Source organism: Bradyrhizobium zhengyangense, from assembly GCF_022012555.1.
Taxonomy (GTDB): Bacteria; Pseudomonadota; Alphaproteobacteria; order Rhizobiales; family Xanthobacteraceae; genus Bradyrhizobium; species Bradyrhizobium zhengyangense.
Window position 1 is genome coordinate 222941 of sequence record NZ_JAKLTZ010000005.1, and the last position, 57671, is coordinate 280611.

Below are 57671 nucleotides of genomic sequence, written 5' to 3' on the forward strand. Positions count from 1 at the left end.
CGAAATCGCTCCGCAGCTCAGACTTCAATATCTGGACCAGCCCGTAGGTGAGTTTCTCGTCATCGGGATGAATCCGATCCGGACATGGACTGGTGAAGAGGTCATCCTGACCGTGGCAAATGGGGGAGCAGGTCTCATTCTCATCGGCCAGGATGGTCGCGCCGAGGCGGAAATACCCGTGACCTCCCGCTTCGTGTTCCTGCGCTCCTTGCCCATTGCGCCAGCTGCGCTGAATCGAAACTGATTTTACGAGATGGCCGAGGTGACGAAATGCTGGCGATCAGAGCGGTGAAGCGCTTGGCAGCTCAAATCTGCCTGGTGCTGGTGTCCACCGCGACGTTTGCGCGCGACGACGGGCGCTATGCGAATTCCCCGCTGAAGCCCTGGTTCGAGAGTCTGCAAAGCGAATTCGGGAAGTGCTGTGAGGACTCCGACGCCTACGTGGTCTCCGAGCCGAATTGGAAGTCCGATCACGGACAATATCGCGTTCGCATCGACGACGAATGGGTCCTGGTGCCAGACGGCGCTGTCATCAAGCAGCCCAATCTTGCCGGACGGACCATGGTCTGGAAGCACTACATCGACGGACATCCGCGTGTCCGTTGTTTCATTCCGGGTAGCATGACGTGATACGTCGACGATCGTCTATGAACCACGCGTATGATCCAAGATCGATGGTCTGGTCCACCCTTGGGATCGGTTGCTCAGTTTGGTTAGAGCAAGAGGCTTCGTCTCCTTGTTGTTGCGGTGCCTACATCCGGAAGTGGCCCGTCTGGACCTTACCGCGACAAGTCCTAATGCCTGGTGTCTTAGGAGGATCAGTGGGAATTCAGGCGCGGCCATCCAGCGCTCGTGACCTCTACCGAAAGTCAGTCGGTCCTAACTGACCGTCCACAGTTGGCAGATATCGCAGCCATTCACCGGACCGGATGCCTCGAGGGTCAAGACCTCGGTGCGAGGCGACGTAGTCGATCTCGCCGCGCGTGGTGCCGATATCCATCAGTTCTCCGTCGCTCAAGTCGGACAAGGTAGTGCTCAATTTCTGGCGTCGGCGGCGCTCCTGAAGGGCATCCCAACATTTCCAGATGAAGCTGGTGACATGCCGGGTCGATACAAATGTCCATTCCAACCATGCCGGGCCATGCATCGTGGTCATTTCGGTGTCTCCTGGACGGTGTTTTGCACCGACCGGAGAGTGGCGCGGGATTAGCGGGGACGCTTAACCGGCAGCTTACATTTTCCGTACCGACGGCTTATTCTCGCGATTTACGGTGGGCCAGGACGCCACCCCGTCCTGGCAAGGCTCATCCAACGGGATTCGCATCTTGCGCTATCTCTTTGCAGAGTACGTATTCGATACCGACCGACGCGAACTGCATCGCGGGGCGGACGTCGTCTCCGTCGCACCACAGGTGTTTGACCTCATTGATTACTTGATCCGCAATAGGGAGCGAGTTGTCAGCAAGGATGACCTCATCAAAACCATTTGGAATGGCCGTAGCGTATCCGATGCGGCGCTGACAACCCGCTTAAACGCCGCCCGGGTTGCAATTGGTGATTCTGGCGACGAACAGCGCTTCATCAAGACACTACAGCGCAAGGGCTTTCGTTTCGTTGGAGCTGTTCGGGAAGCGAAGGAACCGGCAGAGGCAATAGTTGCCGACGATCAGGTGGAAGTTCAGAAAGTCGATCTTGCACTCCCCGACAGACCTTCCATCGCCGTGCTGCCGTTTGAGAACATGAGCGGCGAGCCGGAGCAGGAATATTTTGCGGAGGGCATGGTAGAGGAGATCATCACAGCGCTGTCGCGGTTTAAGTCTCTGTTTGTCATCGCACGTCACTCGACCTTTACGTTCAAGGGAAAAGCCGTCGATATCAAGGAAATCGGACGCAGGCTCGGCGTGCGCTATGTCCTCGAGGGGTCTGTGCGGAAGGCGTCGGGGAAGGTTCGCATCGCAGGGCAGTTGATCGATGCGGTTACAGGTGCGCATCTATGGGCGGAAAGGTTTGAGCGTGACCTTGCCGATGTCTTTGCCCTCCAGGACGAAGTAGCGGTCGCGGTTGTCTCGGCTATTCAACCGAAGATGATTCAAACAGAAATTGAAGTGGCGACGCGGAGGCGACCGGAGAACCTCACCGCGTATGACTTGTTCCTGCGATCCATGCAGCAGTATTACCTGACGACCCGGGAAAGTTTGGCCGAGGCGATCAGGCTGGCTCATTGCGCTTTGGATCTGGATCCGAGATTCGGGTCTGCAGCGGCGCTGGCAGGCGACTGCCATGCGAGCAACGTCGCCTTGGGCTATACCAACGATCCTCAGTTTGACCGCAAGGAAGCAGTCCGGCTCGCTCGTTTGGCATTAAGGATCGGTGATGATGATCCAGATATCTTGTCGCGGGTTGCGGTGATCCTGGCGGGCATGGTCGGCGATAGTGAAGCCGAGATTGAAATGGCTGACAGGGCGGTCGCACTCAACCCAAATTCATGGCGTACTTGGAACAACAGAGGCTGGGTCTATACGATGGCGGGTCTGCCGGAGGAGGCGATACTTAGCTTTGAACGCGCAATTCGCATGAGCCCGGTAGATCCGCTGCTACACATGACGTTTCTTGGCATTGCGCATGCCCTTATAGCACTTCGGCGCTTTGACGAGGCAATCGTCGCACTGAAGAGAGCCCTTCGTCATAATCCCTCATTTTTCCCAGCTTGCCGCGGCCTTGCGTCCGCCTTCGCCCATCTAGGACGCGACGTTGAGGCGCGTGCTGCGGCGGCGCGTGTGCTTGAGATCGATCCTTCCTTTACAATATCGGCGCATATCGCCCGGTCTCCCAAAAGCCCAAAGCTGTTTATTGAGGGGCTTCGAAAAGCGGGATTGCCCGAATAGATCGTCCGTGATGTCGAAGCCAGACCGCTGTTGAGAAATGTCGACATGCGTTCCGCATGGTGGCGGCGATCAGCAGGCGGTCACCGCTCCGCAGCAGCAATCTTCTACGCCATCGTCGCAGCAACCTGTAGCGCAGCCGTCGCCCCGAACCTAACTTTGGCGATGTCAGCTTGTGTGCGCATAGCCGATGAAGATCGATGTCGGCCGTTCGGCCACTGTTGGATGCAAAGCGGACGTGTCAGATTTATGGGGACACGCCCTGGTCTCCCCCACGAAGCGGGAATTGATCCTCGTCGATGCGGATGTCTCGCGCAATTTCGAAAGCGTGCGGTCGCCGGAAGTTCCGTCACGCTGTTGATAAAAAGTCATCCAGCAAGATGAACCCGCATAGGCGTCGCAATTTTCGTGAGCTGCATCGCGCGAGCATTCGTTCAAGACTCGAGACAATGGTTGCTTGACAGCCATTCTCATCTCCAGCAGTCTCAGGTTGAATAACCTTCCAATGATTTTTGCTTTGCTCGTTTGATGTCTTGGGAACCAAACGCGGAGCATTCATATGACGGTTGTTCCTCCCGCCAGTGGAGTCACGCTCCACGATGGCGATACGATGGATGTCAGTGGCGGCATTTCCGTCGATCGCACATGGATCCTGACTGGTGGTTCGCAGACAGTCGGCGGATCCTCCACGACATCCACGGCAACCAACACGAACATCTTTGGCGGAGAGCAGGACGTCGTCTCCAATGGCCTCGCCAGCTATACGACCATCTACCAGGGCGTCCAGCGCGTTACTGGCGAATATGTCCATGAGGGTCCGTCCCCCGGCAGGGCTGATCATACCGCCATCGATGGCGGCGAGCAGGACGTCGACACCGGCATCGCAACGGCGACGAGGGTCAATTCGGGCGGCATCCAGAACGTGACCAATGGTGGTAGCGCCAGCGGCACCATTGTCGAGGCCGGCGGTGTGCTCAAGGTTTCGGGTGAAACCCTGGAAACGGCGCCGGTGTATCCGCCGCCGGTGATCCAAAGCGTGGCGACCGCTGCAACCATCAACTACCAGGGAGAATTCGACCTCACTGGGGGCGGAACCGCAGTGAACGCCATCGTCCATGGCGGTGTCATGACGGTCTCCGGATCCATACCCGATCCATTCGCCAACGTTCCAGGCCAGCCGGCCGTCGACGCCAGCACGGCGATTGGCACCACCATCGAAAATGGTGGAACCTTGACGGTATCGAACGGCGCGTTGGCATCCGGCACGATCCTCCAAAACTTCGCTACGCTGAATGTGGATGCAGATGGCACAGCGACCGGCACCACAATCAATCTGGGAACGATGCAACTATCCGCCGGCGCGACGGCGACCGACACGGTCGTCAATCTAGGTGGCGCTTTCATCGTACTCGGGAATGCCAGTTTTTCGGGGACGGTCTTCAATGCGGGCAGCACCTTCGAGATCGGCGACGGCACGATTGAAAACGGATTTACGGTTGCGAATGGGGTGACGTTGACCGTTCTGGACGGCGGCGTTCTCGAGAACAGCATTGTCTCCGCAGGCGGAACGCTCATGCTTGAAGGTGGCGCGACGTTCTCCAATACCACCTTCGAGAGTGGCGCAACGTTTGTCGTTGACTATGACTATGCGGTAGACGGCTTCACCGTAGCGAACGGCGTCACGTACAAGGTGATCGGCGCAGCCACGAACACGACGATTTTGGTGGGCGGCAAGCAAATCGTCGGCAACTTCGGCGAGGGAGGCTCCGCGACCAACACCGTCATCAATGGCGGCGAACAGGATGTCGAGCTTCTCGCCACCGCGAGCAACACCACGATCAACATGGGCGGCATTCAGCATGTCGCCGGCCTTTACATCCATGATGAGCCGGGACCAGGACGGGCGGATCACACCACCATCAATCATGGCGGCGAACAGGATGTCGACACCGGCATCGTCTCGTCGACCACAGTCAATGCCGGCGGCGTCCAGAATCTCACCAACGGGGGTATTGCCAGCGGCACCATCGTCGAATCTGGCGGTGTCATCAATGCGTCGGGAGAGACCGTCTATTATTCGCCCGGCGGCTATTACGCCACCGTCATCAGAAGCGAATTCGATTCAGCTGACGTCGAGAGCGGCGGCCAATTGCGCCTGACCGGGGCGGGGATCGCCAAGAACGCCACCATCGATGGCGGTGTGATGACGGTTTCGGGTTCGATACCGGATCCTGTGACGAACGACCCAAGTTTACCGCCCGATCCAAGCGCACCGGCGGTCGACGCCAGCGAGGCGACTGGAACAATCCTCAATTCCGGTAGCGTTTCCGTCTCGGACGGCGGCATCGTCACCTCCACCACCCTGAACGGCGGCACGCTTGACGTGCTCGATCAGGGCACCGCGAACGCTTCGACAATCCATCATGGCGCCACAGAGCTCGTGGAAGCAGGCGGCATTGTCGGCGCAACCACGATCGCTGGAGGGACGCTTGACCTCAAGGCGGGTGCAATCGCTGACGACGTGATCACTTTCTCCGGCCAGGGCACGTTCAGGATCGAGCAGAAGCTGGTCTCGGGCCCATCGACCTTCGCAAGCGCGATCAAAGGCATTGCGCTCGGTGACCAGATCGACCTTTCCGGGCTGTCCTATACAAGCGGTGCAACGGCGACCGTGTCCGGCACGACACTTACGGTCAGTAACGGCACGGCGAGCGAGACTTTCATCCTGGCGGATACGTCAGTCACGCATTTCGGCATCACGAAAGACGGCGCCGACGGCATTTTGCTAACGGCGGACACGCATCAGACCGGTCCGACGATGATCAACGGTCCGGCGTCGGGTTATGCGATCATCGAGGGCACGACGGGCAACGACATCATCCATGCCTATGGAATGTTCAATATCATCCACGGCAATGGCGGCAACGACGCGATCTACGCCGGACTGTACGCCACTGTCGATGTGCCAAGTGGCGACAGCACCGTCTATCTCGAGGGCTTCGACAACCGTGTCACCGGCGGCGACGGCAATGTCACGGTGAAGGGGGCGACAGGCGCGACCACGATTGCGCTCGGCAATGGCAACGACAGCATTGACGCCAGCGGTTACGGAAACATCATCACGCTGGGTAACGGCAAGGATATCGTTCATCCGGGTGACGGCGCGAGCACGACGACATCAGGCAATGGCAACGACCAGGTGACGCTCTCCGGATTTGGCAACAAAGTCGTGCTTGGAAACGGCGACGACGTCGTCACGGGCGGAGGCGGTGCCAATAGCGTTACTCTGGGCGACGGCGACAACACCGTGAATCTCGACGGGATGGCCAACCAGATCAGCGTCGGTTCCGGAACAAACACGATCATAGCCGGCAACGGAGTGGACAGCGTGGTTGCTGGCGCGGGCCACGATACGATCACCCTCGGCGGGGTCGCCAATCACGTGGTGCTCAACGATTCCACGGCAAATGTGACGAACCAGGTCGGCCAGGACGTCGTGACCGCCAATGGTGGATCGGATCAGTTCAACTTTGTCGGATTCGGAAACCAGGCGAACATCAATGGCCCGGCCCATGTCGACATCACCGATCACAGCTCGGGTCTGACCGTCTCTGTCAACTCCGGCAACCAGATCGATACGATTGCCGGATTTGGTCATGATCCGCTCGGTGTCATCGATCTTGCAAACGGCGTCGGCAATTACCACTCCATCGCCGATATTGTGGGCGCGCTCAGGAGCGATGGCCATGGCGGGACGGTGCTTGCGCTGGGCAGTGTGCCCAACGCCGGGTCGATCGATTTCGTCGACACCGCGATCAGCCAATTGCACGCATCGAACTTTGTGATCGTGTAGAACTCGGCTTCCAGGCAGTGCGTTGCGAAGGCTGGTGACGGGCTCGTTCGCTCCCCAGAAAGCGGCCGTTCCCCGATCTGCGGCACGTCAGTACCTCTGTCTCACATCTTTGCGTGGTGTTGACCCTGATCAAAGGTTCGTCCCTGGGACCCGTCACGTTGAACGGGTCAGCGTTCGCACGGGAGGTAACAACATGATCTTCAACGTCAGGCGTCTTGGGTTGGTCGTGGCGGTGGCTCTGTCAACCGCCGCACCACTGTCGGTACACACCTCGTCCTCAACACTTCCATCGGTCTCGATCGACCGTGCTGAAGCGAGAGTGGGGCGACCGCTGACGCCGATGAGCGTCGCGGGCGTGAACCGCAGGGTGCATCGGCGCGCCTATTACGGCGCAGCGGCGGTCGGAGCTGCCGGGGCTTACGGTGCGTATGGCTACCGGAGGGCCTGCGGATATTATCCTTATCCGCCTTGCTATTGAGGCGCGTGAGGTTCGTCGCACACAGCGGCGAACCTCGGGTGATCTCAAGCATCGACTCGCGCGCGATTTCAGTCCCATCGGCGCTCAGGCGCCACGCTGCGGCGTGGCGGGTTGTCCGCGTGGCAAGCTTTCGCGGGTTGACCCGCTTCAGCAGTCGCGGCCCTAGAACTGAAGCCTCCGCAAGGGCGCTTCCGCGGTCGCGCGGCCATGATCATCATATTCTACCGCAGATTGCCGATTTCGTTTCGGAGAGAGTATTGTATGATCGGTCGATAGAGTTCGGACATAGTCTGTAGCCAAAGAGGCTTCCTATGAGCGCCGACTTCGCTCCTGCGGTGGTGATAAAGTATTTTTCCAGTTACACCATCCATACGCCGGGAGTAGCGGAGCGGGTCGATTCCTGGGATTTTCTCGAACGCGAGAAACGGGATGCTGAAAGGCATCGGGAGTCGCAGAGGCTCTTTGCTGAATTTGCCGACTCGACGAAGAAATACGGGCGCGTCGCCGTAGAGACTGATCGCCGACAAAGCAACGTGAAGGGAAAATTCTTTTCCGATCTTGGCTTCGACACAGTGATCGTTACCGATAACAAGCTGCTCATTGCCGAGCCTGCTGTCGCTCTGACGATCATCAAGAGCGAATTCGCCGGAATGCTGGAGCGAATGAGGCAGGGCGGACAAATCAGCATCAAGATTGGAGAGCGTGAGGTCATTGTTTCGGACCAGCGCGAGCTCCAGACAGCCGTTGAGGCGGTGGAGCCACTCCTGGCGCCGAAGGTCAGGGCAAATCCTCCCGCTTCGCTCGTTCCCGCCAGCGAGCGCCAGATCAACATTTGGATAGGAGGGGGGAAGGTGGGCCTGAAGCAGGCCCTGAAGATTGGTGAGACTTATCTTCTCAATTTCAGGGTCGGGCAACCGGTCAGCGGCAGCCTGACATCTGGAGAAGCGGCAGCGGTCAATCCGAACGATGTTCCGCCTGCGGGATTACCGACCGATTGGTTGATCGTTGCTCGGGGCGCTGAACTCGCCGCCGGCACCCCCGATACTGAAACGAAGGTTGAAACCGTCGGCGGCGTATCGACCTGGAGCGGCCGCTTCAAGGTTCTCATTCCCAAAGAAGGTGACAGTGCAACGCCGCAGCTTCGGATCAAGCCGTTGCAAGCCTCTCCAGAGATCGATGTCTGCATCACAGCGCGGAGAGAGGAAGGGTTTCCGAGGTTCAACGAGACCTATCGGCAATTCAGGATCGAACTCGTCGCCGACGACAGTCCTGACACGGCGCCTGTCGAGCCGGTCCACATCGCCGACGAGATCATGCCGACGGCAACAGTCCACGTTGGCCTGGGCACCACGCATGAATGGACGACGCCTAACGGGATCCTGGGCGTCGCGGTGCTGGGGCCGCAGGCCTATGTGCAAGGCTTGGCCGGCACCGAGCAGGTGGATTCGCTGGAGCCATGGCTCGGCGTGCCGGCTCAAGTCAGTGGGAAAATTCAGAACGTTCGGGACGCAGCGGAGGAGATGCGGGCTGCGTGGGAACACCACTTCAACAATATCGATCCGGCGGATCTTGCTGGTCGCCTGACGCGCTGGAGCCAGCACCAGGGGGGACCCGAATATAGTTGGAGCTCACTCGGCAATTACGCGGATCCGTCGCACCAACAGGAGTGGGACAAAATGGCCGCCAGCCCGGAGCTGCGCAAGGTCGCGCAGCACGGTCGACTGTTATTTCACGCATTCTTCCCGCGCAATTCCAATCTCAACCAATGGATCGCCGCGCTCGTCCCAGGAGCGCGCTTGAATGTTTCATGGACCCCAAAGGCCGGTGCAGGGTTTATTCCGCACGTGCCGTTCGGTCTGATGTACACGGCTGACGTGCCGCCTGAGGGGCAGCCGATCGATCCGATGGGCTTTCTCGGCCTGAGGTGCCGGATAGCTTACACGTCCCACGTTGCGGCCCCGGCATCGCGATCTCTCGGCGCACTTGATGCAACGCATCGAGCTCACTTCCTCTATTGGGGCGACGCTCCCACCGACGTGACCGGACAGGAGGCACAATGGCAGCGTGCGCAGTGGAGCGCCTGGCAGAACCAGGTTTTCGTTCCTCACAAGGTGCAGAACGCCAAGGCGGAATTGCTCACGCTGCTGAACGACCCGCAGCCGTCGCCGACCTCTGTCCTTTATCTCTTCTGCCAATGTAGTACCGGCGCCGGCAATAATCCGACGCTGCGCTTCGGCAGCACCAACGATCCTGCCAACGTCGTCGCGCAAACGGATTTCGGAACGTCTGTGCTGGTTGACAGACCGCTGGTGTTCGCGAACGCCTGCACAACGGCGGCCGCCGATCCCTATATGGCCAACGATCTGGAGGAGGCGTTCTTCGAGCGCGGCTGTCGCGCCTATATCGGCACCGAAACCAAGGTTCCGATCGTGTTCGGCAGCCGCTTCGCGGAGATCTTCTTTCGATTTTTCTATCGTCTGGCCGATCCCGATCCGATGGCGGCCGGGGAAGCTGTGACGCAGGCGCGCCTTTTCCTATGGACTCACTACCGCAACATCGGCGGGCTTTTTTACAGCTATGTGAACCAATACGATCTGTTTCTTGCGCGTGAGGACGAGGTTCTCGCACTTCGCGGATGAGGACACCATGGAAACGATCAAGGCGTTCCTGCAGGCGAATACCGACGATCGCCTGACCATGGCATTGGACGATAGCAACGGACCTGCGCTCGGTCGTCTTCTTGGCGAGCCTGCCTATCTGGAGCTGCGCGCACTCGCGAAGGAGTGGTTTGACGGCTTCCATCTAGCTCCCGCAGACCCCAAGAACGTCATCTTCGTTCCTGGCATCATGGGCTCGTTGCTCATGAACAGCGCCAAGGGAGGGATTTGGTGGCTCGACGTTCGCACGCGGAATTTCATCGACAGCCTCGGCTTGTCCTCAGACGGGACAGGGGAAGCTGATCCTGACAACACGATCGCGCCTGTGACGGCCGACCCGAGCTACACGCCGTTTCTCTCGACGGCGCTCAAGCAGAGCGGCCTCAACCACGAGATCTTTCCTTACGACTGGCGCAAGTCCCTGCTCCACAGCAGCGCCGCACTGCGAGATCTTGTGCTGAAGCTGCATGGGCAGAATGGCGGCAAGAAAGTTCATCTCGTCGCTCACAGCTTGGGCGGGCTGATGGTGCGCACCGCCTTGATGCAGCACGCGGCCGAGCTTTGGCCGAGGCTCGGCAAGATCGTATTCATTGGAACGCCTCACTACGGTGCAACCGCGATCGCCGGCTACTTGAAGAACCATCTGTGGGGCTTCGAGCTGATGGCTGTGCTCGGCGAATATCTCAGCCGCCCCACGTTGCGGTCCTTGTGGGGCGTGATCGGCTTGCTGCCGGCGCCTCGCGGCATTTATCCCGGCACACGCGAGAACGACCCCAGCCCGTGGCCGTCGGAAGATCCAGGCGATCTCTATGTTCACCCGTGTACCAATTTCGATTTTTACGACGCCCACGCGTGGAAACTGGACCTCGACGTGGCAGCCACTGCGAACCTGCAACGAATCCTTGACGCTACGGCCGACCTCCATCGGCGCCTTTACGAGACGCATCGCAATCTGGATCAGGAAAAGCGTGATCAGATGATCGTGATTGCCGGCGTGGGTTTTCAAACGCTGTTTCGTCTCTCCTACGAACCCGGATTCTTCGGCCTTTGGGAAAAGACGAGCAAGGTTTTCGACCGGGTCGTCAACGATCCTCACCGCGAAGGCGATGGCCGCGTTCCGCTTGCATCGGCGCGACTGGAGAATGTTGGCGACACTCGCTACGTTTACGGCGTGCACGGCGGGTTGACCAACATCGAAGCCGTGTACACGGACGTCTTCCGGTGTCTGCAGAACCAGCCGATGCAGTTGCCCAGGAGCGTCGCCGGAGCGCTCAGCGGACATCTCGCGGAGCCGACGGTCAGCAGGGCTCCGCACCTGGACGGTACCGCAACCGCGGCACCAGGTGGTGATGACCCCGGCTTGTGGCATCTCCAAAATCCGACTCCGGAACGGATGCGGGAACTGGAAGCCATGCTTGCGGCCGACGGCCTGCCGGGCTTTGGCCGCTTGCATCTGCTATGAAACGCACGGCGCGCAAAAGCGCACCTGTGCCCACCCTATGGCGGCGCGCAATGTGAGAGCGGATCAGAATTGACCAGCTTGCGCCCTAGAACTGATACCGCCTCAATCCTCCGTCCACCGGGATCACCGTGCCGGTGATGTAGCGCGCCACGGGCGAGGCCAGGAACACCGCGAGTGCGGCGAGGTCTTCCGGCTCGCCCCAATAGCCGACCGGAATCTCCTCCTCGGCAAAGCGCTCGCGATAGTCGGGCGGATAGTTGCGGCGGATCTGTTCGCTCATGATGCGGCCGGGCGGGATGCAGTTGATGGTGATGCCGTGCTCGCCGATCTCGCGCGACAGGCCCTTGGCCCAGGCGTGTACGGCGGCCTTGGCGGCGAAGGCGGCGTTGAGGCCTTCCGGCTCGGACTTACCGGTGATGTTGACGATGCGGCCCCATTTGCGCTCGATCATCTGCGGCAGCAGCGCATGGGCGATGCGGCGGTAGCTGGTGAAGTTGAGCGCGAACGCCTCGTCCCATTTGCTGTCGGGCGCGTCGACGGGCAGGGGGCGGCTGCCGCCGGCGTTGTTGATGAGGATGTCGACATGGCCGAGCTCGCTCACGGCGAAGGCTGAAATCTTTTCCGCTGCATCCTTGGCCATGACGTCCTGCTCGAACGGCGTGATCAGCCCGCCGCCGACCTCCTGCACCAGCTCGGCGAGCAGGTCGGTGCGGCGCGCCACGCCGACGACGCGCACGCCTTCGGCAGCGAGGCCCTTGGCGATGGCGCGGCCGATGCCGATGCTGGCTCCGGTGACGATAGCGGTTTTCGATTTCAGCCCGAGATCCATGGTCACACGCTCTCTTGATTGGTTCTTGCTTTTTGCTTTCCTGCCCGTCCCGCTGGCCCCTACCGAATTGCCTGAGCGGGACGAGCAGTGGTAACCAAGAGGCCTCGCGAAGGAAACACCAAAAAGAAAAGGCGCAGGCCATGGTCTGGGATCCGCAGCAATATCTGAAATTCTCCGGCCACCGGCTCCGGCCCGCGGTCGACCTGTTGATGCGGATTCCCGATGTCGGCCCGCGTACGGTCGCTGACCTCGGCGCCGGTGCCGGCAATGTCACCAAGCTCATCAAGGAACGCTGGCCGTCCGCCGCCGTCACAGGCGTCGAGGGCTCGGCCGAGATGGTGGCTGCAGGGCGCAAGGCCGCGCCGGACGTGGAATGGTCCCATGAAGACCTCGGCCATTGGCGTCCCGCGAAGCAATATGACGTGGTCTATTCCAATGCCGCACTGCACTGGCTGCCCAATCATGCGGCACTCTTCCCCTCTGTCATGGAGAAGGTCGCGCCCGGCGGCATGCTTGCAGTGCAGATGCCACGCAACTTCCTGGCGCCGTCGCATGTCCTGATCGGCGAGACCGCCCTGAACGGGCCCTGGCGGTCCAAGGTCGAGCACCTCGTGACGCCGCCGCCGGTCGAGGGGCCGGCCTTCTATCACGATCTTCTCGCTCCGCTCGCGCAGAACATCGACATCTGGGAGACCGAATATCTTCAGGTCCTCGAAGGCGAAAATCCCGTGAAGGAATGGACCAAGGGGACCTGGCTGACACGGTATCTCGACGTATTGCAGGGCGACGAGAAGGCCGCGTTCGAGGACGCCTATGGGATGCGGGTCGCGAAAGCCTATCCGAAGAATGCGGCGGGGCAGACGCTCTTCCCGTTCCGGCGCCTGTTCATCGTCGCCCAGCGCAAGGGTTAACGCCATTTCGGCGATGCGACATAAGCGCTCGCTCCCATCGGTGGAGCGGGCGCCGGGTTGCGCGTGCGACCGCCGCCAATATAGCCTCGCTGCGGCAAAGCTTCGCTGCGGCAAATTGGGCTTAGGTCTAGTTGTTCGGCTTGCGGATTGCTGCCACTACTGACCTGCAAAACAAAAAAGAACACGGTTTTCTAGGGTTGTTGGGAGGTCCTTCATGCGCAAACTGCTCTTTGCGGCCGCCGCGGCCGCGCTCGCTTTGGCCCCTGTGGTCGCCGAGGCTCAGAGTCCGATCATCATCAAGTTCAGCCACGTCGTCGCCAACGATACCCCGAAGGGTAAGGGCGCGCTAAAGTTCAAGGAACTGGCCGAGAAGTACACCGACGGCAAGGTCAAGATCGAAGTCTATCCGAACTCCTCGCTCTACAAGGACAAGGAGGAGATCGAGGCGCTCCAGCTCGGCTCGGTGCAGATGCTCGCGCCCTCGACCGCGAAATTTGCGCCGCTCGGCATCAAGGAATTCGAGGCGCTGGACCTGCCCTGGCTGTTCAAGGACGACGCGACCTATTCCGCCGCGATGAAGGGCACCGTCGGCAAGTGGCTGTTCCAGAAGCTCGAGGCCAAAGGCATCACCGGTCTCGCTTATTGGGACAACGGCTTCCACATGGTGTCGTCGAATCGTCCGCTGGCGAAGCCGGAGGATTTCAAGGGCCTGAAGTTCCGCATCTCCGGATCGAAGATCGCCGACCAGTATTTCCGCCTGATGGGTTCGATCCCGCAGATCATGGCGTTCTCCGAAGTGTACCAGGCGCTCCAGACCGGCGTGGTCGACGGCTGCGAGAACACCGCCTCGAACTACCTGACGCAGAAGTTCTATGAGGTGCAGAAGGACATCACCGTGTCCTATCACGCGCATCTGCAATATGCCGTCATCGTCAATTCGAAATTCTGGTCCGGCCTGCCGCCTGACATCCGCAGCCAGCTCGAGAAGGCGATGGCGGACGCGACCGACTACACCAACCAGATCGCGCACCAGGAGAACGAGGACGCGCTGGCCGAGATCAAGAAGTCGGGCAAGACCACGCTGCATTACCTCACCGATGCCGACCGCAAGGCATGGCAGGAAGCGATGCGGCCGACTTATACTTGGGCCAAGGGCCGGGTCGGGCAGGAAGTGCTCGATGTCATCGCCAAGGAACTCGACGTCAAGATGAACTGACGCGGTTTCCGGCAAGAATATACCAACGGTCGGGAGTGCAGGCACTCCCGACCGTTTCGTATCGATAGGGGGGCTTTGATTTGCTGCGCGTGCTCAACCAGCTGCTCAATCATCTCGAAGAATGGTTGATCGCGACGCTCATTGCGGCCGCAACCGGACTGATCTTCATCGCCGTCGTGCACCGTTACGGTGCGGGCGAATCGATCGTGTTCTCGCGATGGGCCACCGCGCACGGGCTGACCTGGCTGGCGTCGCTGTCGATGGTCGTGTTCACGTTCCTGTCCGAACTGGATCTGTCCTGGGCGCAGGAACTCTGCATCTACATGTTCATCTGGATGGCGAAGTTCGGCGCCGCCTATGGCGTGCGCACCGGCATCCATGTCGGCGTCGACCTGCTCGTCAACCGGCTGCCTGAGCATTCGCGCAAGCACGTCATCCTGTTCTCGCTGCTGTGCGGCGCGCTATTCACCGGCATGATCGCCGCCTTCGGCGCCTCCTTTGTCTCCGAGATGTTCAAGACCGGCCAGCAATCCAACGACCTGGAAGCGCCGATGTGGTTCGTCTATCTGGCGATCCCGCTCGGCTCCGGCCTGATGTGCTTCCGCTTCCTGCAGGTCTCGTGGTTCTATTTCTGGACCGGGCAGCTGCCGCATCATGACGAGACCCATGTCGAGGGCGTGGAGGCCGACGTCTCGCCGGCGCTGCATCCGCAGCCTGCCGGCGCCGCCACCAGGGCCGCCGCGCGAAAAGTCTCGCCGCTTGGCGTCATCCTGATCATGGCCCCGATCCTGATCTTCGCGCTGTGCCTTGGCGAAAAGACCGGCTTCATCGTGCTGCCGCACTGGATGCGCGCCGCAACCGTATTCGCGCTGCTGATCGCGCTGATGCTCACAGGCATTCCGGTCTCGATCGCGCTCGGCCTCACCGTGATGACGTTCCTGTTCACGTTGACCGCAGTGCCGATCGAAGCCGTCTCGATGAAGCTCTTCACCGGCATCGAGGGCTTCGAGATCATGGCGATCCCGTTCTTCATCCTCGCCGGCAATTTCCTTACCCACGGCGGCGTGGCGCGCCGGATGATCAACTTCGCGACGTCGCTGATCGGACATTGGCACGGCGGCCTGGGCCTTGCCGGCATCGTCGCCTGCGCGATGTTCGCGCTGGTCTGCGGCTCGAGCGTGGCCACGGTGGCGGCGATCGGCGCCATCGTGCTGCCGGAGATGGTCCGCCACGGTTATCCCATGCGCTTCGGCGCCGGCATCATCACGGTTGCGGGGTCGCTCGGCATCCTGATGCTGCCGTCGATCCCGAAGATCGTCTACGCAGTCTCGACCAATACCTCGATCGGCGCGCTGTTCGTCGCGGGCCTGCTGCCCGGCATCCTGCTGACGACGATGCTCTGCATCGTCACCTGGTGGCTGGCGCGCAACCGCGACTATCCGCGAATGAAGAAGGCGACCTGGGGTGAGACGGTCCACGCCTTCCGCGAGAGCGTCTGGGGATTGATGCTGGTCGTCATCATCATCGGCGGCATCTATAGCGGCCTGTTCACCGCCACCGAAGCCGCCGCGATGGCCGCGGTCTATTCCTTCATCATTGCGGTGTTCGTCTACAAGGCGATCGGCCTGAAGGACGTGCCGCGCGTGCTGCTGCGCGCCGCCAATACCAGCGCGATGCTGCTCTACATCGTCACCAACGCGGTGCTGTTCTCCTTCGTGCTCTCCAACGAAAATTTGCCGGCGACGCTGGCCGACTGGATCGCGGCGCAGAATCTCGGCTGGGTCGGCTTCCTGCTCGTCGTCAACGTGCTGCTGCTGCTCGCCGGCAACTTCATGGAGCCGAACTCGATCATCCTGATCATGGCGCCGATCCTGGCGCCCGCGGCCAAGAAGCTCGGCATCGACCTCGTCCATTTCGGCATCGTCATGGACGTCAACATGGAGGTCGGCCTCTGCCATCCGCCTGTCGGCCTGAACCTCTATGTCGCCTCGATGATAGCGCGCATGCGCATCACGGACCTCGCGGGCGCGGTGATGCCGTGGCTGCTCACCATGCTCGGCTTCCTCGTCATCGTGACCTATTGGCCCGACCTGACGCTGTGGCTGCCGCGGGTGCTGGGAATGCATTAGCCTGCGTGTAGGTGGGATATGGCTAACGCGGGGTAAACCCGCGCGTTCAAATGCCATTGTTGCGCATGGAATCCATTTTTACGGGTCTGCGGTAAGAACGTGCCAGCGGATGGGTGCTGGCATGTTGTTCAAAAGAATGGAATCCGGACGGGCGTCGATTTCCGACGCCGTCTATATGGAAGTCATCACGGGCCTTCACGGCACGACGGTGCCCAACATTCTTGCGGCCGCCTGCCTGGCGATGGTTGGCGCGATCACGACCTACGAGACCGGCGACATGGTGACGGCCGGACTGACGGTCGCGGGCGTGCTGGTGGCCATTGTTCGTCTGGTCGAGATCTTTGCATTCCGCCGCCGGCTTGCGCGTTCGCCGCAGCTCGGCCGGGCCGAGGGCGGGCGCTGGGAGCGGCGCTATGTGGCCGGCACCGTCGTGACAGCCCTCATCCTCGGCCTGTTTGCAGCGCGCAGCATCGTGCTGGGTGATGCGCTCTGCTGCGTGATGGCGGTCGGCATCGGCTTCGGCTTTGGCGCCGGCGTGGTGGCGCGGCTGGCGCTGCGCCCCGTCGCGGCGCTGCTCGATCTCGTCGCGATCGCCGCGCCCGCTGCGATCGTGATTTTCATGCAGCCCGATCTGCGCCATGTCGGGCTCGGGCTCCTGATCCTGATGTATGTCGCCGCGAGCTTCGAGATGGTGCGGCTGAGCTTCAACGCCTCGATCAACCAGATCACGCTGAAGCGGCAGTTCGAGCAGCTGTCGCGCATCGATCCGATGACTGGCCTGGCCAATCGTTCGGTGCTCGCGACGGACTTGCCTGCCATGCTCGCGGCGGGGACGATCGCCGTTCATACGCTCGATCTCGACCGCTTCAAGGAAGCGAACGACCGCTTCGGCCATCCCGTCGGCGACGCGTTGCTGAAGCAGGTGGCCGGGCGGCTCAGAGCGATCGCCGCGACCGACGACCTCGTGGTGCGGATGGGCGGCGACGAATTCGTCCTGGTCCAGCGCGCGGCGACCGATGCGGAAGCGACGGCCCAGCGTATCGTGCGGTCGATCAGCTTGCCTTATGATATCGACGGACAGACGGTCGAGCTCGGCGCGAGCGTGGGCGTTGCCGTCGCGCCGGGCGACGGACGAACCGCGGAGGCGCTGCTGTCGCGCTCCGACAAGGCGCTCTACCGTGCCAAGCAACATCGCGGCGGCTATGTGCTGGCCCGCGAATTGAGGATGGCGGATGCGACCGCAGCGGGCCAAAGCGTTTCCGAAGGGCTGGCGGCATAAGCAGCGGTTGGAACCGCAATCGAGATACGGTTAGATGCCTCCCAGACAAGACGGGGGAGGAATGCCATGAACAGCACCGAAGTAGCCGACACGCCGAAGGACGCGACGCCTTCAGTCATTGCGCAGCAACAGGCGATGCTGAACGCGTTGCCGTTTTCCGACACGCGGGATTTCGACGATGCGGCGCGCGGCTTCGTCGGCACCATCGAGCACGCGAAGATTACAAATCCGCAAGGGCGGACGGTCTGGAGCCTCGAGCCCTATGGCTTTCTGTCCAGCGAGCAGGCCCCGCCGACGGTCAATCCCAGCCTGTGGCGGCAGTCGCGGCTCAACATGCAGCACGGGTTGTTCGAGGTGGTGCCGGGTGTCTACCAGGTGCGCGGGCTCGACATCGCCAACATGACGCTGATCGAGGGCGACAGCGGCGTCATCGTGGTCGACACCCTGACCTCCATCGAAGGCGCGCGGGCTGCGCTCGATCTCTATTTCAAACACCGCGGCTTGAAGCCGGTTGCGGCCGTCATCTTCACCCACACCCACACCGATCACTGGGGCGGCGCGCGCGGCGTGCTGGAGGAGGACGCGCTCGCCACCGGTCGTGTACCGATCATCGCGCCGAACCTGTTCATGGAGCACGCGGTCTCCGAGAACATCATCGCTGGGCCAGCGATGCTGCGCCGGGCGCAATATCAGTTCGGGCCGTTCCTCGCCAAGGGGGCGCGAGGGCAAGTCGATTGCGGCCTCGGCAAGACCATGGCAGCGGGTGCGGTCGCGCTGCTGCGTCCGACCGATCTGATCATGGCGACCGGCGACAAGCGTGTCATCGACGGCGTCGAGTTCGAATTCCAGATGGCGCCGAACAGCGAAGCACCGGCGGAGATGCACTTCTTCCTACCGCGCTACAAGCTGCTGAATTTGGCTGAGAACTGCACGCATAATTTCCACAATCTGCTGCCGTTCCGCGGCGCCGACGTGCGCGACGCGCTGGCCTGGTCAAAGTATCTGGGCGAGGCGCTGCAGCTGTGGGGTGGCAGGGCCGAGGCGATGTGCGGCCAGCATCACTGGCCTGTGTGGGGAGCTGAGCGCATCGACAGCATGATCCGCGAGCAGCGCGACCTCTACAAATTTGCGCATGACCAGACCATCCGCCTGATGAATCACGGCCTCACTGCGGCCGAGATCGCCGAGACGATCCAGCTGCCGAAGAGCCTGGAGGGTGCCTGGCACGGTCGCGGTTACTACGGCCACATCAGGCACAATGTGAAGGCGATCTACCAGAAATACCTCGGCTGGTACGACGCCAATCCGGTCAATCTCGATCCGCTGCCGCCGGTGGAGTCAGGCAAGAAATATGTCGAGTATATGGGCGGCGCCGATGCGATCCTGACGCGGGCGCGCGCGGATTTCGACAAGGGGGAATTCCGCTTCGTCGCGCAGGCGCTCGGTCATCTCGTCTTCGCCGAGCCCGACAATGCGGCGGCGCGCGCGTTGCTGGCCGACACGCTCGAGCAGCTCGGCTATGCCGCGGAGAGCTCGACCTGGCGCAACGCCTATCTGTTTGGCGCACAGGAGCTTCGGCAAGGCATGCCGAAGACCCCGCCGCGTCCGCCGATGCCGCGCGAGACGCTGGCGGCGCTGCGCACGGAGCAGCTCTGGGACGTGCTCGGCATCCGCCTCAACGGTCCCAAGGCGGAAGGCAAGCGCATCGTGCTGAACTGGAGCTTTTCGGACACCGGCGAAAGGTTCGTGCTCAATCTCGAGAACTGCGCGCTCACCTATGCCGAAGGCGTTCAGGCCGACAATGCCGACGCCAGCTTCACGCTGGCGCGTGCCACGCTGGACGAGGTGATCGCGAAGCTGACGAGCTTTCCGGAAGCGGTGGCGGGCGGGAAGGTCAAGCTTTCGGGCAACCCGATGAAGCTCGCCGAGCTGATGGGATTGATGGACGAATTCCCGCGGATGTTTGAGATCGTGGAGCCGAAGCGGGCGGTGGTGGGGTAGGGGTGTCGCCTCTACGCGCTCCGTCATTACCACACGCACGCTGTCATCGCCCGGCTCGACCGGGCGATCCAGTATTCCAGAGACCGCAGGGCTTCATCCGAGAAGCAGCGGCGTACTGGATGCCCCGGTCAAGCCGGGGCATGACAGTGTGCCTCAAGGTGAGGGCGCCCTTTACTCCGCGCTGCTCACCAGCTTGATCCGCGGCGCTTGGGCCTCGATCAGCCCGCGATAGGCGGCAAGATAGTCGAGCGCCATTCGTCGCGCGGTGAAGCGCTTTTCGAACTGCTTGCGGATCGCGGCGCGGTCGAGTTGCGCGAGGCGCTTCACCACGCCGGCGGCGCTGATGATGTCCTCGACGACGAAGCCGGTGAGGCCCTCATCGATAATCTCCGGCACCGAGCCGCGATTGAAGGCAACCACCGGCGTACCGCAGGCCATGGCTTCGATCATCACGAGGCCGAACGGCTCCGGCCAGTCGATCGGCAGCAACAGGCCCAGTGCGCCGCTGAGGAAGTCCGACTTCTCGTGATCGCCGATCTCGCCGATGAAATCGACCAGCGGATTGCCTGCGATCATCGGCTTGATCAGCTCGTCATAATAGTCCTGGTCGGCGCGGTCGACCTTGGCCGCGATCTTCAGCGGAATGCCGCAATGCATCGCGATCTTGATGGCGCGATCGACGCCCTTCTCCGGCGCGATGCGGCCGAGCACGGCGAGATATTCCTGCTTGGCCGGCTTCGGCGTCAGCAGGTTTTCCGGCAGGCCGTGATGGATCGTCGAGACCCAGTTCGCCTGCGGCACCGGCCGCCGCTGCGCGTTCGAGATCGAGATCACAGGCATCTTGGAGAAGGTGCTGAACACAGGCTGATGCTCTGGCAGGTCGAGCCGACCATGCAGCGTGGTCAGGAACGGCGTCGGCTGCCGGTAGAACAGCGACCAGGGGTAATAGTCGAGATGGAAGTGGAGGAAGTCGAACTCCTCGTCGTCACATTTCTGCCGCACGCGCTCCAAGAGCACCATGTGCAGCGCGTTGGGATCGCGCACGGAACCATCAAGGCGAAGCGCCCGCGGCCATAATGCGTCGAGCTTCGCCGACGTCTGCGAGTCGCCGCTGGCGAACAGCGTGACGTCGTGTCCAAGGGCCACCAACTCTTCCGTCAACCAATGCACCACCCGCTCGGTGCCGCCATACAGCTTGGGTGGAACAGCCTCCGTCAACGGAGCTACCTGCGCGATGCGCATCTCACCTTCTCCTCTACGATCATGTGAACGTTGGAACCCCCGCCGTGTATCGGCACCGGCATGCCGAGAAGGGAACGTTCCCGCAGTTGCGAAGTTCCTCTCAACAAACGTTACTTATTCGACACATCGCGCGCTTGTCTCGATGCTGCCATCTCCTCTTCGCAGATCGTCCGCATCCGCATGTCGTGATGACGTTGCCCGGGAACCGAGGCGAACTGGTCGTTGTTCACTCGACCAGTCAGAACAACTGAAATCATCACGACGGGGTCACATGGATCATCTTTCTGGATACGCGCGCAGGCCATTTGCCTTTGTCTTGCGCTATCTACGGCGGCGATTGGCGTCGCATCTGGTGATCCTGTTCGCGGTCGTGGCGGCGGTTGCCTGCTCCGTGGGCACGCAGTACGGCGTCAAATCTCTCGTCGACGCCTTGTCGGCGGGAACCTCGCATGGTGGCAGCGTATGGCTGGCATTCATCCTGCTCATGTCGCTGATTGCTGGCGACAATTTTCTGTGGCGGATCGCGAGCTGGACGGCGAGCTTCACCTTCGTTCGTGTCACGGGCGATTTACGTCGTGACATATTTCGTCATCTGACCGGACATGCGCCGAGTTATTTCCTGGACCGGATGCCGGGCATGCTGACGAGCCGCATCACGGCGACATCCAACGCGGTGTTCACCGTCGAGAACATGTTCGTCTGGAATGTGCTGCCGCCGTGCATTGCCACAATTGCCGCAATCGGGTTGATTGGAACCGTAAGCCCCTATATGGCGGCAGGTCTGGTCGTGATCGCCGGCGGCATGGTGGCGGCGATGTTTCGTCTGGCCGCGGCAGGCAAGCCGTTGCATGACGACTTTGCCGACAAGGCGGCCGCCGTCGACGGCGAGATGATCGATGTGATCAGCAATATGCCGCTAGTCCGCGCCTTCTGCGGCATCGGCCACGAGCACGAGCGGTTTGACGCCACGGTGAACCGGGAAGTCAATGCGCGCGGACGCAGCCTGCGCTATCTGGAGAAGCTGCGGCTGTTGCATGCCGCCGTGACCGTGATCCTGACGGTTGCTCTGATGGCCTGGGCCGTCACGCTCTGGCAGCAGGGCGAGGCGACCACCGGCGACGTCGTGCTGGTCTGCACCCTCGGTATCTCGATCCTGAGCGCGACGCGCGACCTCGCGGTTGCCCTGGTCGATGTTACCCAGCATGTCGCCCGCCTGACCGAGGCGATCGCGACTTTGCTGGTGCCGCACGAGCTGCGCGATCATCCCGAGGCCGAGCCGCTGGTCAAGAGCGGCGCCGCGATCGCGTTCAACAACGTCACCTTCGGCTATCCGGGCGGCGAGAAGATCTTCGAGCGCTTCAGCCTGCGGCTCCAGCCCGGTCAGCGCGTCGGCCTGGTCGGGCAGTCCGGCGGCGGCAAATCCACCCTGTTCACGCTGCTCCAACGCTTCTACGATGTCGACGAGGGCAGTGTGATGATCGATGGCCAGGACATCTCCATGGTCACGCAGCAGAGTCTGCGCGAGGCGATCTCGGTGGTGCCGCAGGACATCTCGCTGTTTCATCGCTCGATCCGCGAGAACATCCGCTACGGCCGGCCGAACGCGACCGACGATGAGGTGTTGCGCGCTGCGATCGCTGCGCGCTGCGATTTCATCGACAGCCTGCCTGACGGTCTCGACACCATGGTCGGCGACCGCGGCGTCAAAATGTCCGGCGGCCAGCGCCAGCGCATCGCGATCGCGCGCGCCTTCGTGAAGGACGCGCCGATCCTGCTGCTGGATGAGGCCACTGCCGCGCTCGACAGCGAATCCGAGGAGGCGATCCGCGAGGCGCTGTCGCGCCTGATGCGCGGTCGCACCGTGATCGCGATCGCGCATCGTCTCGCGACGCTGCGCAATTTCGACCGTGTGGTCGTGCTCAGAAACGGTAAGATCATCGAGGACGGTGCGCCCGACCGGCTGATGCAGGGGCATGGTCCGTACCGTGAGCTGGTGACGCAGGAAATGAGCCGGCTCGCGAAGTTCGCCGCGTAAATCCAACAGTTGCGTTTGCCTCGGTCGCGTTCGAAACACTGGCAGCAGGGGAGCAGCTCATGGCAGCCGAAGCCGCAACCAAGATCATCTCGGTATCGCAGACGATGGAGACCGTCGCCGAGCAGGCGTTCTACATTCCCATGACGGGGCCCGCCGCGCGGCCCCGCCGTTCGCTCAAGCACGACGACACCTTCATCGTGCTGGACAGCCATGGCGACATCGGTGCCTCCGCCGGCGGGCCCGACGGCCTGTTCAACCACGACACGCGTTATCTGGCGCGGCTGGAGCTGGTGCTCGACGATCTCCAGCCGCTGCTGCTCGGCTCGAACCTGCGCGACGACAATTCGGGTCTGACGGTCGACCTTACCAACCCCGATATCTATCGCCAGGGTCGCATCGTCCTGCAAAAGGACCTGCTGCACATCGTCCGCACGATCTTCCTGTGGCGCGGCACCGCGTATCAGCGCATCGGACTTCAGAACCACGGCGAACAGCGGGCCAGCTTCGAGCTGACGCTGCTGTTCGACAATGATTTTGCCGATCTGTTCGAGGTGCGGGGCGAGCGGCGGCCGCGCCGCGGCACAGGCACCAGCAGGCTGCTCGGGCCGACCGACGTGCTGTTCGAATATCGCGGCCTCGACGAGGCCGAGCGCACCACCGGCCTGCATTTCGATCCGCGCCCGACGCGGCTCTCGGTGAATGCCGCGACCTGGCAGCTGGAGCTCGATCCACACGAAGCCAAATCATTGTTCGTGGCCGTGTCCTGCAACCGGCCGCTCGCGGAGAAGCCGGCGCGCTTCTTCCGGGGTCTGCTGGCGCATCGCCGCGAGATGCGGCAGTCGACGATCGGCGCGGCCAGCATCGAAACCTCCAACAACATCTTCAACGAGGTGCTGTGCCAGGCCATGGCCGACCTCAACATGCTGATGACGGAGACGCCGCAGGGGCGCTATCCCTATGCCGGCATCCCCTGGTATTCGACGACGTTCGGCCGTGACGGTCTGATTACGGCGCTGCAGATGCTGTGGGTCGATCCTCGGGTGGCAAAAGGCGTGCTGCGGCGGCTTGCGCATTTCCAGGCCAAGGCGGTTGATCCGCTCGCCGATGCCGCACCGGGAAAGATCCTGCACGAGATGCGCGGCGGCGAGATGGCGGCGCTGCGCGAGGTGCCATTCTCGCAATATTACGGCAGCGTGGACTCAACTGCACTGTTCGTGCTGCTCGCGGGGCGCTATTTCGAGCGGACCGGCGATGAGAAGACACTGGTCGAGCTGTGGCCTGCGATCGAGGCGGGCCTCGCCTGGATCGACGGTCCCGGAGATCCTGATCAGGACGGCTTCGTCGAGTACCAGCGCGCCACCGAAAAAGGGCTGGCCAACCAGGGCTGGAAGGATTCTTACGATGCGATCTTCCACGCCGACGGCAAGCTCGCGGAAGGCAATATCGCGCTCGCCGAGGTCCAAGGCTACGTCTTTATGGCCAAGCAGCTCGCCGCGCGATGCGCGCTAAGGCTCGGCAAACCCGATCTCGCGAGGAAGCTCGAGGCGGAAGCCAAGGCGCTCGCCGAGCGCTTCGAACAGGCATTCTGGTGCGAGGAGCTTGGGACCTATGCCGTCGCGCTCGACGGTCAAAAGCGGCGCTGCGAGGTCCGCACCTCGAATGCCGGGCAGGTGCTGTTCAGTGGCATGATCCGTGAGGATCGCGCCCGGCTCGTGGCCGCCGATCTGATGCGCCCGCACTTCTTCTCGGGCTGGGGCATCCGCACCGTTGCCCGCGGCGAAGTCCGCTACAATCCGATGTCCTATCACGACGGATCAATCTGGCCGCACGACAACGCACTGATCGCGCTTGGGCTTGCCCATTACGGGCTCAAGCATTCGGTCGCGCACGTCTTCAAGGGCCTGTTCGAGGCCGCGACCTATATGGATCTGAGGCGATTGCCGGAGTTGTTCTGCGGCTTTCGTCGCGAGAAGCGGCGCGGCCCGACGCTCTATCCGGTCGCCTGCGCGCCGCAGGCCTGGGCCAGCGCAACGCCGTTCACGCTGCTGGAGGCGGCGCTCGGCATCGAGTTCGACGTCGCGCGCTGCGAGATCCGGTTGCGCAATCCGCATCTGCCGGCCTTTCTGAACGAGGTCATCCTGCGCGATCTGCGCTTGGGCGAATCCAGCGTGGATCTGCGCGTCAGCCGTCACGGCCACGACGTGGCGCTGGAGGTGCTGCGCACGCGGGGCCAGATCCAGGTGTCGATCGTGCTGACGCACTAGCGGCGCCAGCGAGGAGGGTGTCATGCGTACCGCCGGATGGTTGTCCCTAAGCTTCGCCGTCGCCGCGGGATTGACGGTTGCCGTATCGCGTGCCGCGGAGGAGCTGCCCGCGTCCGCCAATGCAGCCCCGACTGAGGCAAACGCACCGCCGACGGCTGCGCCGCCGGCCTCAGTGGTGCCCGTCACCCCGAAGGATGCCGCGCCGCCGCCGTCGGTGACCATCATCGGCGCCAGCGACGCCCATGGCGTGCTCGGCCGTGACGTGCGCAGCGCGGCGGACGAGGACATGGGCCATATCGTCGACGTCATCGTCGATCTCAGCGGCCATGTGCGCGCCGCCGTCATCGATTTCGGCGGCTTCCTCGGCGTCGGCAGCCGCAAGATCGTGGTGGACTGGAATGCGCTGCGCTTCGGCAAGATCACCAACAAGAAGGACAGCATCACGCTGGAACTGACCAAGGCGCAGGTCGCAGCCGCGCCGGAATACAAGGAAGACATGCCGATGGTCGTGTTAGGTGCGTCCGGCAGTCTTCAACCGCTGCAAGCCATCCAGTGAGGAGGGGGGAGGGCTGACCGCCTGTGCTCTTGTCGAGGAAGCCTGATCATGCAAATCGCGAGGGACGCGTTGAACAGGACAACGTCGCCGTACCCGTCCTTGCGGCCATTCCGGCGCCGTCGCAGCGGAGCCTGCGCGGTCTCGATTGGTTCATCTTCTTCCTCGCCGACGTGCAGACCGGCTTCGGCCCCTTCATCGCGGTCTATCTGACGACGCAGAAATGGACGCAAGTCGAGATCGGCTTCGTGCTGTCGATCGGCGGCATCGTCGCGCTGATCGGCCAGATGCCGGGCGGCGCCATCATCGATGCTGCGAAATCGGAACGACTGGTCGCGGGGCTCGCGATCGCGACCATCGGCTGCTGTGCGCTCGCCTATGCGGCGATGCCGATCTTCCCCGTGGTGGTGGCGGCGGCAACGCTGCATGCGGCGGCGAGTTGCGTGCTGGGGCCGGCGATCGCGGCGATCAGCCTTGGCCTGGTCGGCCCGCTCAAGATCGGCGAGAGGCTTGGCCGCAACGCGCGATTTGCCTCGCTCGGCAACGGCGTCGCCGCCGCAGTGATGGGCACGGCCGGCTATCTTCTCTCGAGCCGTTCGGTGTTCCTAGTCACTTTCCTGCTCGCGATCCCGACCTTGATCGCGCTGTCGCGCATCCGCGAGGAGGAAGTGGATATCGCACGCTGTCACGGCGAGATGCCGCGCGAAGCGCCTGTTCCCGGCGATACCAATATCTGGCATCTGATCCGGCAACGGCCGCTGATCGTCTTTGCGCTGAGCGTGCTGCTGTTGCAGCTCGCCAACGCCTCGATGATGCCGCTGATGGCAAGCGCAGTGACGGCGCGGTCGAGCCAGTGGGCGACGGTGCTGGTGGCTTTCTGCATTGTTGTCCCCCAGGCGATCGTGGCGCTGTTGTCGCCGACGGTCGGACGCAAGGCGCAGGCGTGGGGACGGCGTCCGCTGCTGCTGATCGGGTTCGGTGCGCTGGCGATCCGCGGCGTGTTGTTTGCAACCGTGCGCGATCCGTATCTGCTGGTAGCGGTGCAGGTGTTCGACGGCTTTACGGCCGCGGTGTTCGCGGTGATGATTCCGCTTGTCGTGGCCGACGTCGCCTTCGGCAGCGGGCACTTCAATCTGGCGCAGGGCATCGTCGGCACAGCGACCGGCATCGGCGCATCGCTGAGCACGGCGCTCGGCGGCTATGTCAGCGACAGGTTCGGCAATGCCACCGCCTTCTTCGGGCTCGCGGGCATCGCAGCGACCGGGCTCTTGCTGATCCTCTTCGTGATGCCGGAGACCCGGCGCGCCGGCATTGCGACAAAAGAAATGGCCGGCTGAACGAGATCAGCCGGCCAAGGGGGTGGGGAGGACGAAACGATCAGGCGTCGAGATTGCGCAGGCGCTGGCGGTTGCGCAGCACGATCTGGCGGGCGCCGGAGAAACCGAGAATGCCTTGGGCATGGAGCTGCGACAGCGCGCGCGACACGGTCTCCAGCGTGAGGCCGAGATAGTCGCCGATGTCGCGGCGGCACATCGGCAGCGCCATCATGCCGGCAACCGCGAGGCGGCGGTCCATTTCGAGCAGGAAGGTCGCAACGCGCTCCATCGCGGTCTTGCGGCCCAGGAGCAGCATGTGGTCCTCGGCGTGGCGCAGCTCGCCGGCTGTCATGGCCCAGAGCTTGCGGGCAACCTGCACGTCGGTACCGGCAGCCTTTTCGAGGCTGACGCGCTTCACGAGGCGCACGGTGGTGTCGATGATGGCCTCGGCAGCGAGGCGGTGGCTGGCGCCGGATTCGAGGCCGAACACGTCGCCGGGAAGATGGAAGGTGCCGATCTGACGGCGACCGTCGGAGAGGAGCTTGTAGGTGCGCACCGCGCCGGAGACGACCTGATAGACATATTCCGCCGGCTCGTCCTCGCCGTAGATCTCTTCGTCCTTGCGGTAGGAGAACTCCGTGGCGACCAGGCCAACATGGCCGGTGACCGCGCCGAACTGGTCGGAGACGGGATGGGGTGGAGCAATCCGTCCACCGATTTGGGTGTTGATCGCCGGGGTGTTGAGGGTCTGCGTCAGCATTTGCGCCATCTCCGTTGTGATGGCGATTTGATACGCGGTATCGGGTGCTTCGAAAATTTCGCGAGATATCTTAAGGGGGGTTACCTACGTAGAACCCCGTAGGTCACCCGCAGGGCTGGAATACCGCTGTCCTCACTATTCGGTGTCCTGGAAATAACGGGGCTTCAGCTCAAATCGGGTCATCGGAAGCGTTCACGCCTATGGAGACGCCCGATGTTAGCCAAATCTGCTGTACCCGTTCTGACCGCCTTGTTGCTCCTGCCCTCGCTGGCTACGGCAACGACAGCCCGGCCTCGATCCAACGCCATCGCCGGCCATTCGCATTCAAGTCCGATCGAGGGTCGCCAGATCGCGGCTCCGCCCTGGAGTGCGGCCTGCATGACGGATCACGGCCCGAGCGAGTGCGGCGAGCCGATGTGGATTTACGGTCCGCGCAACGAGATTTCGCAGTACAGGAGTGCGTTCTGAGGCCTGCCTAATTTCCGCGTCTGTTCTGGATGGCGCGACGGATGCGCTTGACCAGATTCTCGTCGAGAAGCGGCTTCAAAATCACGTCTTTCACGCCTGCCGCCTTCGCCCGAGCCGAGATGTTCTTGTCGGGATAGCCGGTGATCAGGATCACCGGCGTGTCGCGGTCGGACTGGAGCAAGCGACCGGCAAGCTCGATGCCATTGATGTCGGGCATCTTGTAGTCGATCACGTAGCAGTCCGCGCCGGACGGACTTGTCGTGTTGAGCAGCGCCGTGGCGTTCCTGAACGTCCGCACGGCAAAACCGTCGGTTTCCAGCAGAAAACGCAGAGACCCGAGCACCGCGTCATCGTCGTCGACCACGTAGACGGTGGGCCGTGCGGGTGGTGGTGCCATTGGCAGTCGCTGATGATGTGAGCCGATCTCGACCATTCGGATCGACTACCACAGGGGGAGGTGGCGAATTTTGACTTACCTCAACCTGACCTGACCTCTCGACCGGACTTGCCTCAATCCTTCAGCATGCCGGCGCGCATCGCCAGCCGGACCAGCTCCGAGAGGCTGTTTGCCTGCATCTTGGTCATGACATTGGCCCGGTACACCTCGATGGTGCGCGGGCTGATGTCGTATTCGCGGGCGATCAGCTTGTTGGACAGGCCTGCGACCAGTCCTTCCATGACCTGGCGCTCGCGCGGGCTGAGGGATGCGACGCGGGCGGCGATGTCCTGGGATATGGCTTCGGTCCTTGCGGCCGGCTCGCCCTGCCGGATAGCCGACTCGATCATCGTGACAAGGCGGTCGTCCTCGAACGGCTTTTCAAGGAAGTCGACGGCGCCGAGCTTCATCGCCTCGACCGCGAGCGGCACGTCGCCGTGGCCGGTCATGATCAAGATCGGAAACGGAGAGTGCTGCGCCTTCATCAGCTTCAGAAGCTCGATCCCGTCGATGCCGGGCATGCGCACGTCGGAGAGGACGCAACCGAACGCGAGGCCGGGGAGGGCATCGAGGAAGCGTTGCGCGTCGTCGAACAAGGTGACGCTGTAACCCGATGAATCGAGCAGAAAATTCAGCGAATCACGCATCGCTTCGTCGTCGTCGATTACGTAGACAATTCCATTGGTCGTCATGGTTCAGCTCTCATCGGCTGCAGGCAGAGTGAAGCGGAATGTCGCCCCGCCCGATGCGTTGCTCTCGGCCCACATGCGCCCGCCATGAGCCTCGATGATCGAGCGGCTGATCGACAGTCCCACCCCCATGCCGGTTTCCTTGGTGGTGAAGAAGGTCTGAAACAGATTCGGAATGACGTCGTCCTGGAAGCCGGAGCCGGTGTCGGAAACCTCGATCTCGATCATGTCGTCACCGACGCGGGTGTTGGTGACGACGAGCTCCCGCCGCGGCGATTGCGCCATTGCCTCCAGCGCGTTGCGGAACAGATTGACCAGGACCTGCTGGATCTGGACCCGATCGGCGAGGACGAGATCGGCGCTCTGATCCAGACTGAACCGGAGCTGGACGTTCTGTTCGCGCGCACCGGCGAGCCCGAGCGCGCCGGCCTCCTCGATCAGCTTGGAGAGGCTTTCAACCCGCTTTTCGGACTCACCGCGCGCGACGAAATCGCGAAGGCGCCGAATGATCTGGCCTGCACGTACGGCCTGCTCCGCGGCGCGATCCAGCGCGCTTTCGATCTTGGCCAGATTCGGATCGGCGCTGCCGGCGAGCAGTCGCCGCGATCCTTTCATGTAGTTGCTGATCGCGGCAAGCGGCTGGTTCAACTCGTGAGCCAGCGCGGACGCCATCTCGCCCATCGCGCTCAGTCGCGACACATGGACGAGCTCGGACTGCAACTCCTGCAGCCGCGCCTGGGTCAGCTGATGCTCGGTGAGGTCGCGCACGAAGCCGGTGAAATAGGGCTCGCCCCCCGACTGCATCTCGCCGATCGACAGGTGCATCGGAAAAGTGGTGCCGTCGCGACGCTTGCCGGTGACGATGCGGCCGATGCCGATGATGTGCGGATCGTGGGTCGAGCGATAGCGGGCGATATAGCCGTCATGGCGGGAGCGATCGGGTTCCGGCATCAGGATGCTGACGTTCTGGCCGATCGCCTCCTGCTCGGACCAGCCGAACAGGCGCTCGGCCGCCGTCGAGAACAACTGCATGATGCCGCGACCGTCGATGACGATCATGGCGTCGGGAATGGTATGAAGGATGGAGCGGAGGTGGGTCTCACGCGTGCGGAGCGCCTCCTCGACGTGCTTCTCCTCGTTGATATCGAGGAAGATGCCGCTGAGATGACGGGCAGCGCCGGCCTCATCGCGAATCAGGCCGGCGCGGGCCCTGATCCATTTTTCCCCGCCTATCGCTCCAGAGACCCTGAAGGACACATCAAAGCCGCCGCCGTGCTCGGAGACCCGCCGGATCGCACTCTCGACCCGGTCACGATCCCTCGGCTCCAGACGCGACAGGAACAGCTCGTAGCTCTCCGGCTGGTCTGGTGAGACCCCAAGCAGGGCCCTCGAGGTGTCGGACCATTCCCATTCCATCGTCTTGAGGTCGAGATCCCAGGTGCCGACGCCGAATCCCTCGATCCGGACGCGGAAATGTTCGCCCCGGCCGTCATCTTGCGGATGCGTTACACGGGTCGGCGACAAGCGATGCTCCTGATTCCTGATGCGGGGGCCCTGACGCCGATACCGCTACCGCAATGTCGCCCAAGCCCGGCCCGGAGGCAAGTTCCGTCGCTGGTCGGTCGAGGGCGCGAGCCGCCCCCGGGGGCTCTTGATCTATCTCATCTCGCGGAATGTAGGCAGGCGTACATTTCATCAAACAGATTGCACTGGAGGCTTCCGATGACTTACGCGACGGTGATGGTCAGCCTGGCGCTCGGCCAGCCCAACGATGCCCGCCTTCAGGTCGCCGGCGAGCTTGCCGAGCGATTCGAGGCGGCTATCGTCGGGGTCGCGGCGGCGCGCTTCGCTCCGCCACTTTATTTCACGGATGGCACCGCTGCTCAGCGGATGATCGATCAGGAGGAAGCCTCCATCAAGAGGCGCTTGGCCGATCTGGAGACGCAATTCCGCGCCGCAACCAAGGCTCGCGGCGGACGGGTGGAATGGCGCAGCGCCATGGACTTCCCCGCACGATTCGTCTCAGCGCAGGCGCGCTGTGCCGACATCGTCGTCAGCGGGGGACAGAGCCCGGCCTTCTCCGATTCCTTTGCACTCGCAAGCCCCAAGGATCTGGTGATGCAAGCCGGCCGGCCGCTGCTGGTGGTGCCCGACAGGATCGACTGGCTCGATCTGCGCAGCGTGCTTGTGGCCTGGAAGGACACGCCCGAGGCGCGGCGGGCAGTGGCTGACGCGCTGCCCATGCTGCGCAAGGCGAAGGAGATCACCATCGTCGAGATTCCGGAGGCAGACGACGACCGTTCGGTCGTCGCGACACGTGTCAGCGACGTCGCCGCCTGGCTCGCGCGCCATGGCGTCACGGCGACGGCGCGTGTCGTGGAGGCGGGGAAGGAAACGGCCGACGTGCAATTGGAGAGCATCGCCGGCGATGTCGGAGCCGGCCTGATCGTCGCAGGTGCCTACGGCCATTCCCGCTTCAGCGAGCTGATTCTCGGCGGCGTTACGGAATATCTGGTCACGCAATCCGCGCGCTGTGTGCTGCTGTCGCATTGAAGGCGAGGCGTACAGACAAATCGATGAGGACGTGCCGTGTACAAATTCCTTGAGCAGACCGCCGGCGGCTACATGACGCGCAACGTCAGAACGGTGCAGCGTGACCAAAATTTGCTCGCGCTCGGCGAGATGTTCGAGCAGGATGATTTCAATTCCTACCCTGTGGAGGACGACGGACAGGTCGTCGGCATCGTCACCAAGTTCGATATCCTGAAGTGCTTTGCCTTCACGCCGAGCCAGATGCTACCGCGCTATAATGACCTGATGAGCCGGAAGGTCGGCGACGTCATGACGCCGGAGTTCATCTATGTCAGCCCCGACACGCGGCTGACGCGTGTTCTCCAGATCATGGTCGAACACCGCATCCGCAGCATCATCGTGCTCGACGGCGCCCAGAAGCTGGTCGGAATCATCGCGCGCGAGGACGTCATCGCGGCGCTAAAGGCGACCGCGAGCGACTGAGGATCAATCCTGAAATCCGGCGATTTCTGGTTCCGTGATTTTCCGGAGCCAGCGTCGCGCCATGGGCTTGGCGCGATGTCGAAGCGGTTGATATCGCTCGCCGTATCGACACCAGCCCGACATGAACAGAAATCCATCTATCTTGATTTCAATCAATTCCTCGCGAGGGTGAATGTGGTTTCTGGCGGCGTGTTCTTTCAGAGAGAATCCGCGATGCCCCAGCCCTCCATCTCCAAATCAATGACCATCGGTGAAAGCGGCTTGGCTGTCGTGTTCGCAGTCACCGCGTTCCTCTGCGTGATCGCCTCGGCCAAGGCGCTCGACGCGCCCTTCGCCTTCCACGCCGGGCTCAGCGCGGCGGCGAGCCTGGCCGCGGTGTTCTTCATCTTCAACCGCTACTACGATCGCCCCGCGGCGCTGCCGCCTGCGGAGATCAATGGCCGCCCCAACTACAACATGGGCCCCATCAAGTTCTCCTCTTTCATGGCGGTGTTCTGGGGCATCGCGGGCTTTCTGGTCGGACTGATCATCGCCTCGCAATTGGCCTGGCCCGCTCTGAACTTCGACTTGCCCTGGATTCAATTCGGCCGGCTACGGCCGCTGCATACCTCGGCCGTGATCTTCGCCTTCGGCGGCAACGTCCTGATCGCGACGTCGTTCTACGTGGTCCAGAAGTCGTGCCGTGCCAGGCTTGCCGGCGATATCGCGCCCTGGTTCGTCGTGCTCGGCTACAACTACTTCATCCTGATCGCCGGCACGGGCTATCTGCTCGGTGTCACGCAGTCGAAGGAATATGCCGAGCCGGAATGGTATGCCGACCTCTGGCTGACCATCGTCTGGGTCACCTATCTGCTCGTCTTCCTCGGCACGATCCTCAAGCGCAAGGAACCTCACATCTTCGTCGCGAACTGGTTCTATCTCGCCTTCATCGTGACGATCGCGGTTCTGCATCTCGGCAACAATCCCGCGCTGCCGGTGTCGTTCCTGGGCTCGAAATCCTACATCGCCTGGGGCGGCATCCAGGATGCGATGTTCCAATGGTGGTACGGCCACAACGCGGTCGGCTTCTTCCTCACCGCCGGCTTTCTCGCCATCATGTATTATTTCATTCCGAAGCGCGCGGAGCGGCCGATCTATTCCTACCGGCTCTCGATCATCCATTTCTGGGCGCTGATCTTCCTCTACATCTGGGCTGGCCCGCACCATCTGCACTACACCGCGCTGCCGGACTGGACGCAGACGCTCGGCATGACCTTCTCGATCATGCTGTGGATGCCCTCCTGGGGCGGCATGATCAACGGCCTGATGACGCTGTCGGGTGCGTGGGACAAGCTGCGGACTGACCCCGTGCTGCGCATGCTCGTCGTCTCCGTCGCCTTCTACGGCATGTCGACCTTCGAGGGACCGATGATGTCGATCAAGGTGGTCAACTCGCTCAGCCACTACACCGACTGGACCATCGGCCACGTGCATTCCGGCGCGCTCGGCTGGGTCGGCTTCGTCTCCTTCGGCGCACTGTACTGCCTGGTGCCGTGGGCGTGGAATCGCAAGGGCCTCTACAGCCTGAAGCTCGTCAACTGGCACTTCTGGATCGCAACGCTCGGAATCGTGCTCTACATCTCGGCGATGTGGGTGTCCGGCATCCTCCAGGGCCTGATGTGGCGCGCCTATACCTCGCTCGGCTTCCTCGAATATTCCTTCATCGAGACCGTCGAGGCGATGCATCCCTTCTACATCATCCGTGCCGCCGGCGGTGCGCTGTTCCTGATCGGCGCGCTGATCATGGCCTACAATCTGTGGATGACGGTTCGCGTCGGCGAGCAGGAAGTCCAGATGCCCGTCGCTCTTCAGCCGGCGGAATGAGGAGCAACACCATGTCGTTCTGGACACGCCACCAAGTCTTCGAAAAGAACTCGATCATCCTGGTCGTCGGCATTCTGCTGGTGATCGCGATCGGTGGTCTCGTCGAGATCACCCCGCTGTTCTACCTCAAGAGCACGATCGAGGTGGTCGACGGCGTCAGGCCCTACACGCCGCTCGAGCTGGCGGGGCGCAACATCTACGTCCGCGAAGGCTGCTATCTCTGCCACTCGCAGATGATCCGGCCGCTGCGCGACGAGGTCGAGCGCTACGGCCACTTCTCGCTCGCCGCCGAAAGCATGTTCGACCACCCGTTCCAGTGGGGCTCGAAGCGCACCGGTCCTGACCTTGCCCGCGTCGGCGCCAAATATTCCGACGACTGGCACGTCACCCATCTGACCAATCCGCGTGCGATCGTGCCGCAGTCGGTAATGCCGGGCTATCCGTTCCTCAGCTCAACGGAAGTCGATCCGGAGACCATCGCCGATCACATGCGCACGCTGCGGACCGTCGGCGTTCCCTATACCGACGACCAGATCGCCAACGCGGCCGCCGACATGAAGGCCCAGGCCGATCCCGACAATGCCGGCGCGGATGCCTTCACCAAGCGCTACGCCAAGGCCGTCGTGCGTAATTTCGACGGGAAGACCGGAACGCCGACCGAGATGGACGCGCTGATCGCCTACTTGCAGATGCTCGGCACTCTGGTCGACTTCAAGCTCTACAACGAGAAAGCCAATCTTCGCTGAGAAGGCATCACCGATGAAAGCCATCCTGACACTCGACAATCTCGCATCCGGTCTCGTGACCACGATCTGGACGCCGGTCTTCGTCGCGATCTTTCTCGCGATCATCGCCTACGCATTCTGGCCCCGCAACAAGGCCGCCTTCGACGAAGCAGCCAGTCTGCCGTTGCGGGAGGAGTAAGAGATCATGACCGATCATCAAAGTGAATTCGATTCCGTCACCGGCAGGTCCACGACCGGGCATGAGTGGGATGGCATCAAGGAGCTCAACACGCCGCTGCCGCGCTGGTGGGTGATTACATTCTATCTCACCATCATCTGGGCGATCGGATACTGGATCGTCTATCCGGCCTGGCCGCTGATCTCCAGCAACACGCGCGGTGTGATCGGCTACTCGTCGCGCGCCGACGTCGCGGTCGAGCTCGCCAACCTTGAGAAGATCAGGGGCGACAAGATGGTGGCGCTGGGTGCGGCCTCGCTGGCCGACATCGAGAAGGATCCGGCCTTGCTGGCGCTCGCCCGTGCCAAGGGCAAGACCGTGTTCGGCGACAATTGCGCGCCGTGTCACGGCTCTGGCGCGGCCGGCGCCAAGGGCTTTCCGAACCTGAACGACGACGACTGGCTGTGGGGCGGCACGCTCGACCAGATCATGCAGACCATCCAGTTCGGCGCACGCTCGGGTCATGCCAAGACCCACGAGGGCCAGATGCTCGCCTTCGGTAAGGACGGCGTGCTGAAGCCGGACGAGATCGTCACGGTGGCCAATTATGTCCGATCGCTGTCGGGTCTTCCGACCCGGAAGGGCTACGACGCTGCCAAAGGCGAGAAGATTTTTGCCGACAATTGCGTCGCCTGCCACGGCGACGGCGGCAAGGGCAACCAGGAACTCGGCGCGCCGAACCTGACCGACAAGATCTGGCTCTACGGCTCGGACGAGGCAATTCTGATCGAGACAATCACGAATGGCCGTGCCGGCGTCATGCCGGCCTGGGAAGGGCGGCTCGATCCCGCCACCATCAAGGCGATGGCGGTTTACGTCCACTCGCTGGGTGGCGGAAAATAGCCTGAAAACTGACGATCGGCGGCAGGCGGGGGCGAATAAAATCGCCCCCGTTTGCGCTGGATCAACGGACCCAGCGACGTCGGGTCTAGGTTTAATCGCACCTCCCGAGGCGACTTGAGCGATGAACAAGACCGTGAACCCGAAAGACCTCACATCGGATGATGACTACGGGCCGCTCTACGCAGCCCGCAAGAAGGTCTATCCCCAGAGCGTCTCCGGCACCTTCCGCCGGATCAAATGGGGCCTGATGGCGTTTTGCCTCGGCGTCTACTACTTCCTGCCTTTCGTGCGCTGGAACCGCGGCCTTGGTGCCCCCAGCCAGGCGGTGCTGATCGATCTTCCCAACAGCCGCTTCTACTTCTTCTTCATCGAGCTGTGGCCGCAGGAGGTCTATTACTTCACCGGCCTCCTGATCGTTGCCGCCGTGGCGCTGTTCCTGATGAACTCGGTCGGCGGCCGCATCTGGTGCGGCTATCTCTGCCCGCAGACGGTCTGGACTGATCTGTTCTACGCCGTCGAGCGCCTGATCGAGGGCGACCGGCGCGAGCGGATGAAGAAGGATGCGTCGAAAGATCCGATGAAGCTCGAGCGCATCTCCGAGATCGTGCTCAAGCATTCGATCTGGCTGCTGATCGCCTGGTGGACCGGCGGCGCCTGGGTGCTCTATTTCAACGACGCGCCGACGCTGGTAAAGGAGCTCGTCACCTTCCAGGGACCGATGATCGCCTATATCTGGATCGGCATCCTGACCGCAACGACCTACGTGCTCGCCGGTTACATGCGCGAGCAGGTCTGCACCTATATGTGCCCGTGGCCGCGCATCCAGGCCGCACTCACCGACGAATGGGCGCTCAACGTCACCTATCGCTACGACCGCGGCGAGAAGCGTACATCCGTGAAGAAGGCCGCCGAGCTGCGCGCGCTCGGTGAGCAAGTCGGGGATTGCGTCGACTGCTACCAATGCGTCGCGGTTTGCCCGACCGGCATCGACATCCGCAACGGGCCGCAGCTCGAATGCATCCAGTGCGGGCTCTGCATCGACGCCTGCGACAACGTCATGACCAAGATCGGCCGGCCAACCCGCCTGATTGCCTACGACAACGACATCAACATCCACCGCCGCCAGGAAGGCAAAGCGCCGATCTATCGGATCGTCCGTCCGCGCACCATGGTCTACAGCGCGATCATCGCGGCGGTCGGCGGCTTCATGATCTATGTGCTGGCGACCCGCACCCTTCTCGACATCAACGTGCTGCACGACCGCAACCCGGTTGCGGTCAGGCTCAGCGACGGGTCGATTCGCAATGCCTACACTGCGCGGCTTTTGAACAAGAGCGGACATGATCGCGTGATTGCGATCGATATCGATGGCCCGGTCAATTCGACGATCCATGTCGTCGGTGTTGATTCCGTGACGCCGGACCGCCCGATGATCGTGATCCCCCGCGACTCTACCAGCGAGCTGCGCCTGCTCGTCACCGCGCCGGCCGAGGGCAATCAGGAGAAGTCGATCCCGGTTCGCTTCCGCGTCACGGATATCGGACTCGGCGAGGCTGCATCCACCACAGACAATTTCGTCGCGCCGTAGGACCAGGAGACTGAAATGGCAACCAAGCCGCTGACCGGAACAAAGGTCTTCCTGATGCTCGTCGCCTTCTTTGGCGTCGTGATCGGTGTCAACGTCACCATGATGAAGCTCGCGATTGCGACGCTGCCCGGCACTGATGTCGACAGCCCCTATGCCGCCGGCCTCGCCTATGATCGCGAGATCGCGGCGGCACAGGACCAGGCCGCGCGCAAATGGCAGGTCAACGCCCACATCGAGCGTCGCGCCGACGGCAATGCCGTGCTTCAGGTCGAGGCGCGTGACGCAGCGGGCCAGCCGGTCACGGGATTGAAATTCGGCGGGCGCCTGGAACGGCCGACCGACAAGCGCGCCGATCTCGCGGTCGAACTCGCGGAGGCCGGCATCGGCATCTATCGCGGCAATGCCGCTTCCGTCGCGCCGGGCCAATGGGATCTCGTCATCGAGGGCGATGCCGCGGGTGAGCGCGTATTCCTGTCGCGCAACCGCGTGATCCTGAACTGAAGGTCGCGCCATGCAGGTGACACGCGATTTCTCCCACTACGTCCGCGCCGCGGGCGCAGGCGTTCAGCACATCGACCTCGCGGTCGAAGGCGTTCACTGCGCCGGCTGCATGGCCAAGATCGAGCGTGGCCTGTCCGCGATTCCCGATGTCACGCTGGCGCGGGTGAACCTTACCGACCGGCGCGTCGCGCTGGAATGGAAAGAGGGTACGCTCGATCCCGCCCGCTTCATCGACCGGCTCGAGGAACTCGGCTACAAGGCCTATCCCTACGAGACCGAGAGCGCGGAAGCGACTGAAGTCGCGGAATCGCGTTTCCTGCTGCGCTGTCTCGGCGTTGCCGCTTTTGCCACCATGAACGTGATGATGTTGTCGATCCCCGTGTGGTCGGGCAACGTTTCGGACATGCTGCCCGAGCAGCGCGACTTCTTCCACTGGCTGTCGGCGCTGATCGCGCTGCCGGCCACGGCCTATGCCGGACAGCCTTTCTTCCGCTCCGCTTGGCGGGCGCTGTCGAACAAGACCACCAACATGGACGTGCCGATCTCGATCGGCGTGTGCCTTGCGCTCGGCATGTCCGTGGTCGAGACGATCAACCACGCCGAGCACGCCTATTTCGACGCGGCGATCATGCTCCTGACCTTCCTGCTGGTCGGCCGCTTCCTCGACCAGAACATGCGGCGGCGGACGCGCGCGGTCGCCGGCAACCTGGCGGCGCTGAAGGCGGAGACAGCGGCGAAGTTCGTCGGGCCCGATGAGATCACCCAGGTGCCGGTTGCAGCGATCAACCCCGGCGACATCGTGCTGCTGCGGCCGGGCGAGCGCTGCGCCGTCGATGGCACCGTGATCGAGGGACGCTCCGAAATCGACCAGAGCCTGATCACCGGCGAGACGCTCTATGTCACGGCCGACCATGGCACCCCGGTCTATGCCGGCTCCATGAACATCTCAGGCACGCTTCGGGTGCGGGTTTCGGCCGCGTCGGAGGCTACGCTGCTCGCCGAGATCACGCGGCTGCTCGACAACGCCCTTGCCGCGCGCTCGCGCTACATGCGGCTCGCCGATCGCGCCTCGCGCCTCTATGCGCCGGTGGTGCATGCGACGGCGCTCATCACGGTTCTAGGCTGGGTCATCGCAGGTGCGAGCTGGCACGATGCGATCATCACTGGCGTTGCGGTGCTGATCATCACCTGTCCCTGTGCACTCGGGCTTGCGATTCCGACCGTGCAGACGGTGGCCTCGGGCGCGATGTTCAAGGCCGGTGTGCTGCTCAATTCCGGCGATGCCGTCGAGCGTCTTGCCGAGGCGGATCACGTCATCTTCGACAAGACCGGCACGCTGACGCTGCCCGATCTCGAGGTCACAAACGCAGCCGATATTCCCGCCGATATTTTCGAACTTGCCGGCCGGCTTGCGCTGTCGAGCCATCATCCGGTCGCTGCCGCGGTCGCGCAGGCTGCGGGTGCAAAGTCTCCGATCGTGGGCGCGGTCGAGGAGGCCGGGCAGGGCGTCCGAGCCGTGGTGGAGGGTGTCGAGGTGCGGCTTGGCCGGCCGTCATTCTGCGGCGCCGAGGCTCTGGTCGCTCACGCCACGCTGGATCCCGAAGCCTCCGTCGTGGCCTTCAGCAAGGGCGACGAAAAATTCATCCTCTCGGTGCGGCAGGGCCTACGGCCGGATGCGCAGGCCGTGATCGCTGCGCTGAAGGATCGCAACATCGGCGTCGAGATCCTCTCCGGCGACCGGGAGCCCGCGGTGATTGCGGCAGCCCACGCGCTCGGCATCGCCGAATGGCGCGCCGGCGTCACGCCCGCGGACAAGATCGCACGGATCGAGGAGCTGAAGCGACGCGGCACCAAGGTCCTGATGGTCGGCGACGGCATGAACGATGCACCCTCGCTGGCGGCAGCCCATGTTTCGATGTCACCGATCTCGGCGGCACATCTGAGCCAGGCCACCGCCGATCTCGTCTTCCTCGGCCGGCCGCTGGCCCCGGTCGTCGCGGCCATCGATTCCGCGCGCAAGGCCCTGCACCTGATGCGGCAAAACCTCTGGCTTGCAATCGCCTATAATGTGCTGGCCGTGCCGGTCGCGATCAGCGGCGTGGTGACGCCCTTGATTGCCGCAGCCGCCATGAGCGGATCCTCGATCCTGGTCATGCTGAACTCGCTGCGGGCCCGCAGCGCCTCACGGGAGATCGTGTGATGGAGATCCTGGTGATCCTGGTGCCGCTGGCGCTGATGCTTGGAGGGGCGGGCCTTGCCGCCTTCCTCTGGTCGCTCCGCAGCGGGCAGTACGACGATCTTGACGGCGCCGCCTGGCGGGCGATTGCGGACGACGACCCGCCGCCACAAGAGGCGCCAGCAAAGCGTTAACGCATCCTTGGTTCCGTAAGCTTTCTGCACTCCCCTCCGAACGATGGTTGCTGGACGGCCGATGGTCGTCGGGCGTAACAATGTGGAGGATTTTGCGTAAGGCTCTCTGGAGCAGGAGTGCGTCGGGCATGCAAGGAAATGCCATTGTGTGCAGGCCGAGCGACCTGCCGGGACAGGTCGTGCTGGTGCTGCAAGGCGGCGGCGCGCTCGGGGCCTATCAGGCGGGCGTCTACCAGGCCCTGCACGAGGCGGGCATCGAGCCGGACTGGGTGATCGGCACCTCGATCGGCGCCATGAATGCCAGCCTGATCGCCGGCAATGCGCCGCAAGACCGGCTCGCGCGCCTGACGGAATTCTGGAAGCGGATGGAGCAGAAGCCGGTCTGGCCTCTACCAACAGGCATTCCCGGCTTCGATGACACGCTTGCATATTGGTCGACACTTGCCCACGGCATTGCCGGATTCTTCCAGCCCAATCCGCTGGCGCATGCCGGCGAGTCCTTCCCGCTGGGGGCCGATCGCGCCGGCTATTATTCGACCGCGCCGCTGGAGAGCACGCTGGCCGAGCTCGTCGATTTCGGCCGCGCCAATCGCGGCGCGCCGCGCCTCACGGTTGGTGCTGCGCATGTCGGCACCAGCCAGATGCGCTATTTCGACACGCGCGACTGCGAGCTGACCGTGAAGCACGTGATGGCCTCTGGCGCGCTGCCGCCGGCCTTCCCGGCGGTACGCATCGACGGCGAACTTTATTGGGACGGCGGCATTCTTTCGAACTCGCCGACGGAAGCCGTGTTCGACGACAATCCGCGCCGGAATTCGCTGATCTTCTCCGTGCATCTGTGGAATCCCGTCGGCGCCGAGCTGACGACGATGAGAGAGGTCCTGACCCGGCACAAGGACGTGCAATATTCCAGCCGGATCACGAGCCAGATCGAGCGCCAGCAACAGGCCCATCGCCTGCGCCACGTCATCAACCAGCTTGCGGAGCGATTGCCCGAGGGCGAGCGCGATGATCCCGCGGTGAGGGAGTTGATCGGCTATGGCTGCTCGACGCGCATGCATGTCGTGCGGCTGCTGGCGCCGCAGCTCGAGCGCGAGACCCATACCAAGGACATCGACTTCAGCCTATCCGGCATCAAGCAGCGCTGGGACGCCGGCTATGCGCATACAAGGTCGGTGCTGGCGCGTGCGCCGTGGATCGGCGAGTTTGATCCGTTATCGGGCGTCGTGCTGCACGAGCATATCGACGAGATGCCGCTGGCGGCGGAGTAGCGGTTCGCTTCATCGAATTGCCACAGGCCTTGTGGATCGTCGGCTCCGATCCATCGCCAGAAAGGCTCTGCAAGTGGTGTCCGCGAACGATCTCGAACTGGCTCTCGATCAGGTCCGCGCGCGTGCGGCGGGCCCGGTGCCCGGCGTGTTCGGTCCTGACACGGTCACCTGGCGGATCGACCGCGAGGCCGTGATCTTTCTCGGCGCCGGCCGCGCGCTTCTGCTTCAGCTCGCCCATCCCTGGGTCGCCGCCGCCATCGCCGAGCACTCCAAGACCTTTGCCGATCCGATCGGGCGCTTCCATCGCACCTTCGATATCGTCTTTGCCATGGTGTTCGGCTCGCTCGACCGGGCCATGCAATCGTCGCGTCAGCTGCACCGGCGCCATAGCATGATCGTTGGCGAGATGCCGGAGACCGTCGGTCCGTTCGCGGCAGGCTCACGATACTGCGCCAACGACATCCCCTCTCTGCGCTGGGTTCATGCGACGCTGGTCGAGACTGCGCTGATGGCGCACGATCTGGTTCTGCCGCCGCTCTCGACGGAGGAGCGCGAGCGCTACTGGACCGAGAGCCGGACTTTCGGTGCGTTGTTCGGGTTGACGGGCGACGATCTGCCGGCGGATTGGTCCGGCTTCGCAGGCTACACGGCAGCGATGGCGCAGTCGGACACGCTGACCGTCAGTCCAGCCGCACGCGAGATCGCCGGGCAGATCTTTGGCGGCGCGCGTCCGTGGCTGCGGCCGCCGCGATGGTATCGCGCACTCACGGCGAGCCTGTTGCCGGAGCGCCTGCGCACGGGCTTTGGGTTTGAGTTCGACACGCGCGACAAGAGTGCGGCCGACAACGCCCTGGGTTGGATCAAGGGCATCTATCCGAAGCTACCTGACCGGCTTCGCTACGTCGGCCCTTATCAGGAAGCACAGGCGCGCTTGCGGGGAGAGATCCAGCCGGATTGGATGACGCGCTGTCTCAATCGCGCCTGGATCGGCCGGCCGCAGATGGATGTGCGCGGGAAGGGGTGACGGGGCGTTGAGTGGCGTACGCCTCACGCCGTCGCCAGCTTCCGATACAGCTTGCTGTAGCTTCCCGCCGAGATGCTCCACGAGAACGACCGGCCCATGGCGCTGCGGCGCATGGTGTCGAGCTGGTCCTGGGCCATGAACGCCTCGAAGGCGCGGCGGACGCCGCCGAGGAAGGACTCATGCGAGGGCCGCGAGAACAGGAAACCGGTCTCGCCGTCGGTGATGGTCTCGGCAAGGCCACCGGTCTGGTGGCCGATCGGCAACGAGCCGAAGCGCTGGGCGTACATCTGGCTGAGGCCGCACGGCTCGAACCGCGACGGCATCAGGGTGAAATCGCTGCCGGCGAAGATGCGGCGGGCCTGGGCGTCGTTGAAGCCGATGGCAACGCCGATGGCGTCGGGGCGGCGGCGATGCGCGTTGATCAGCGCCTGCTCGAGCGCCGGCTCACCGGAGCCGGTGACCACGATCTGTCCGCCGGCGTCGATGATCTCGTCGGCGGCTGACAGCACGAGGTCGATACCCTTCTGGTGCACGAGGCGCGCGACGATGCCGAACATCGGTCCGCGCGAGACCGCGAGGCCAAACTGCTTGCGCACATAATCCGCATTGGCCTTCTTGCCGACCCAGTCGCCGGCACCGAATTGTTGGGCGAGCTGGGCGCAGGAGCGCGGGTCCCAGCTCTCGTCGATGCCGTTGAGGATGCCGGTGAGCTCGGACGCATCCGAGCGGACGCGCAGCAGGCCTTCGAGGCCGCAGCCGAATTCCTCCGTGGTGATCTCGCGCGCATAGGTGCCGCTGACGGTGGTGAGGTGCGAGGCGTAGACGAGGCCTGCCTTGAGGAAGGAGAGCTGGTCGTAGAACTCGACGCCGTCGATGTGGAAGGAGCTTTCGGGGACGCCGATCCGCCGCAGCGACTCCTTTGGGAAGAGACCCTGATAGGCGAGGTTGTGAATGGTCAGGATCGACGGCAGCTTGGCGCCGCGCCAGGCGAGGTAGGCCGGTACGAGTGCGGCCTGCCAGTCATTGGCATGGATCAGGTCTGCTGCCCAATTCTTGTCCAGCTTGCCCATGGCAAGCTCAGCGGCAGCTGAAGCAAAGCGCGCGAAACGGATGTCGTTATCGGGCCAGTCGTGCCCGGACTCGTCGCCATAGGGGTTGCCGGGGCGATCGTAGAGTTGCGAGCACAACAGCACATAGACCGGCATTCCGTCCTTGGTCGCGGCCCGTCCAAGCGAACAGGCCGGCATCTCCGCAAGTGCCGGGCAGCGTCCAACGATCTGAATATGCGTGAGTTGCTCGATAATGTCGCGATAGCCGGGCAGCATGATCCGGATATCGGCGAAGGGGCGGAGCGCTCTTGGAAGGGCAGCGGAAACGGCACCAAGTCCGCCGACGCGGACAAAGTCGTCCATCTCTGTCGTAACGAATAAGACCCTCAAGAACCGATGCCCTCATCCGATCCCGATTGCTGCTATGCAAGATCGGGTCCAGTTGCCCCTGGAAATCTCAGCCTGCCCATGAGACGCGTTCGTTCGGTAAGACTTTCCTACTCAGCTGCCGCCATCTAGGGTCGGCGCATCAACAAGAGAGAAGAACGATAGTTCCTAAGGGACGGGCCAAGGACTAAGCAGGAATGCAGCTACCAGATAAGCACGAAGCGACGACGACAAAGGCCTTTGCAGGCCTCAGGGTCCTGGATTTTTCGACCACGATCGCCGGTCCCCATTGCGCGCGGATGCTGGCCGACATGGGCGCCGAGGTCATCAAGATCGAGACCGACGAGGGCGAGACGATGCGGACGCGTCCGCCGCTGCGCAAAGGCTACAGCACCGTGTTCGGCCAGCTCAATGTCGGCAAGAAGAGCGTGGTGCTCGATCTCAAGTCCGAGGACGGACGGGAGGCGGTGCGGCGTCTGGTCGCGACCGCAGACATCCTGGTCGAGAATTTTCGCCCGGGCGTGATGCGCCGGCTGCGGCTCGACTACGACAGCCTCCGCCCCGTCAATCCCAGGCTGATCTACTGCTCGATCTCGGGCTACGGCCAGACCGGTCCCTCGGCCGAGCTGCCGGCCTACGCGCCGGTGATCCATGCGGCCTCCGGCTACGACATGGCGCATCTCGCCTACCAGCCCGGCCGCAACAGGCCGGACTATTGCGGCATCTACCATGCCGACGTCGTCACCGGGACCTATGGTTTTGGTGCGGTCGCGTCTGCGCTCTATCAGCGCAGCGTGAGCGGGCTCGGCCAGCATATCGACGTCTCCATGCTGGAGTCGATGCTCACGCTGACGGTGGTCGAATTGCAAAGCTCGCAATTCGCGGTGAAGCCGCCGCCGCGTCCGATGTTCGGCCCGACCGAGACCGCCAATGGCTACGTCATGATCACGGTGGCGAGCGAAAAGACCTTTCAGGCCTTGATGGGTGTGATCGGCCACCCCGAATGGATATCCGATCTGCGCTTTGCGTCCTACGCCCCGCGGCGCGAGCATTGGGCCGACATGATGGACGGCGTCGAAGCGTGGTCGAAGCAGCTCACGACCGCCGCATGTCTTGTCGTCCTCAGTGCCGCCGGCGTGCCGGCTGCGGCCTACCGCACGATCAAGGAAGCGCTTGACGATCCGCAGCTCGCGCATCGGCAGGCGCTTTCATCGGTGGAGGACGGCGGCGGCTCGTTCAAGGTCCTCAATCTGCCATTCCGGATGACGGGGGCGGATACGAGGCCGTGCAAGACAATCTCGGCGCTCGGAGAGCACACGCGCGAACTGCGCGAGGAGATCGGTCTCGCCAATGATGGGGCAATTCCGTCAGGCAAAACAGAAGCGATCAGCTGAGCGCATCAGGCCGCATATAAGCGGCATCGAACCCGTGTGTTCCTCTTGCCGTCGCGAGCATTTGTCGCCAATCTCGCCCTTGTCATTCAACGATCCGAAACATCGGACGAGGATCCCGGGAGGAACCATGACGAACATCGCTGCCGCGGCGTGCAAACGCGCGCCGATTTTCCTTGCTGCGGCATTTGCGTTCCTTCCGTTGGCCGGGCCCGCGCAGGCGCAGAAGGCGGGCGGCAGCATCACCGTGGGGCTGGAGCTCGACGTTCCTGGCTTTGATCCGCTGAAGGTCGGCGTCTATGACGCGGCCGCGCTCACCCCGGCAGCCGCCATCTTCGACACGCTGACCTATCTCGACGACAAGGGAGAGGCGCAGCCCAAGCTTGCGCTGTCCTGGACGCATTCGGACGACTTCAAGACCTGGACGTTCAAACTGCGCCCCGGCGTCAAATTCCACGATGGTACGCCGTTCAACGCCGAGGCTTACAAGGCCAATTTCGACCGGCAGAAGGATCCTGCCAACAAGTGCCGATGCGCATTCTACATCGCTGCAGTCAACAACGTTCAGGCGCCCGACGAACTGACGGTCGTCTACAATCTGAACGATCCTTCGGTGAATTATCCGACGCTGGTGTCCTATCCCCACCAGAACGCCGCAGTGCATTCGCCGACCGCCTGGAAGACCAAAGGTGACGACTACAACCGGAACCCGGTTGGCACCGGGCCCTACATTCTGAAGTCATGGACTGCCGGCGATCGCATGGTGCTGGAGAGGAATCCCGATTATTGGGACAAGGACAAGGTCTATCTCGATCGCATCATCCTGAAGCCGCTGCCCGACGCGCAATCGCGCTTTGCAAGCCTGCAGTCGGGCGAAGCCGACGTCATCTGGGATGACGAATACGATCCCGACAACATTCAGAAGGCTCAGAAGGATCCGAAGCTGACCGTCCACAGCTATACGGGCTCGGGCGCTCAGGTCTACGCCATCAATACAAAGGCGCCGCCGTTCGACGATATCAGGGTGCGGCAGGCGCTGGTGATGGCGATCGACCGCAAGAAGATGTCGCAGGCGATCACCAACGGGCTCGCCAAGCCGGCGACAAACCCTTACGGCGACGGCTCATGGGTCAAGTGCAAGGATGACGGCGCATTGCCGTTCGACGTTGCGAAGGCCAAGGCCCTGATCCAGGAGTATGGCAAGCCGGTCGAGTTCAAGACGGTGGTCACGGCCACGCCGCGCGGTCGCATCGTTGGACAGGTGTTGCAGCAATTCTGGAAGAATATCGGCGCCAGCATGGAGCTTGACCAGGTCGATCAGGCGACGATTCCACCACGCGCCTTCATGCGGCAATTCCAGGTTATCCCATGGCGCATCGTCGACCTCGCCGATCCCGATCCGCAGATGTTCGCCAATTTCCACACCGGCAGCCCGGTCGCGCTGGCAAACTATTCGAATCCGGAGCTGGACAAGCTCCTCGAGCACGCGCGTGTGACCGCCGAGGTCGACAAGCGTATTGAGGATTACTGTGCAGCCACACGCATGATCAACAAGGAAGCCATCTGGTTCTGGACCTTCCAGAACACGTATTACGCGGTATCCAGCGCCAACATCAAAGGACTGCCCAAGATGTACAGCGGGATGATCGACGTGTCCCGCGTCTGGAAAGAATAGCTCGCGCATGGTCGCCTTCATTGCGCGCCGCTTCCTGTATGTCGTGCCGGTCCTGCTCGCTGTCTCGCTGCTGACCTTCCTGATCGCTTCGTTGCTGCCGGGCGATCTCGCCTATGTCATCCTCGGCGATCAGGCGACGCCTGAGAAGGTCGCGGCGCTGCGCCACGACATGGGGCTCGACCAGCCGCTGTGGTGGCGTTACCTGAGCTGGCTCGGCCACGTTCTTCAGGGCGATCTTGGCCGCTCGTTCCGCACCGGGCAGACCGTGCTGCAGGCGGTCTCCGAGCGAATCCCGGTTTCGCTCGAGCTGATGTTGATGGCCGAATTCATCGGGCTCCTGATCGGCGTACCCGTCGCCATTGCCTGCGCCGCGCGCGCCGGCAGCGCGTTCGACCGGTTCATGACCGGCAGCGCCTTCGCGATGCTGTCGATGCCGTCCTTTCTGGTCGCGATCCTTCTGATCTATCTGTTCGCAGTGGAGCTGCACTGGCTGCCGGCGACCGGCTATGTGCCGTTCACTGAAGAACCGCTCGCCAATTTGCGCTTCTTCGTGCTGCCGGCGCTGACACTGGCGCTGGCGGAATGGCCGGGCATCATGCGCGTGCTGCGCTCCGACATGATCGCAACCTTGCAGGAAGACTACATCGCGCTGGCCAAGGCCAAGGGCCTGAAACCTTCGCGCATCCTGTTCGTGCACGCGCTGAAACCGTCGTCGCTGACGCTGGTAACGGTCACAGGCATCAATATCGGTCGCCTGCTTGGCGGCACCCTGATCGTGGAATCGATCTTCGCGCTGCCGGGCATCGGCCGGCTGCTGGTCGGCGCAATCTACACCCGCGACCTCGTCATCCTCCAGGGCGTGGTGCTGCTTGTGGCCTGCGGCTTCGTCATCGTCAATTTCATCGTCGACATGCTTTACGCCGTGCTCGATCCAAGGATCCGCCATGGCCACGCTTGAGCTTTCGATGCGAGATGAGGTTGCGGCGCCAACGACGCGCAGGCGCAAGCCTGGCTTGCTGTTCTGGATCGCGAGCCTCTGGCTTGCCGTCATCATCGCGCTTGCGATTCTCGCGCCGGTGCTGCCGCTGCAAAACCCCGTCGACATGGACATGCTGGAGCGCCGCGCCGCGTTCTCCAGTGAGCATTGGCTCGGCACAGACGGCCTTGGCCGAGACGAGCTTGCCCGGCTGATCTTTGGCGCGCGCGTGTCGCTGACAGTTGGACTGATCGCCCCAATGATCGGTCTTGGCATCGGCGGCGCGCTGGGCCTCTTCGCCGGCTATTTCCGCGGCCGGTTCGAGACGCTGGTGGTCGGCAGCATGGATGTGCTGTTGGCCTTTCCACCGCTGATCTTCGCGCTCGCGGTAACAGCGTATCTCGGCCAGTCCATTCCCAATCTCACCGTCGTTCTCGGTGTGCTCGGTATTCCCGCCTTCATGCGTGTGGCGCGCGCGGCGACTCTGTCGCTGGCGCGGCGCGAGTTCGTGATCGCGGCCGAGGCGCTCGGCGCCAGCCACGCGCGCATCCTGCTGCGTGAGCTCTTGCCAAACGTGGTCCTGCCGCTGCTTGCCTTCTTCCTGCTCGGCGTCGCCGTCACCATCGTGGCCGAGGGCGCGCTGTCATTCCTCGGCCTCGGCGTGCCGCCGCCGATGGCGAGCTGGGGCAGCATGATCGGCGAGGGGCGCGACAGTCTCGATGTTGCGCCGCGGCTCGCCTTCCTGCCGGCGGTCGGACTGTTCTTGACGGTGCTGGCCTTCAACCTCGTCGGCGACACCATGCGGGCGCTCACCGACCCGCGTCAGGGGGCGCTGTGAGCCCGCCGCTTCTGACCATCGAGGACGTCGCCGTCGAGCTGCCGACGCCGCGCGGAAACTTACGTGCCGTCGATCATGTCGATCTGTCGCTGGAGCCGGGCCGCACGCTCGGGATCGTCGGCGAATCCGGCTGCGGCAAGACCATGCTCTCGCGCGCAATCCTTCAACTGCTGCCGAAGAAGGCCAAGCTCTCCGGACGCGTGATGTTCGATGGCCGGGATCTGGTTCGTCTTGCGCCCGAAAGCCTGCGGCGCCTGCGCGCCCGCGACCTGGCGGTCGTGTTCCAGGATCCCATGACCTCGCTCAATCCGGTGCTCACCATCGGCACCCAGTTGATGGAGACGATCCAGGAGCACCTTGAGCTTGATGCGCCGGCCGCGCGGAAGCGTAGCATCGAACTGCTTGCGGCTGTCGGCATTCCCGCGCCGGAGCAGCGGCTGGCGCAATATCCGCACCAATGCTCCGGCGGCACGCGTCAGCGTATCGCCATTGCGATCGCGCTGTCCTGCGAGCCGAAACTGCTGATCGCGGACGAGCCGACCACCGCGCTCGATGTCACCATCCAGTCGCAGATCCTCGATCTGCTTGCGCGCGAGCAGCGCCGACGCCATATGGCGATGATCATCATCACCCACGATCTCGGCGTCGTCGCCGGCCGCGCCGATGAGGTCGCGGTGATGTATGCGGGCAGGGTGGTGGAGCGTGCGCCGACACAGGCCTTGTTCAAGCGCATGCACATGCCTTACACCGAGGCACTTCTGGCGGCGATCCCGAAGCTGGAGACCGCGCCGCACACGCCGCTGCCGGCCATTTCCGGCCGCCCGCCCGATCCGACGCGACCGCTCAAGGGGTGCTCTTTCGCGCCGCGCTGCCGCTATGCTGCGGGGCGTTGTCATGCGGCCAAGCCCGAATTGAAAAGCGCCGAGATATCAGGGCATCTCTATGCCTGCTTCCACCCGATCCAGATGGCGGAAGGGATGAGCGCATGACGCAGCTTGCCGTGCGCGACGGGCCGCTGTTGAACGTCGACAATCTCGTCGTCGAATATGGTCTCGGCAACAAGGTTGTGCACGCGGTGTCAGGGGTCAGCCTTCACGTTGCCCGCCGCGAGACGCTGGGGCTGGTCGGTGAATCCGGCTGCGGCAAGTCGACGTTGGGGCGCGCGGTGCTGCAGTTGCGCCGCGCCAAATCCGGCCGCGTGCTGTTCGACGGTGAGGACCTCACCGCGATGGAAGGAGAGGCGCTGCGCAAGATGCGCCGCCGCGTGCAGCTGATCTTCCAGGATCCGATCGCCTCGCTCAATCCGCGCCGGCGCATCGGCGACATCGTCGCCGAGCCGCTGATCATCGCCGGTGTCAAGGATGCGGCCGAGCGCAAACGGCGCGTTATCGAGGTGCTGGCTGCGGTCGGGCTCGATCCTGATCTCGTGGCGGGACGCCTGCCGCACGAATTCTCCGGCGGCCAATGCCAGCGCATCTGCATCGCGCGGGCGCTGGTGCTCAATCCGGAATTCGTCGTCTGCGACGAACCGGTCTCGGCGCTCGATGTCTCCATCCGCGCGCAGATCCTCAACCTGCTTGAGGAGATGAAGGCGCGGTTCGGGCTGACCTTGCTGTTCATTGCGCATGACCTTGCCGTGGTGAAAGCCGTCAGCGATCGCGTCGCGGTGATGTATCTGGGCCGGCTCTGCGAGGTCGCCCCGTCGGAACAATTGTTTGCGAGACCCGCGCATCCCTACACCGCGCTGCTGCTGCAAGCGATCCCGGTGCCTGATCCAGATGTTCGTCCCCCCGAGAGCGTGGCGATCGGCGAGCCGCCGTCGCCGATTGCGCCGCCATCCGGCTGCCGCTTTCGCACCCGCTGTCCGCGCGCGGATCAGCAATGCAGCGCGGAGATACCGGAGCTACGCGAGGTCGCGCCCGGCCAGCTCGCGGCTTGCCACCATCCACTGGCCTGAACTAAGACGCCTCTTAGGTTTGTCTCGCCCCGCCGCCCATGGCATGGTGGCGCGACAACAAGCATGCCGGGAGGACGCCATGAAGAGTTTCAAGGTCGCCGATTTCAAGGCGCCGCTGCAGGAGTTCGACGAGGCGACGCCGCAGCCCTCGGGCACGCAGGTGCTGATCAAGGTCAAGGCCGCCGGCGTCTGCCACAGCGACCTCCACATCTGGGAAGGCGGCTATGACCTCGGCCACGGCCGCAAGCCACTGTCGCTGAAAGACCGCGGCATCAACCTGCCGCTGACCATGGGCCACGAGACCGTTGGCGAAATCCTGGCGTTCGGCCCCGATGTGAAGCCGACCGACCAGGGCGATCTCAAGCTCGGCGATGTCGGCCTGGTCTATCCCTGGATCGGTTGCGGCAAATGCGCGACGTGCCTAGCCGGCGATGAGAACATGTGCCTGACGCCGCGCTCGCTCGGCGTCTATTGCGACGGCGGCTATTCCGATCACATGCTGGTGCCGCATCCGCGCTATCTTCTCAATCTTAGAGGGCTCGATCCCGCGTCGGCGGCACCGTATGCCTGCTCGGGCGTCACGACCTACAGCGCACTGAAGAAGGTCGAGCAGCATTTTGATACGCCGATCGTGATGTTCGGCGCCGGCGGCCTTGGCTTGATGGCGCTGTCGCTCTTGAAGGCGATGGGCGGCAAGGGCGCGATCATGGTCGACATCGACGCGAGGAAACGCGAAGCGGCGGAAAAGGCCGGCGCGCTCGCCACCGTTGACCCCAAGGCGCCGGACGCGCTGGAGCAACTGGCGAAGAAAGCAGGTGGTCCGATCCGCGCCGTGATCGATCTCGTCGGCAATGCCGCGACGACGCAGCTTGGCTTCGACTGCCTCACCAAGGGCGGCAAGCTCGTCATCGTCGGCCTGTTCGGCGGCGGCGCGACCTGGGCCCTGCCGCTGATTCCGATCAAGGCGGTGACGATCCAGGGCAGCTACGTCGGAAACTTGCGCGAAACGCAGGAGCTGCTCGACCTCGTGCGAGCCAGGAAGATCCCGCCGATCCCGGTGACCACGGCCCCGCTGAGCAAAGCCAACGACGCGTTGTTGCAGTTGCAGCAGGGCGCGGTGGTGGGACGCACGGTGCTGACGCCGTAGTCTTCATTCGCTCTCTCCTCTGTCATTGCGAGCGTAGCGAAGCAATCCAGAAATCCCTCCGCGGACGCAGTCTGGATTGCGTCGTCGCAAGAGCTCCTCGCAATGACGAGGTAACACCTCCTTCCACTCGGGAAATCACCATGTCCGCAAACAACGCCTTCCACATTGCCGTGCTCGCCGGTGACGGCATTGGCCCTGAAGTCATGGCGCCGGCGCTCGAAGTGCTGCGAAAGATCGAGACGAAATCGGACTTGCGCTTCCGCTTCACGGAGGCACCGGCCGGCGCCAACAATTATCTCGCAACCGGCAAGTCGATGCCTGACAGCACGATCAAGCTGTGCGAACAAGCGGACGCAATTCTGCTTGGCGCCTGCGGCCTGCCGTCGGTACGCTACCCCGATAACACCGAGATCGCGCCGCAGATCGAGTTGCGCTTCATCTTCGATCTCTATGCCGGCGTGCGCCCGGCTCGTCTCATTCCGGGCGTGCCGAGCCCGATCGTCGGCGCCGACAAGCGCGGCATCGATCTCGTCGTGATCCGCGAATCCACCGAAGGGCTGTTCGCCTCGATGGGCAAGGGCGTGGTCACACATGAAGACGCGCGCGAGACGCTGGTCATCACGCGCAAGACCTCGGAACGGCTGTTCGAGTTCTCTTTCCGCCTCGCCGAGCGCCGCAAGGCGCGCGGCAAGCCGGGGTCGCTGGCCTGCGTCGACAAGGCGAATGTGTTCAAGGCGTTCGCCTTTTTCCGCCGGATCTTTGACGAGACCGCCGAGCGTCATCCCGACGTGAAGACGGATCATCTCTATGTCGATGCCTGCTCGGCGATGCTGGTCAAGCGCCCCTGGGATTTCGACGTGATGGTAATGGAGAACATGTTCGGCGACATCGTCTCCGACATCACCGCGAGCCTGATCGGCGGTCTCGGCATGGCCCCTTCGGCCGACATCGGCGATAAATACGCCGTGTTCCAGCCATGCCACGGCACCGCGCCTGACATCATGGGGCAGGGCAAGGCCAATCCCACCGGCATGATCCTGTCGGCGGCGATGATGCTGGATTGGCTCGCGGACAAGCACGGCGTCGAGAGCGCGGCGGAGGCCGGCGAAACAATCGAGCGCGCGGTGGACCAAGTCTATGCCGGCGGCCTCAAGCCGATGGAGTTTGGCGGCAGCAGCGGCACGGCTGACATCACGAAGGCGGTGCTGGGGGCGCTGTAGTCGAAACGCACCTATGAGAAAGGGGCCTTGCGGCCCCTTCATTGCTTACCAGCGACGCCAATGGCGGTGGCCCCAGCCGGGGCCATAACCGTAGAAACGTCGCGGTCCGCCATAGTAGCCGTAGGCGCCGTAATAGTTCGGACGCCACCAGCAGCGGCCCCAGGCATTGCAGACCATCCGTACCTGATCGACATGCGCGGCCGGGCCGCCGGCGACCTGATCGGCCTGCGGAATGCCGTTCGGCATCGCCGCTAGCGCTTGTCCCGACGCCAGCGCAGCGCTGCCGAGCGCAGCCAGACCAAGAACAGCAAGTTTGAGTGTCATCGCGATCTCCCTCGTTGGTGGCGGGAGAACCTGCGGCGGATCAATTGGTTGCTATCGCGATGCGGAGAGGCGAGGAATTTAATCTTCGTGAATGAAGGTTCAGCTTCAGGCCGTCACTTTCCCTGGAACTGCGGCTTGCGCTTCTCCATGAAGGCCTGCCGGCCCTCACGGAAATCGGCGCTGTCCATGCAAGCGGTGCCGATCGCCTTGATGGCGCCCAGGTCGCGCGCGCTTTCGTCTTTCAGCACTTCTGCGATGGTGATCTTGGCGGCCTTGATCGCGAGCGGTGCGTTCTGCGAGATCGTCAGCGCAATGGCCATGGTCTCGCCCCAGAGCTGGTCGTCCGGGATCACGCGTTCGACGAGGCCAATGCGCAGCGCCTCGGTGGAATCGATGCGCATGCCCGTATACATCAAGAGCCGCGCCCAGGACGGGCCGACCAGCGACACCAGATGCTTCAAGCCGTCATAGCCATAGGCGATGCCGAGCTTCGCCGCGGGAATGCCAAACTGGCTGTCATGCGCTGATATCCTGATGTCGGCGAGCATCGCGACCTGCATGCCGCCGCCGAGACAGAAGCCCTGGATGCAGGCAATCGTCGGCTTGGGGTATTCGGCGAGCAGCGCGCGCTGGGCGGCACTGCGCTCGCCGTACTCTTCAGATGCGGCTGCGTTGTGCCTGACCTTTTCGAACTGGCTGATGTCGGCGCCCGATACGAACGCCTTGCCGCCGGCGCCGCGCAGGATCACGACGCGCACGGCATCGTCATCGCGCAACGCCGTCAGCGCCTCGCCAAATCCCTCCCACATCTCCAGCGACATCGCGTTGCGCTTGTCTGGATTGTTGAAGGTGATGACGCCGACGCCGTCGGTGATCTGCATGAGGATCTTGCCGTCGGCGTACGGAGTATTTTGGGACAGATCAGGCATCGCGCGCTCGCTTGTCGTTTGGCGAGGCGCAATGTTCGACTTTGGCGAGGGACGGGTCAACCGCGGCAGGGCAGGGGGCTCCGCATCCGCCCGTGCCGCGATTGCATGCCTACTGCGCCATATGCGCGGTCAGCGGATGGTTGCCGGCATTGCTGAAGAACGCCGCTTCTTCCGCGGTCGCCTCGAGCAACTGCTCGTCCTGGTTATAGACGTCGTTGCGGAACTGGATGGTCTGGTCCTTGGTCATCCAGGCCGTGAGATAGATCCAGGCCACCGGCACCTTCTTGGCCATGGCGACCTCCTGGTGCTGGCCGGTGGCGATCTCCGCGTCGATCGCCGCGCGCGTCCATTTCGGCTGGTCCTTGAGCAGCCAGGCGGCGAGATCGCGCACATTGTCGACGCGGGAGCAGCCGTGGGAATCGAAACGGTAGTCGTCGCTGAACAGGCTGCGCTGGTTGGTGTCGTGCATGTAGACCGAATAGGAGTTCGGCATGTCGATCTTCACCGCGCCGAGCGCGTTGAAGCTGCCGTTCTGCTGGCGCACGGTGAAGTTCGGCGTGTGCGTGCCCGACCAGTCGACCGAATGCGGATCGATCGGATTGTCGTGGCCATCGAGCACCTCCATGTGCATGCGCGACAGATAGGTCGGGTCCTTGCGCATATGGGCTGATATCTCGGTCTTGGCGATCGAGGACGGCACCGTCCAGGTCGGATTGAGCACAACGCCCGTGATCTGGGCCGTCAGCGTCGGCGAGGGTTTTTCGGTCTTGCCGACGATGACGCGGTAGCGCCGCACCACGACGTCGTTCTCGACCGCCTCGGCGAAGGCGGCGGGGATGTTGACCACGACATAGCGCTGGCCGAAGGAGAAATTCGTGTTCTCCAGCCGCTCGAGCGAGGCCTCGAGCTGGCGGATGCGCTTCTGCACGGACACGTTCATCGCCGCGAGCGTGCGCGGTGTCATGGTGCCGGTCGGCGCAAGACCGTGGCGGGCCTGGAAGCGTTTCACGCCGTCGGCGAGATCCTGGTCGAAGGCTCCGCTCGCCTTGTCGGCGGCGAGGTCGCCGGAGAGGATCAGTCGTTTGCGTAGGAGGTCGTCATTGGCGCCCTGGACGCCGAGCGCGAACTTGGCGTCCGCCGGGATCGTTGGCCAGCCGCCGCGCACCGCGAGATCGGAATAGCTCAGCGCGGCGTCCTTGATCCGCTGGGCGGTGCCCTCGTCATAGGTCGGCTCATGCGTCAGCGCGAGCGCCGCGGCGGAGCGGCTCTCGGCAGTGGACGCCGGGGCCGCGACGGCGGTTTTGGGCGCGGCGGCGTGAGCCGGGTTGGCGGTTGCCGGCACTGCACCGGACGGGGCGGCAGGTTTGGGGCCGGCCTGGCCCGTGGTCTCGGTCTGCGCGAACGCGGACGCGCTGGCGAGCAGGCCCGTCGCGAACAGATTCATGGCAATGATCACGGCATGGCGTTTCGACATCTGTCTGGTTTTCCCCATGAGGACGAGGCCCGCAACGGGCGCTCGCATCGGCGCGTCCCGGCCGCCCACGCGGCGTGTCACCGATTCGCTGAAATCGGCGGCACGCTAGGGCATCAGGGTTGCGGTCCCATTAAGCGCGGCACATCGAGCCCAGCGCGTTCGGCGCGGAGGCTCTCGATTTGGTCGCAGCAGGCTCGGGACGGGTTCGCTATATCAGCGATCAATGGCCGCCAATTGCCAACAAAAAAGGGGCGGCGAGGCCGCCCCGAAAAGCCGTGACCGCACAGATCACGCGCAGGCCAAATCTGATCCCGTCAGATCGGGTCCGTCAGTCCAGTCCAATCCGGCCACGCCCCCGTGACGTGGCGGATTGAACATCGGCCGTGAAGGCCGGACCGCAGGTCGGCTCAGCTCTCGTTCGCTGCGATCGATTCCATCAGCGAGACGAGCTGACGCTGCACCGTCTGATCCTTGATCTTGCTGTAGGCGCGCAGCAGGCGGAGGCTGAAAGCCGAGTCCAGGAACAGGAGGCTTTCGACTTCGCGGGCCTTGTTGTCGCCGTCATAGAAGAAGGTCACGGGCACGTCGAGGGCGGAGGCGATCTGCTGAAGCCGAGCCGCGCCGACGCGATTGACGCCCTTCTCGTATTTCTGGACCTGCTGGAAGCTCACGCCGAGCTTTTCACCGAGCTCCGCCTGCGAGATCTTCATCTCGACGCGCCGCAAGCGGATCCGCTTGCCAAGCTCGATGTCCGGCTTGCCGGCACTGCGCTGCTTCATTCTCTTCGCCGCTGCTTTCATCTTAGTTTTCACCTTTGTTCTTCGGTTGAAAATCCCCCGAAGAGCTGGGTCAGGGGTTCGCCCATATACGAGTCCTTGAACTCATGCGGATGCACGAATTCTTCCTTAAACCACGGGAAGCGAGCCGGATTGAAAGCCTCGATCAGCCAGTCAATCATGTGCCGCACGCGGGGAATCCGGCCGCTACCGGGATGGTAGGACAACCAGATATCCAGCGGTCGGTTCAATTCGACCTCCAGTGGAATCAACTTCCCGCCAAGCGCAATGGCATAACTCGGGAAGACGCCGATGCCGGCGCCATTCGCGACCGCCCAGTAGTTGGCGCTTGAGACGTTGGTCTTCATGACCAGGAGGTCACGTTCCTGAACGCCCGGGAAGAAGCTCTCAAAGGTTTCCTTGGCGGCGAGCTGGTCGGCGAATTGCAGCACCAGGCGGTGCTTGATCAATTCGTGGGCCGAGCGCGGCGTGCCGTATTTCTCAAGGTACTTTTCCGAAGCCCAGAACATCAGATGCATGCGGCCGAGCCGCACCATCTTGACGTCGAGGGCCGAGGGCCGCGACAGGTGGATGGCGACGTCGGCCTCGTGGCGGGAGACGTCGGCCGAC

49 protein-coding genes and 1 pseudogene (2 of these 50 running past the window's edge) are annotated in these 57671 nt (G+C 63.1%); 36 read left to right on the top strand and 14 right to left on the bottom strand.

Features of this window, described 5'->3' with window-relative positions; all coding sequences use genetic code 11:
• Both L6639_RS21195 and L6639_RS21200 read left to right on the top strand, forming a co-directional pair.
• On the top strand, positions 1 to 244 hold the end of the coding sequence (locus L6639_RS21195) for a hypothetical protein (RefSeq protein WP_237863570.1). The gene continues 452 nt to the left of window position 1, outside the view; only the last 244 of its 696 coding nucleotides appear in the window; its start codon lies beyond the left edge, outside the window; its stop codon occupies positions 242 to 244.
• Between the two features lie 26 nt (positions 245 to 270).
• The gene (locus L6639_RS21200) at positions 271 to 630 is read left to right on the top strand and encodes a hypothetical protein (RefSeq protein WP_237863571.1); all 360 of its coding nucleotides are present in this window, start codon (positions 271 to 273) and stop codon (positions 628 to 630) included.
• A 229-nt stretch (positions 631 to 859) separates the two neighbouring features.
• Here L6639_RS21200 and L6639_RS21205 read toward each other — a convergent pair whose 3' ends face one another.
• On the bottom strand, positions 860 to 1156 hold the full coding sequence (locus tag L6639_RS21205) for a DUF1127 domain-containing protein (RefSeq protein ID WP_237863572.1): 297 nt from the start codon (positions 1154 to 1156) through the stop codon (positions 860 to 862).
• Between the two features lie 169 nt (positions 1157 to 1325).
• Here L6639_RS21205 and L6639_RS21210 point away from each other — a divergent pair, with 169 nt between their 5' ends.
• The gene (locus L6639_RS21210) at positions 1326 to 2885 is read left to right on the top strand and encodes a winged helix-turn-helix domain-containing tetratricopeptide repeat protein (protein WP_237863573.1); all 1560 of its coding nucleotides are present in this window, start codon (positions 1326 to 1328) and stop codon (positions 2883 to 2885) included.
• Between the two features lie 165 nt (positions 2886 to 3050).
• Here L6639_RS21210 and L6639_RS21215 read toward each other — a convergent pair whose 3' ends face one another.
• Positions 3051 to 3350, bottom strand: coding sequence for a hypothetical protein (locus L6639_RS21215; RefSeq protein WP_237863574.1), 300 nt, complete (start codon positions 3348 to 3350; stop codon positions 3051 to 3053).
• Positions 3351 to 3441: 91 nt separating this feature from the next.
• On the opposite strand from L6639_RS21215, the gene L6639_RS21220 reads away from it, so the two are divergent.
• The 3 genes from L6639_RS21220 to L6639_RS21235 all read left to right on the top strand — a co-directional run bounded on the left by L6639_RS21220 (position 3442) and on the right by L6639_RS21235 (position 11332).
• Positions 3442 to 6735, top strand: a complete 3294-nt coding sequence (locus L6639_RS21220) for an AIDA repeat-containing protein (protein WP_237863575.1) — start codon at positions 3442 to 3444, stop codon at positions 6733 to 6735.
• Between the two features lie 789 nt (positions 6736 to 7524).
• Positions 7525 to 9852 (top strand): C25 family cysteine peptidase, encoded by a 2328-nt coding sequence (locus tag L6639_RS21230; RefSeq protein ID WP_237863577.1) that lies wholly within the window; start codon positions 7525 to 7527, stop codon positions 9850 to 9852.
• Positions 9853 to 9859: 7 nt separating this feature from the next.
• Positions 9860 to 11332 carry a lipase family alpha/beta hydrolase gene (locus L6639_RS21235; protein WP_237863578.1) on the top strand — a complete coding sequence of 491 codons (1473 nt, stop codon included), beginning with the start codon at positions 9860 to 9862 and terminating at the stop codon, positions 11330 to 11332.
• An 85-nt stretch (positions 11333 to 11417) separates the two neighbouring features.
• Here L6639_RS21235 and L6639_RS21240 read toward each other — a convergent pair whose 3' ends face one another.
• Positions 11418 to 12161 (bottom strand): SDR family NAD(P)-dependent oxidoreductase, encoded by a 744-nt coding sequence (locus tag L6639_RS21240; RefSeq protein ID WP_237863883.1) that lies wholly within the window; start codon positions 12159 to 12161, stop codon positions 11418 to 11420.
• A gap of 140 nt (positions 12162 to 12301) precedes the next feature.
• Between L6639_RS21240 and L6639_RS21245 the strand changes: the two genes are divergently transcribed.
• The 6 genes and pseudogenes from L6639_RS21245 to L6639_RS21270 all read left to right on the top strand — a co-directional run bounded on the left by L6639_RS21245 (position 12302) and on the right by L6639_RS21270 (position 19697).
• Positions 12302 to 13072: a methyltransferase domain-containing protein gene (locus L6639_RS21245; RefSeq protein WP_237863579.1), complete on the top strand. Its 771-nt coding sequence runs from the start codon at positions 12302 to 12304 to the stop codon at positions 13070 to 13072.
• Between the two features lie 214 nt (positions 13073 to 13286).
• A complete protein-coding gene (locus L6639_RS21250; protein ID WP_237863580.1) occupies positions 13287 to 14288 on the top strand; it encodes a DctP family TRAP transporter solute-binding subunit in 1002 nt (333 codons plus the stop codon).
• 260 nt (positions 14289 to 14548) lie between these two features.
• A pseudogene (locus L6639_RS43090) lies at positions 14549 to 14890 on the top strand (TRAP transporter small permease); the annotation flags it as partial.
• 243 nt (positions 14891 to 15133) lie between these two features.
• Positions 15134 to 16417: a TRAP transporter large permease gene (locus L6639_RS21260; RefSeq protein ID WP_237863884.1), complete on the top strand. Its 1284-nt coding sequence runs from the start codon at positions 15134 to 15136 to the stop codon at positions 16415 to 16417.
• Positions 16418 to 16538: 121 nt separating this feature from the next.
• Positions 16539 to 17696, top strand: a complete 1158-nt coding sequence (locus L6639_RS21265; protein ID WP_237863581.1) for a GGDEF domain-containing protein — start codon at positions 16539 to 16541, stop codon at positions 17694 to 17696.
• 66 nt (positions 17697 to 17762) lie between these two features.
• On the top strand, positions 17763 to 19697 hold the full coding sequence (locus L6639_RS21270; RefSeq protein WP_237863582.1) for an alkyl/aryl-sulfatase: 1935 nt from the start codon (positions 17763 to 17765) through the stop codon (positions 19695 to 19697).
• Between the two features lie 171 nt (positions 19698 to 19868).
• Here the strand turns inward: L6639_RS21270 and L6639_RS21275 are convergent, their stop codons facing one another.
• Complete coding sequence (locus tag L6639_RS21275; RefSeq protein WP_237863583.1) at positions 19869 to 20939, bottom strand: glycosyltransferase family 4 protein; 1071 nt, start codon at positions 20937 to 20939, stop codon at positions 19869 to 19871.
• A 271-nt stretch (positions 20940 to 21210) separates the two neighbouring features.
• Between L6639_RS21275 and L6639_RS21280 the strand changes: the two genes are divergently transcribed.
• Genes L6639_RS21280 through L6639_RS21295 form a run of 4 tightly spaced genes read left to right on the top strand, consistent with a single transcriptional unit; the run spans position 21211 to position 27128 of the window.
• Positions 21211 to 22974 carry an ABC transporter ATP-binding protein gene (locus L6639_RS21280; RefSeq protein WP_237863584.1) on the top strand — a complete coding sequence of 588 codons (1764 nt, stop codon included), beginning with the start codon at positions 21211 to 21213 and terminating at the stop codon, positions 22972 to 22974.
• A 59-nt stretch (positions 22975 to 23033) separates the two neighbouring features.
• Positions 23034 to 25238 carry an amylo-alpha-1,6-glucosidase gene (locus L6639_RS21285; protein ID WP_237863585.1) on the top strand — a complete coding sequence of 735 codons (2205 nt, stop codon included), beginning with the start codon at positions 23034 to 23036 and terminating at the stop codon, positions 25236 to 25238.
• A 22-nt stretch (positions 25239 to 25260) separates the two neighbouring features.
• The gene (locus L6639_RS21290) at positions 25261 to 25794 is read left to right on the top strand and encodes a PRC-barrel domain-containing protein (RefSeq protein ID WP_237863586.1); all 534 of its coding nucleotides are present in this window, start codon (positions 25261 to 25263) and stop codon (positions 25792 to 25794) included.
• A gap of 23 nt (positions 25795 to 25817) precedes the next feature.
• Entirely contained in the window at positions 25818 to 27128 is a 1311-nt protein-coding gene (locus L6639_RS21295; protein WP_237863587.1) for an MFS transporter, read from the top strand.
• A gap of 40 nt (positions 27129 to 27168) precedes the next feature.
• On the opposite strand, the gene L6639_RS21300 is transcribed toward L6639_RS21295, so the two are convergent.
• The 4 genes from L6639_RS21300 to fixL all read right to left on the bottom strand — a co-directional run bounded on the left by L6639_RS21300 (position 27169) and on the right by fixL (position 30984).
• On the bottom strand, positions 27169 to 27867 hold the full coding sequence (locus L6639_RS21300; protein WP_237863588.1) for a helix-turn-helix domain-containing protein: 699 nt from the start codon (positions 27865 to 27867) through the stop codon (positions 27169 to 27171).
• Between the two features lie 475 nt (positions 27868 to 28342).
• Complete coding sequence (locus tag L6639_RS21305) at positions 28343 to 28768, bottom strand: response regulator (RefSeq protein ID WP_237863589.1); 426 nt, start codon at positions 28766 to 28768, stop codon at positions 28343 to 28345.
• Positions 28769 to 28845: 77 nt separating this feature from the next.
• Positions 28846 to 29463: a response regulator FixJ gene (gene fixJ, locus L6639_RS21310; RefSeq protein ID WP_237863590.1), complete on the bottom strand. Its 618-nt coding sequence runs from the start codon at positions 29461 to 29463 to the stop codon at positions 28846 to 28848.
• A 3-nt stretch (positions 29464 to 29466) separates the two neighbouring features.
• Positions 29467 to 30984 (bottom strand): sensor protein FixL, encoded by a 1518-nt coding sequence (fixL, locus tag L6639_RS21315; protein WP_237863591.1) that lies wholly within the window; start codon positions 30982 to 30984, stop codon positions 29467 to 29469.
• A gap of 198 nt (positions 30985 to 31182) precedes the next feature.
• Here fixL and L6639_RS21320 point away from each other — a divergent pair, with 198 nt between their 5' ends.
• The 12 genes from L6639_RS21320 (at position 31183) to L6639_RS21375 (ending at position 42898) form a co-directional block, all read left to right on the top strand.
• The gene (locus tag L6639_RS21320; protein ID WP_237863592.1) at positions 31183 to 32013 is read left to right on the top strand and encodes a universal stress protein; all 831 of its coding nucleotides are present in this window, start codon (positions 31183 to 31185) and stop codon (positions 32011 to 32013) included.
• 36 nt (positions 32014 to 32049) lie between these two features.
• Entirely contained in the window at positions 32050 to 32475 is a 426-nt protein-coding gene (locus L6639_RS21325) for a CBS domain-containing protein (protein WP_237863593.1), read from the top strand.
• Positions 32476 to 32688: 213 nt separating this feature from the next.
• The gene (gene ccoN, locus L6639_RS21330) at positions 32689 to 34338 is read left to right on the top strand and encodes a cytochrome-c oxidase, cbb3-type subunit I (protein WP_237863594.1); all 1650 of its coding nucleotides are present in this window, start codon (positions 32689 to 32691) and stop codon (positions 34336 to 34338) included.
• Positions 34339 to 34349: 11 nt separating this feature from the next.
• Entirely contained in the window at positions 34350 to 35084 is a 735-nt protein-coding gene (gene ccoO / locus L6639_RS21335) for a cytochrome-c oxidase, cbb3-type subunit II (protein WP_237863595.1), read from the top strand.
• A 13-nt stretch (positions 35085 to 35097) separates the two neighbouring features.
• Entirely contained in the window at positions 35098 to 35262 is a 165-nt protein-coding gene (locus L6639_RS21340) for a CcoQ/FixQ family Cbb3-type cytochrome c oxidase assembly chaperone (protein ID WP_027528922.1), read from the top strand.
• Positions 35263 to 35268: 6 nt separating this feature from the next.
• Complete coding sequence (ccoP, locus tag L6639_RS21345; protein ID WP_237863596.1) at positions 35269 to 36144, top strand: cytochrome-c oxidase, cbb3-type subunit III; 876 nt, start codon at positions 35269 to 35271, stop codon at positions 36142 to 36144.
• 121 nt (positions 36145 to 36265) lie between these two features.
• Entirely contained in the window at positions 36266 to 37732 is a 1467-nt protein-coding gene (gene ccoG, locus L6639_RS21350; protein ID WP_237863597.1) for a cytochrome c oxidase accessory protein CcoG, read from the top strand.
• Between the two features lie 15 nt (positions 37733 to 37747).
• Complete coding sequence (locus L6639_RS21355; protein ID WP_237863598.1) at positions 37748 to 38233, top strand: FixH family protein; 486 nt, start codon at positions 37748 to 37750, stop codon at positions 38231 to 38233.
• Positions 38234 to 38243: 10 nt separating this feature from the next.
• Positions 38244 to 40433 carry a cation-translocating P-type ATPase gene (locus L6639_RS21360; RefSeq protein WP_237863599.1) on the top strand — a complete coding sequence of 730 codons (2190 nt, stop codon included), beginning with the start codon at positions 38244 to 38246 and terminating at the stop codon, positions 40431 to 40433.
• Complete coding sequence (ccoS, locus tag L6639_RS21365; protein WP_128961986.1) at positions 40433 to 40603, top strand: cbb3-type cytochrome oxidase assembly protein CcoS; 171 nt, start codon at positions 40433 to 40435, stop codon at positions 40601 to 40603. The genes L6639_RS21360 and ccoS overlap by 1 nt, the downstream gene beginning before the upstream one ends.
• Positions 40604 to 40731: 128 nt before the next feature.
• Positions 40732 to 41874 (top strand): patatin-like phospholipase family protein, encoded by a 1143-nt coding sequence (locus L6639_RS21370; RefSeq protein WP_237863600.1) that lies wholly within the window; start codon positions 40732 to 40734, stop codon positions 41872 to 41874.
• Positions 41875 to 41947: 73 nt separating this feature from the next.
• Positions 41948 to 42898 carry an oxygenase MpaB family protein gene (locus L6639_RS21375; RefSeq protein ID WP_237863601.1) on the top strand — a complete coding sequence of 317 codons (951 nt, stop codon included), beginning with the start codon at positions 41948 to 41950 and terminating at the stop codon, positions 42896 to 42898.
• A gap of 23 nt (positions 42899 to 42921) precedes the next feature.
• On the opposite strand, the gene glgA is transcribed toward L6639_RS21375, so the two are convergent.
• Entirely contained in the window at positions 42922 to 44337 is a 1416-nt protein-coding gene (glgA, locus tag L6639_RS21380) for a glycogen synthase GlgA (protein ID WP_271607296.1), read from the bottom strand.
• Positions 44338 to 44531: 194 nt separating this feature from the next.
• Between glgA and L6639_RS21385 the strand changes: the two genes are divergently transcribed.
• From L6639_RS21385 to L6639_RS21420, 8 genes are all read left to right on the top strand, one after another.
• On the top strand, positions 44532 to 45728 hold the full coding sequence (locus L6639_RS21385; RefSeq protein WP_237863603.1) for a CaiB/BaiF CoA transferase family protein: 1197 nt from the start codon (positions 44532 to 44534) through the stop codon (positions 45726 to 45728).
• A gap of 127 nt (positions 45729 to 45855) precedes the next feature.
• A complete protein-coding gene (locus L6639_RS21390; protein WP_237863604.1) occupies positions 45856 to 47400 on the top strand; it encodes an ABC transporter substrate-binding protein in 1545 nt (514 codons plus the stop codon).
• Positions 47401 to 47407: 7 nt separating this feature from the next.
• Positions 47408 to 48358, top strand: coding sequence for an ABC transporter permease (locus tag L6639_RS21395; protein ID WP_237863605.1), 951 nt, complete (start codon positions 47408 to 47410; stop codon positions 48356 to 48358).
• Positions 48345 to 49214 (top strand): ABC transporter permease, encoded by an 870-nt coding sequence (locus L6639_RS21400; RefSeq protein ID WP_237863606.1) that lies wholly within the window; start codon positions 48345 to 48347, stop codon positions 49212 to 49214. The genes L6639_RS21395 and L6639_RS21400 overlap by 14 nt, the downstream gene beginning before the upstream one ends.
• The gene (locus L6639_RS21405; RefSeq protein WP_237863607.1) at positions 49211 to 50203 is read left to right on the top strand and encodes an ABC transporter ATP-binding protein; all 993 of its coding nucleotides are present in this window, start codon (positions 49211 to 49213) and stop codon (positions 50201 to 50203) included. The genes L6639_RS21400 and L6639_RS21405 overlap by 4 nt, the downstream gene beginning before the upstream one ends.
• Positions 50200 to 51171, top strand: coding sequence for an ABC transporter ATP-binding protein (locus tag L6639_RS21410; protein ID WP_237863608.1), 972 nt, complete (start codon positions 50200 to 50202; stop codon positions 51169 to 51171). The genes L6639_RS21405 and L6639_RS21410 overlap by 4 nt, the downstream gene beginning before the upstream one ends.
• Positions 51172 to 51250: 79 nt before the next feature.
• The gene (locus L6639_RS21415; protein WP_237863609.1) at positions 51251 to 52318 is read left to right on the top strand and encodes an alcohol dehydrogenase; all 1068 of its coding nucleotides are present in this window, start codon (positions 51251 to 51253) and stop codon (positions 52316 to 52318) included.
• Positions 52319 to 52458: 140 nt separating this feature from the next.
• Entirely contained in the window at positions 52459 to 53538 is a 1080-nt protein-coding gene (locus tag L6639_RS21420; protein WP_237863610.1) for an isocitrate/isopropylmalate dehydrogenase family protein, read from the top strand.
• Between the two features lie 45 nt (positions 53539 to 53583).
• Here the strand turns inward: L6639_RS21420 and L6639_RS21425 are convergent, their stop codons facing one another.
• The 5 genes from L6639_RS21425 to L6639_RS21445 all read right to left on the bottom strand — a co-directional run.
• Positions 53584 to 53862 carry a hypothetical protein gene (locus tag L6639_RS21425; protein ID WP_237863611.1) on the bottom strand — a complete coding sequence of 93 codons (279 nt, stop codon included), beginning with the start codon at positions 53860 to 53862 and terminating at the stop codon, positions 53584 to 53586.
• Positions 53863 to 53975: 113 nt separating this feature from the next.
• Positions 53976 to 54791, bottom strand: a complete 816-nt coding sequence (locus tag L6639_RS21430) for an enoyl-CoA hydratase (RefSeq protein ID WP_237863612.1) — start codon at positions 54789 to 54791, stop codon at positions 53976 to 53978.
• Positions 54792 to 54900: 109 nt separating this feature from the next.
• A complete protein-coding gene (locus L6639_RS21435; RefSeq protein ID WP_237863613.1) occupies positions 54901 to 56265 on the bottom strand; it encodes a L,D-transpeptidase family protein in 1365 nt (454 codons plus the stop codon).
• A 407-nt stretch (positions 56266 to 56672) separates the two neighbouring features.
• Positions 56673 to 57044, bottom strand: coding sequence for a helix-turn-helix domain-containing protein (locus tag L6639_RS21440; protein ID WP_020608151.1), 372 nt, complete (start codon positions 57042 to 57044; stop codon positions 56673 to 56675).
• 29 nt (positions 57045 to 57073) lie between these two features.
• Positions 57074 to 57671: the 3' portion of a LysR family transcriptional regulator gene (locus tag L6639_RS21445; protein WP_237863614.1), read on the bottom strand. Its footprint extends 452 nt past the window's final position; the window shows 598 of its 1050 coding nt (coding positions 453–1050); its start codon lies beyond the right edge, outside the window; it ends in the stop codon at positions 57074 to 57076.

Excerpts from the sequence above, each read along its gene's own strand:
- L6639_RS21440 (WP_020608151.1), bottom strand. The coding sequence starts at position 57,044 with ATGAAGCAGCGCAGTGCCGGCAAGCCGGACATCGAGCTTGGCAAGCGG.
- ccoO (WP_237863595.1), top strand. The coding sequence starts at position 34,350 with ATGTCGTTCTGGACACGCCACCAAGTCTTCGAAAAGAACTCGATCATC.
- L6639_RS21260 (WP_237863884.1), top strand. The coding sequence starts at position 15,134 with ATGCGCGCCGCAACCGTATTCGCGCTGCTGATCGCGCTGATGCTCACA.
- L6639_RS21360 (WP_237863599.1), top strand. The coding sequence starts at position 38,244 with ATGCAGGTGACACGCGATTTCTCCCACTACGTCCGCGCCGCGGGCGCA.
- L6639_RS21420 (WP_237863610.1), top strand. The coding sequence starts at position 52,459 with ATGTCCGCAAACAACGCCTTCCACATTGCCGTGCTCGCCGGTGACGGC.
- L6639_RS21300 (WP_237863588.1), bottom strand. The coding sequence starts at position 27,867 with ATGCTGACGCAGACCCTCAACACCCCGGCGATCAACACCCAAATCGGT.
- L6639_RS21305 (WP_237863589.1), bottom strand. The coding sequence starts at position 28,768 with ATGGTCGAGATCGGCTCACATCATCAGCGACTGCCAATGGCACCACCA.
- L6639_RS21250 (WP_237863580.1), top strand. The coding sequence starts at position 13,287 with ATGCGCAAACTGCTCTTTGCGGCCGCCGCGGCCGCGCTCGCTTTGGCC.
- L6639_RS21270 (WP_237863582.1), top strand. The coding sequence starts at position 17,763 with ATGAACAGCACCGAAGTAGCCGACACGCCGAAGGACGCGACGCCTTCA.
- L6639_RS21280 (WP_237863584.1), top strand. The coding sequence starts at position 21,211 with ATGGATCATCTTTCTGGATACGCGCGCAGGCCATTTGCCTTTGTCTTG.
- L6639_RS21265 (WP_237863581.1), top strand. The coding sequence starts at position 16,539 with ATGTTGTTCAAAAGAATGGAATCCGGACGGGCGTCGATTTCCGACGCC.
- L6639_RS21275 (WP_237863583.1), bottom strand. The coding sequence starts at position 20,939 with ATGCGCATCGCGCAGGTAGCTCCGTTGACGGAGGCTGTTCCACCCAAG.
- ccoN (WP_237863594.1), top strand. The coding sequence starts at position 32,689 with ATGCCCCAGCCCTCCATCTCCAAATCAATGACCATCGGTGAAAGCGGC.
- L6639_RS21410 (WP_237863608.1), top strand. The coding sequence starts at position 50,200 with ATGACGCAGCTTGCCGTGCGCGACGGGCCGCTGTTGAACGTCGACAAT.
- fixJ (WP_237863590.1), bottom strand. The coding sequence starts at position 29,463 with ATGACGACCAATGGAATTGTCTACGTAATCGACGACGACGAAGCGATG.
- L6639_RS21230 (WP_237863577.1), top strand. The coding sequence starts at position 7,525 with ATGAGCGCCGACTTCGCTCCTGCGGTGGTGATAAAGTATTTTTCCAGT.
- L6639_RS21240 (WP_237863883.1), bottom strand. The coding sequence starts at position 12,161 with ATGGATCTCGGGCTGAAATCGAAAACCGCTATCGTCACCGGAGCCAGC.
- ccoP (WP_237863596.1), top strand. The coding sequence starts at position 35,269 with ATGACCGATCATCAAAGTGAATTCGATTCCGTCACCGGCAGGTCCACG.
- L6639_RS21425 (WP_237863611.1), bottom strand. The coding sequence starts at position 53,862 with ATGACACTCAAACTTGCTGTTCTTGGTCTGGCTGCGCTCGGCAGCGCT.
- L6639_RS21235 (WP_237863578.1), top strand. The coding sequence starts at position 9,860 with ATGGAAACGATCAAGGCGTTCCTGCAGGCGAATACCGACGATCGCCTG.
- L6639_RS21435 (WP_237863613.1), bottom strand. The coding sequence starts at position 56,265 with ATGTCGAAACGCCATGCCGTGATCATTGCCATGAATCTGTTCGCGACG.
- L6639_RS21290 (WP_237863586.1), top strand. The coding sequence starts at position 25,261 with ATGCGTACCGCCGGATGGTTGTCCCTAAGCTTCGCCGTCGCCGCGGGA.
- ccoS (WP_128961986.1), top strand. The coding sequence starts at position 40,433 with ATGGAGATCCTGGTGATCCTGGTGCCGCTGGCGCTGATGCTTGGAGGG.
- L6639_RS21370 (WP_237863600.1), top strand. The coding sequence starts at position 40,732 with ATGCAAGGAAATGCCATTGTGTGCAGGCCGAGCGACCTGCCGGGACAG.
- L6639_RS21215 (WP_237863574.1), bottom strand. The coding sequence starts at position 3,350 with ATGGCTGTCAAGCAACCATTGTCTCGAGTCTTGAACGAATGCTCGCGC.
- L6639_RS21390 (WP_237863604.1), top strand. The coding sequence starts at position 45,856 with ATGACGAACATCGCTGCCGCGGCGTGCAAACGCGCGCCGATTTTCCTT.
- L6639_RS21205 (WP_237863572.1), bottom strand. The coding sequence starts at position 1,156 with ATGACCACGATGCATGGCCCGGCATGGTTGGAATGGACATTTGTATCG.
- ccoG (WP_237863597.1), top strand. The coding sequence starts at position 36,266 with ATGAACAAGACCGTGAACCCGAAAGACCTCACATCGGATGATGACTAC.
- L6639_RS21200 (WP_237863571.1), top strand. The coding sequence starts at position 271 with ATGCTGGCGATCAGAGCGGTGAAGCGCTTGGCAGCTCAAATCTGCCTG.
- L6639_RS21220 (WP_237863575.1), top strand. The coding sequence starts at position 3,442 with ATGACGGTTGTTCCTCCCGCCAGTGGAGTCACGCTCCACGATGGCGAT.
- L6639_RS21430 (WP_237863612.1), bottom strand. The coding sequence starts at position 54,791 with ATGCCTGATCTGTCCCAAAATACTCCGTACGCCGACGGCAAGATCCTC.
- L6639_RS21415 (WP_237863609.1), top strand. The coding sequence starts at position 51,251 with ATGAAGAGTTTCAAGGTCGCCGATTTCAAGGCGCCGCTGCAGGAGTTC.
- L6639_RS21285 (WP_237863585.1), top strand. The coding sequence starts at position 23,034 with ATGGCAGCCGAAGCCGCAACCAAGATCATCTCGGTATCGCAGACGATG.
- L6639_RS21395 (WP_237863605.1), top strand. The coding sequence starts at position 47,408 with ATGGTCGCCTTCATTGCGCGCCGCTTCCTGTATGTCGTGCCGGTCCTG.
- L6639_RS21340 (WP_027528922.1), top strand. The coding sequence starts at position 35,098 with ATGAAAGCCATCCTGACACTCGACAATCTCGCATCCGGTCTCGTGACC.
- L6639_RS21355 (WP_237863598.1), top strand. The coding sequence starts at position 37,748 with ATGGCAACCAAGCCGCTGACCGGAACAAAGGTCTTCCTGATGCTCGTC.
- L6639_RS21400 (WP_237863606.1), top strand. The coding sequence starts at position 48,345 with ATGGCCACGCTTGAGCTTTCGATGCGAGATGAGGTTGCGGCGCCAACG.
- L6639_RS21320 (WP_237863592.1), top strand. The coding sequence starts at position 31,183 with ATGACTTACGCGACGGTGATGGTCAGCCTGGCGCTCGGCCAGCCCAAC.
- L6639_RS21385 (WP_237863603.1), top strand. The coding sequence starts at position 44,532 with ATGCAGCTACCAGATAAGCACGAAGCGACGACGACAAAGGCCTTTGCA.
- L6639_RS21245 (WP_237863579.1), top strand. The coding sequence starts at position 12,302 with ATGGTCTGGGATCCGCAGCAATATCTGAAATTCTCCGGCCACCGGCTC.